The 57671-nt window shown below is 47.9% G+C and carries 50 protein-coding genes and 2 riboswitches (1 of these 52 running past the window's edge); of the genes, 10 read left to right on the forward strand and 40 right to left on the reverse strand.

Going from position 1 to position 57671, the window contains the following annotated elements:
• From rlmD to SB24_RS06305, 3 genes are all read right to left on the reverse strand, one after another.
• A protein-coding gene (gene rlmD, locus SB24_RS06295; protein WP_039252436.1) for a 23S rRNA (uracil(1939)-C(5))-methyltransferase RlmD crosses the window boundary here: on the reverse strand, positions 1–568 show its 5' portion. 827 nt of this gene lie to the left of the window's left edge; 568 of the gene's 1395 nt are visible here — the first part of the coding sequence; the start codon lies at positions 566–568; its stop codon lies beyond the left edge, outside the window.
• Positions 569–715: 147 nt separating this feature from the next.
• Positions 716–1627, reverse strand: a complete 912-nt coding sequence (locus tag SB24_RS06300; RefSeq protein ID WP_007408918.1) for a diacylglycerol kinase — start codon at positions 1625–1627, stop codon at positions 716–718.
• A 152-nt stretch (positions 1628–1779) separates the two neighbouring features.
• Positions 1780–4923: an efflux RND transporter permease subunit gene (locus SB24_RS06305; protein WP_039252438.1), complete on the reverse strand. Its 3144-nt coding sequence runs from the start codon at positions 4921–4923 to the stop codon at positions 1780–1782.
• 128 nt (positions 4924–5051) lie between these two features.
• On the opposite strand from SB24_RS06305, the gene SB24_RS06310 reads away from it, so the two are divergent.
• Positions 5052–5900, forward strand: coding sequence for a TetR/AcrR family transcriptional regulator (locus SB24_RS06310; RefSeq protein WP_039252440.1), 849 nt, complete (start codon positions 5052–5054; stop codon positions 5898–5900).
• A 62-nt stretch (positions 5901–5962) separates the two neighbouring features.
• Here SB24_RS06310 and gatB read toward each other — a convergent pair whose 3' ends face one another.
• Genes gatB through gatC form a run of 3 tightly spaced genes read right to left on the reverse strand, consistent with a single transcriptional unit; the run spans position 5963 to position 9169 of the window.
• Entirely contained in the window at positions 5963–7393 is a 1431-nt protein-coding gene (gene gatB, locus SB24_RS06315) for an Asp-tRNA(Asn)/Glu-tRNA(Gln) amidotransferase subunit GatB (RefSeq protein ID WP_039252442.1), read from the reverse strand.
• 13 nt (positions 7394–7406) lie between these two features.
• Positions 7407–8864 carry an Asp-tRNA(Asn)/Glu-tRNA(Gln) amidotransferase subunit GatA gene (gene gatA / locus SB24_RS06320; protein ID WP_007408915.1) on the reverse strand — a complete coding sequence of 486 codons (1458 nt, stop codon included), beginning with the start codon at positions 8862–8864 and terminating at the stop codon, positions 7407–7409.
• 14 nt (positions 8865–8878) lie between these two features.
• Positions 8879–9169: an Asp-tRNA(Asn)/Glu-tRNA(Gln) amidotransferase subunit GatC gene (gene gatC / locus SB24_RS06325; RefSeq protein ID WP_003155732.1), complete on the reverse strand. Its 291-nt coding sequence runs from the start codon at positions 9167–9169 to the stop codon at positions 8879–8881.
• Positions 9170–9590: 421 nt separating this feature from the next.
• Here gatC and putP point away from each other — a divergent pair, with 421 nt between their 5' ends.
• Both putP and SB24_RS06335 read left to right on the forward strand, forming a co-directional pair.
• Positions 9591–11069, forward strand: coding sequence for a sodium/proline symporter PutP (gene putP, locus SB24_RS06330; RefSeq protein WP_039252446.1), 1479 nt, complete (start codon positions 9591–9593; stop codon positions 11067–11069).
• A gap of 180 nt (positions 11070–11249) precedes the next feature.
• Entirely contained in the window at positions 11250–11882 is a 633-nt protein-coding gene (locus SB24_RS06335) for an MgtC/SapB family protein (protein ID WP_228841468.1), read from the forward strand.
• A 37-nt stretch (positions 11883–11919) separates the two neighbouring features.
• On the opposite strand, the gene SB24_RS06340 is transcribed toward SB24_RS06335, so the two are convergent.
• The 5 genes from SB24_RS06340 to SB24_RS06360 form a co-directional block, all read right to left on the reverse strand.
• Positions 11920–12915: a phosphotransferase enzyme family protein gene (locus tag SB24_RS06340; RefSeq protein WP_039252449.1), complete on the reverse strand. Its 996-nt coding sequence runs from the start codon at positions 12913–12915 to the stop codon at positions 11920–11922.
• A gap of 237 nt (positions 12916–13152) precedes the next feature.
• Positions 13153–14349 (reverse strand): CamS family sex pheromone protein, encoded by a 1197-nt coding sequence (locus SB24_RS06345; RefSeq protein ID WP_015416980.1) that lies wholly within the window; start codon positions 14347–14349, stop codon positions 13153–13155.
• 15 nt (positions 14350–14364) lie between these two features.
• On the reverse strand, positions 14365–16371 hold the full coding sequence (gene ligA, locus SB24_RS06350) for an NAD-dependent DNA ligase LigA (RefSeq protein WP_039252453.1): 2007 nt from the start codon (positions 16369–16371) through the stop codon (positions 14365–14367).
• Positions 16372–16395: 24 nt separating this feature from the next.
• The gene (gene pcrA / locus SB24_RS06355; RefSeq protein WP_020955453.1) at positions 16396–18615 is read right to left on the reverse strand and encodes a DNA helicase PcrA; all 2220 of its coding nucleotides are present in this window, start codon (positions 18613–18615) and stop codon (positions 16396–16398) included.
• A 57-nt stretch (positions 18616–18672) separates the two neighbouring features.
• Positions 18673–19362 carry a heptaprenylglyceryl phosphate synthase gene (locus SB24_RS06360; protein WP_015416977.1) on the reverse strand — a complete coding sequence of 230 codons (690 nt, stop codon included), beginning with the start codon at positions 19360–19362 and terminating at the stop codon, positions 18673–18675.
• Positions 19363–19557: 195 nt separating this feature from the next.
• On the opposite strand from SB24_RS06360, the gene SB24_RS06370 reads away from it, so the two are divergent.
• Positions 19558–21132 carry an FMN-binding glutamate synthase family protein gene (locus tag SB24_RS06370; RefSeq protein WP_039252458.1) on the forward strand — a complete coding sequence of 525 codons (1575 nt, stop codon included), beginning with the start codon at positions 19558–19560 and terminating at the stop codon, positions 21130–21132.
• Between the two features lie 35 nt (positions 21133–21167).
• Here the strand turns inward: SB24_RS06370 and SB24_RS06375 are convergent, their stop codons facing one another.
• The 3 genes from SB24_RS06375 to SB24_RS06385 are packed head-to-tail and all read right to left on the reverse strand — an operon-like array spanning position 21168 to position 24244.
• Complete coding sequence (locus SB24_RS06375; protein WP_003155745.1) at positions 21168–21479, reverse strand: YerC/YecD family TrpR-related protein; 312 nt, start codon at positions 21477–21479, stop codon at positions 21168–21170.
• 2 nt (positions 21480–21481) lie between these two features.
• Positions 21482–22477 (reverse strand): DUF3048 domain-containing protein, encoded by a 996-nt coding sequence (locus SB24_RS06380; protein ID WP_015416975.1) that lies wholly within the window; start codon positions 22475–22477, stop codon positions 21482–21484.
• A gap of 24 nt (positions 22478–22501) precedes the next feature.
• A complete protein-coding gene (locus tag SB24_RS06385; protein WP_039252461.1) occupies positions 22502–24244 on the reverse strand; it encodes an adenine deaminase in 1743 nt (580 codons plus the stop codon).
• Between the two features lie 121 nt (positions 24245–24365).
• On the opposite strand from SB24_RS06385, the gene SB24_RS06390 reads away from it, so the two are divergent.
• Complete coding sequence (locus SB24_RS06390; protein ID WP_039252464.1) at positions 24366–24596, forward strand: YgaP family membrane protein; 231 nt, start codon at positions 24366–24368, stop codon at positions 24594–24596.
• 169 nt (positions 24597–24765) lie between these two features.
• On the opposite strand, the gene purD is transcribed toward SB24_RS06390, so the two are convergent.
• From purD to SB24_RS06485, 19 genes are all read right to left on the reverse strand, one after another.
• Complete coding sequence (purD, locus tag SB24_RS06395) at positions 24766–26034, reverse strand: phosphoribosylamine--glycine ligase (RefSeq protein ID WP_039252466.1); 1269 nt, start codon at positions 26032–26034, stop codon at positions 24766–24768.
• A gap of 15 nt (positions 26035–26049) precedes the next feature.
• Complete coding sequence (purH, locus tag SB24_RS06400) at positions 26050–27588, reverse strand: bifunctional phosphoribosylaminoimidazolecarboxamide formyltransferase/IMP cyclohydrolase (RefSeq protein WP_039252469.1); 1539 nt, start codon at positions 27586–27588, stop codon at positions 26050–26052.
• Positions 27585–28172 (reverse strand): phosphoribosylglycinamide formyltransferase, encoded by a 588-nt coding sequence (purN, locus tag SB24_RS06405; protein WP_012116999.1) that lies wholly within the window; start codon positions 28170–28172, stop codon positions 27585–27587. Before purN ends, purH begins: the two co-directional genes overlap by 4 nt.
• Entirely contained in the window at positions 28169–29209 is a 1041-nt protein-coding gene (purM, locus tag SB24_RS06410) for a phosphoribosylformylglycinamidine cyclo-ligase (RefSeq protein ID WP_015239317.1), read from the reverse strand. Before purM ends, purN begins: the two co-directional genes overlap by 4 nt.
• 91 nt (positions 29210–29300) lie before the next feature.
• Positions 29301–30731, reverse strand: coding sequence for an amidophosphoribosyltransferase (purF, locus tag SB24_RS06415; protein WP_007609856.1), 1431 nt, complete (start codon positions 30729–30731; stop codon positions 29301–29303).
• The gene (purL, locus tag SB24_RS06420; protein ID WP_039252475.1) at positions 30707–32935 is read right to left on the reverse strand and encodes a phosphoribosylformylglycinamidine synthase subunit PurL; all 2229 of its coding nucleotides are present in this window, start codon (positions 32933–32935) and stop codon (positions 30707–30709) included. The genes purF and purL overlap by 25 nt, the downstream gene beginning before the upstream one ends.
• The gene (gene purQ / locus SB24_RS06425) at positions 32919–33602 is read right to left on the reverse strand and encodes a phosphoribosylformylglycinamidine synthase subunit PurQ (protein ID WP_031378824.1); all 684 of its coding nucleotides are present in this window, start codon (positions 33600–33602) and stop codon (positions 32919–32921) included. The genes purL and purQ overlap by 17 nt, the downstream gene beginning before the upstream one ends.
• On the reverse strand, positions 33599–33853 hold the full coding sequence (gene purS / locus SB24_RS06430) for a phosphoribosylformylglycinamidine synthase subunit PurS (RefSeq protein ID WP_003155758.1): 255 nt from the start codon (positions 33851–33853) through the stop codon (positions 33599–33601). The genes purQ and purS overlap by 4 nt, the downstream gene beginning before the upstream one ends.
• The gene (purC, locus tag SB24_RS06435) at positions 33853–34572 is read right to left on the reverse strand and encodes a phosphoribosylaminoimidazolesuccinocarboxamide synthase (protein WP_031378823.1); all 720 of its coding nucleotides are present in this window, start codon (positions 34570–34572) and stop codon (positions 33853–33855) included. Before purC ends, purS begins: the two co-directional genes overlap by 1 nt.
• 75 nt (positions 34573–34647) lie before the next feature.
• On the reverse strand, positions 34648–35940 hold the full coding sequence (gene purB, locus SB24_RS06440) for an adenylosuccinate lyase (protein WP_007408896.1): 1293 nt from the start codon (positions 35938–35940) through the stop codon (positions 34648–34650).
• Positions 35940–37121, reverse strand: coding sequence for a 5-(carboxyamino)imidazole ribonucleotide synthase (gene purK, locus SB24_RS06445; protein ID WP_052250228.1), 1182 nt, complete (start codon positions 37119–37121; stop codon positions 35940–35942). The genes purB and purK overlap by 1 nt, the downstream gene beginning before the upstream one ends.
• A complete protein-coding gene (purE, locus tag SB24_RS06450; RefSeq protein WP_007609846.1) occupies positions 37075–37563 on the reverse strand; it encodes a 5-(carboxyamino)imidazole ribonucleotide mutase in 489 nt (162 codons plus the stop codon). The genes purK and purE overlap by 47 nt, the downstream gene beginning before the upstream one ends.
• Positions 37564–37696: 133 nt before the next feature.
• Positions 37697–37798, reverse strand: a riboswitch (purine riboswitch).
• 78 nt (positions 37799–37876) lie between these two features.
• Positions 37877–38074: an NETI motif-containing protein gene (locus SB24_RS06460; protein WP_003155772.1), complete on the reverse strand. Its 198-nt coding sequence runs from the start codon at positions 38072–38074 to the stop codon at positions 37877–37879.
• Positions 38071–38625, reverse strand: coding sequence for a DUF2179 domain-containing protein (locus SB24_RS06465; RefSeq protein ID WP_007408893.1), 555 nt, complete (start codon positions 38623–38625; stop codon positions 38071–38073). Before SB24_RS06465 ends, SB24_RS06460 begins: the two co-directional genes overlap by 4 nt.
• Before the next feature lie 121 nt (positions 38626–38746).
• Entirely contained in the window at positions 38747–38920 is a 174-nt protein-coding gene (locus tag SB24_RS19480; RefSeq protein WP_076982879.1) for a Fur-regulated basic protein FbpA, read from the reverse strand.
• Between the two features lie 138 nt (positions 38921–39058).
• Positions 39059–39841, reverse strand: coding sequence for a hypothetical protein (locus SB24_RS06470; RefSeq protein ID WP_015416966.1), 783 nt, complete (start codon positions 39839–39841; stop codon positions 39059–39061).
• Positions 39842–40038: 197 nt separating this feature from the next.
• Positions 40039–41361, reverse strand: a complete 1323-nt coding sequence (locus SB24_RS06475) for an NCS2 family permease (RefSeq protein WP_007408891.1) — start codon at positions 41359–41361, stop codon at positions 40039–40041.
• A 131-nt stretch (positions 41362–41492) separates the two neighbouring features.
• Positions 41493–41594, reverse strand: a riboswitch (purine riboswitch).
• Between the two features lie 123 nt (positions 41595–41717).
• The gene (locus SB24_RS06480) at positions 41718–43160 is read right to left on the reverse strand and encodes a DUF4179 domain-containing protein (protein WP_039252481.1); all 1443 of its coding nucleotides are present in this window, start codon (positions 43158–43160) and stop codon (positions 41718–41720) included.
• Positions 43142–43675: a sigma-70 family RNA polymerase sigma factor gene (locus SB24_RS06485; protein WP_033574951.1), complete on the reverse strand. Its 534-nt coding sequence runs from the start codon at positions 43673–43675 to the stop codon at positions 43142–43144. Before SB24_RS06485 ends, SB24_RS06480 begins: the two co-directional genes overlap by 19 nt.
• A gap of 317 nt (positions 43676–43992) precedes the next feature.
• On the opposite strand from SB24_RS06485, the gene SB24_RS06490 reads away from it, so the two are divergent.
• Complete coding sequence (locus tag SB24_RS06490; RefSeq protein WP_015416963.1) at positions 43993–44760, forward strand: GNAT family N-acetyltransferase; 768 nt, start codon at positions 43993–43995, stop codon at positions 44758–44760.
• 184 nt (positions 44761–44944) lie between these two features.
• Here the strand turns inward: SB24_RS06490 and guaA are convergent, their stop codons facing one another.
• The 5 genes from guaA to SB24_RS06515 all read right to left on the reverse strand — a co-directional run bounded on the left by guaA (position 44945) and on the right by SB24_RS06515 (position 52033).
• On the reverse strand, positions 44945–46486 hold the full coding sequence (gene guaA / locus SB24_RS06495; RefSeq protein ID WP_007408887.1) for a glutamine-hydrolyzing GMP synthase: 1542 nt from the start codon (positions 46484–46486) through the stop codon (positions 44945–44947).
• 163 nt (positions 46487–46649) lie between these two features.
• Positions 46650–48857: a DUF4129 domain-containing transglutaminase family protein gene (locus tag SB24_RS06500; protein ID WP_039252484.1), complete on the reverse strand. Its 2208-nt coding sequence runs from the start codon at positions 48855–48857 to the stop codon at positions 46650–46652.
• An 18-nt stretch (positions 48858–48875) separates the two neighbouring features.
• Positions 48876–50060, reverse strand: coding sequence for a DUF58 domain-containing protein (locus tag SB24_RS06505; protein WP_039252488.1), 1185 nt, complete (start codon positions 50058–50060; stop codon positions 48876–48878).
• Positions 50060–51022, reverse strand: coding sequence for an AAA family ATPase (locus SB24_RS06510; RefSeq protein ID WP_039252491.1), 963 nt, complete (start codon positions 51020–51022; stop codon positions 50060–50062). The genes SB24_RS06505 and SB24_RS06510 overlap by 1 nt, the downstream gene beginning before the upstream one ends.
• A gap of 138 nt (positions 51023–51160) precedes the next feature.
• Positions 51161–52033 (reverse strand): cation diffusion facilitator family transporter, encoded by an 873-nt coding sequence (locus SB24_RS06515; RefSeq protein WP_039252494.1) that lies wholly within the window; start codon positions 52031–52033, stop codon positions 51161–51163.
• Positions 52034–52418: 385 nt separating this feature from the next.
• Here SB24_RS06515 and gabP point away from each other — a divergent pair, with 385 nt between their 5' ends.
• The 4 genes from gabP (at position 52419) to SB24_RS20200 (ending at position 56122) form a co-directional block, all read left to right on the forward strand.
• Positions 52419–53804, forward strand: a complete 1386-nt coding sequence (gabP, locus tag SB24_RS06520) for a GABA permease (RefSeq protein WP_007408881.1) — start codon at positions 52419–52421, stop codon at positions 53802–53804.
• A 108-nt stretch (positions 53805–53912) separates the two neighbouring features.
• On the forward strand, positions 53913–55451 hold the full coding sequence (gene cotA / locus SB24_RS06525) for an outer spore coat copper-dependent laccase CotA (RefSeq protein WP_039252495.1): 1539 nt from the start codon (positions 53913–53915) through the stop codon (positions 55449–55451).
• A gap of 204 nt (positions 55452–55655) precedes the next feature.
• Positions 55656–55865 carry a cold-shock protein gene (locus tag SB24_RS06530; RefSeq protein ID WP_007408879.1) on the forward strand — a complete coding sequence of 70 codons (210 nt, stop codon included), beginning with the start codon at positions 55656–55658 and terminating at the stop codon, positions 55863–55865.
• Positions 55866–55963: 98 nt separating this feature from the next.
• The gene (locus tag SB24_RS20200) at positions 55964–56122 is read left to right on the forward strand and encodes a hypothetical protein (protein ID WP_003155794.1); all 159 of its coding nucleotides are present in this window, start codon (positions 55964–55966) and stop codon (positions 56120–56122) included.
• A 31-nt stretch (positions 56123–56153) separates the two neighbouring features.
• Here the strand turns inward: SB24_RS20200 and SB24_RS06540 are convergent, their stop codons facing one another.
• Both SB24_RS06540 and SB24_RS06545 read right to left on the reverse strand, forming a co-directional pair.
• The gene (locus tag SB24_RS06540) at positions 56154–57200 is read right to left on the reverse strand and encodes a TolB family protein (protein WP_039252501.1); all 1047 of its coding nucleotides are present in this window, start codon (positions 57198–57200) and stop codon (positions 56154–56156) included.
• A gap of 65 nt (positions 57201–57265) precedes the next feature.
• Positions 57266–57634, reverse strand: coding sequence for an RlpA-like double-psi beta-barrel domain-containing protein (locus SB24_RS06545; protein ID WP_007408877.1), 369 nt, complete (start codon positions 57632–57634; stop codon positions 57266–57268).
• Positions 57635–57671 lie beyond the last annotated feature (37 nt).

A 57671-nucleotide genomic window follows, 5' to 3' on the forward strand; every position in this document is an offset into this window, starting at 1 on the left:
TGACGCCGTATGAGGCGCAAATATCTTTGACAGCTTGAACGGCTTCGTCGTTTTTGGATTGCTGGATCAGGCAGGCGCTCATATCGATGATGTCATGGCTTCTTTGCTGATAGAATCCGGCGACGAGTCCGCCTTCTCTTTCTCCTACCGGCACCTGCGCTTTGTTTCTGTAGTTCCACGGGTCTTCCATGCCGAGCGTCGGATGCACGATGACTTTTGAAAGGTTCAGCTTGCCGATCCGTTCTAAGACGTCTTTGACTTGTTTCTGTTTAAACAAGAGCTGGCCTTCATAGGTCATGTGCTGAAGCTGGCAGCCGCCGCATTGTTTGTAGATCGGGCACGGGGCATCCGTTCTGTGCGGGCTTTCTTCCTTCAGCTCGATTAAGCGGCCGAAAGCGAAGCCTTTTTTGACGCGTGTCACTTTGATTTGCGCTTTTTCCTCAGGCAGGGCGTTCGGCACGAAGATCGGGAATCCCTGAACCTTTGCGACGCCCGCTCCTTCGTGCGTCAAATCCTCAAATGTCACATCATAGTATTCATTTTTTTCTATCGGGGGTTTCATTTTCATCTATAATCACCTCTAGTTTTACCAATAGCCTTGTTTCAGCGTGCTGGCAAACCTTCAAATTCAATGTCAGCCTTCAAAGGTTTCCGATCACGCTGAAAAGATGACAAAATCCTAAAACGAATACTGTTTTAGGATTTTGTCCGCGTATTAATCATCCAGCTGTTCCGCTTTCTCCTTCGGCATGATGACGTGAATATGCCGGTACAGGTTCACGAATTCGCCCGGCAGCATGCCGCCGTATTCGCCGTCCAGGTTCAGCTGCATCTTTTCTGATACATTGACTTTCACACGGTTCGCTTTTGTGTAAATAATGTGCTGATCGTTAATATGATCGCCTCTGAGCGCCATGCTCGCGACTCTGATAAACTCCGCGAGATTGGCTTTTTTCAAAATAATCAAATCAAACATGCCGTCATTCAGGCTGGAATCAGGGGCCAGTTTCTCGAATCCGCCGACCGAGTTGGTCAGCGTCACTAAAAACAGCATAATTTCGCCTTGAAACAGCTTGCCGTCATATTCAATCTCGACTTCTGTCGGTCGAAGTGAAGGCAGCATTTCCATTCCCTTTAAATAATAAGCAAGCTGGCCGAGCATCGTTTTCAGTTTGCTTGGCACATCATACGTCAGCTCCGTCAGACGGCCTCCGCCGGCGATGTTGATAAAATACTGACCGTTCACCTGTCCGATGTCGATCGGGCGGGCTACGCCGTTAATGACGGTATCAGCGGCATTCAGTACATTCTCTCTCGGAATGCCCAGCGCTCTGGCGAAGTCATTTGTCGTGCCGACCGGAATGATACCGAGTGTCGGGCGTTTGTCTAACGGTGCAAGGCCGTTGACGACTTCATTAATCGTTCCGTCTCCGCCGGCTGCGATAATCAGGTCAAACTCCCGCAAAGCGGCTTCTTTTGCGGCGTTGGTGGCATCCCCCGCGCATGTGGTGGCATGAGTGGAGGTTTCATAACCGGCTTGTTCAAATTTTTGCAGGACCTGGGCAAGATTTTTCTTAAAAAGCTCCCGTCCTGAAGTCGGATTGTATATTATGCGTGCACGTTTCATTATCTCATCATCCTACTTAAGAGTATCCGATCCATTATTAACACTAACAACCTTTAATTATACTATGACTTGAGAAAATCGCAACAATATGTACAGGAATTGCCAGAAGAAAAAAGGCCCCGGCTCCGTTTAAGGAGCCAAGGCCCGCTGTCTTACTCTTCTTCCGTTCCAGGTTTTTTCTTACGGAATTTCGCTAATACTTCATATACGATCGGCACAATCAGAAGGGTAAGCAGAGTCGAACTGATTAAACCGCCGATAACAGTGACACCGAGTCCTTTAGAAATGACCTGGCTTCCGCCTTCGAAGCCCAATGCCAATGGAAGCAGGGCGCCGATTGTCGCGATCGCCGTCATCAGAATCGGACGCAATCTCGTAGAGCCGGCTTCCAGGAGCGCTTCTCTCGTCGATAAGCCTTCCGCTTCTTTATGGATGACGCGGTCAATTAAGACAATCGCGTTTGTGACGACGATTCCGATCAGCATCAGCATACCGATCATGGCATTCAGACTGATCGTCTCTCCGGATACATACAGTCCGGCTAATGCGCCGATGACTGTAAACGGAAGCGAGAACAGAATCGCAAACGGCGCTAATGCTCCGCCGAACGTGATCACAAGAACGAGGTACACGATGGCGATTGCGGCAAGCATCGCTAAGCCGAGTTTCGTAAAGGAATCAGCAATATCCGCTGATACACCGCCGGTATCAATCGATACATTGTCCGGGTGATCCAGTTTGTCAACTTTCTTTTGAACGGCCGATGACACCTTCGTGACGTTGTCAGAAGTGACGGTTGCCGTTACGTCAGCGTACACTTTGCCGTCGCGTTTGGAAATGGTATCGGATGTCGTGCCGTTTTTCACTTTCGCCACATCGCCGATTTTTACTTCTTGGCCTGCAGGCGATGTGATGGTTTTATCCTCTAATTCTTTTACACTCTTATACTGGTCTTTTTCTGTTTTGATGTTCACATCAAGCTCTTTGCCGTCCTTTTTCACCGTTGTCAAAGGAGACTGTGACGTTTGGGACATCAGGGCTTGGGAGATTTGCGAAGCCGTCAGGCCCTGCTTGCTGAGTTTCTCCTGGTCAGCGACGAACGTGTACTCATCATAAGTGCTGGAAAGGCCTGAGTTGACGTCTTTCAGATCTTTCTGCTTTTTCATGATGCCTTCGATGTCTTTGACCGTGCCTTTAATATCAGACTCTGAATCTCCGTACACATAGTACGTTAATTCGTTGTTGTTGCCTGACGAACTGAAATTTTGTGATTTCCATTCGCCGCGGCTGGATGTTTTTTTGATTTCTTTTAAGACATTGTCTTTTTCTTTGTCAAAATCAGGCGTGTCATCCTCGTATTTCACGTAGAACAATGCGCCGTTTGAGCTTCCGCCGAGCGGACTTTGCGAGCCTAATGAATACTGAACGGTATCGACATGTTTGCGTTTAAGCAGCATGTCTTCCGCTTTTTGCGCAGCTTTTTCAGCTTCGCTTTTCGTTTCGCCCGGTTCAGGTGTATATGTGAGCTGCATCGTTTTGTCCGCTTGCGCAGGCAGGTAGCTCGCGCCGATCAGAGGTACGAGGAACAAACTGCCGACAAGCATCAGAACCGCGATGATAGATGTAATCCATTTATGTCTTAATGACCAATGCAGCACTTTTTTATAGAAATTGGCCAATCTGCCCGGCTTATGCTCTTTCGCTTTAACAGGCGCGCCTGTGAGCGATTTTTTGAATAAGCTGTGCGCAAGCATCGGCACCAGTGTGATCGAAATCAACAGTGATGCGGCAAGCGCGAAGACGATTGTTAATGCAAACGGCATAAACAGTTCGCCGATCTGTCCGCCGACCATGGCAAGCGGCAGGAATACGGCAATGGTTACGATCGTTGATGACATGATCGGTTTAAACATTTCTTTCGTCGCTTCACGCACCAATTGCTTCCCGCGTAAAGGTTCATCTTTCAGCCTCATGCGGCGGTAAATGTTTTCGATCACGACAATCGAGTCGTCGACTACCCGTCCGATGGCGACCGTCATCGCACCGAGCGTCATTATGTTCAATGTGACATCAAGCTGATTCAGCACAAGAAGCGCAATCAGCAGTGACAGCGGGATGGAAACGATAGAAATCATCGTTGATTTAATATCTCTTAAGAATAAGAGAATGATCACGACCGCAAAAATCGCGCCGAAAATCGCTTTGCTTAACATCGTATCCACCGACTCTGTAATCGGCTCTGCCATATCAAGAGTCGAGCTGTACTTGAACCCTTTATGGTCTTTTTTGTATTGATTCAGTTCATCTTTAATCGCATCGGCCACTTCTACCGTGTTGGCGTCATTGGCTTTTACGATATTAATTCCGATGCTGTCCTTTCCGTTCGTGCGGGAAATGGATTCAGCTTTTTTCACATCTTTAATGTCGGCAATGTCAGAAAGCTTGACAGTCGGCACCCCTGCTGTCGCGCTTTGCTGTGCCTGCTGCATAGCCTGAGCGTCCGCCGCAGATGCCGCACCGGCTCCGCCCGCTTGACCTTGAGCGGCAGAAGAAGATGTGACCGGAATTCTCATATCTTTCAGATCTTTAATTGACGTAATATCTCCGTTAACGACAACTGATTTTTCTTTGTTGCCGAATGTGTACAATCCAAGCGGCGTATTGACGTCAGAGCCTTGGATCACTTTCTTGACGGTATCTTCATCAAGTCCGTACTCTTTCATTTTTTTGTCTTTGAAAGAGAATTCCACCTGCTCTTCCTGCTGTCCGGAAACTTGCACAGACGCAACGCCCTGAATGCCTTCAAGCTTAGGAACGAGAGTGTTTTCCACATTTTTGGTCAGGTCTTCAAGCGAGCTTTTGCCGCTTGTCACACTGAGCGTCAAAATCGGGAAAGAGTTGAGGCTGTAACGGGAAATGTCAGGTTTTTTCGCGTCGTCAGGAAGGCTGACACTGTCCAGCGCTTCAGCGACTTCGGTTTTCGCCTTGTCCATATCCTTGTTGTAATCATATTCAATCATAACCGATGAGACGTTTTCAGAGGATGTGGACGTTACGACGCTCACTCCTTCTAAATTCTGGACCGCCTGCTCGATCGGTTTTGTCACGTCATCCGCAACTTGACTCGGAGCAGCTCCGGGATAAGTCGTATTTACTGAAAGGTAAGGCATGTTGACGTCCGGTATGGATTCCTGCTTCATATTCATACCGGCATACAGCCCTGCTACAGTAACGATAATCGTCATCAGCCAAACTGCGAATTTGTTCTTCAGTACAAAGTTAATAATGTGGTTCATCATGTCCTCCGTTAATTTTTATTGACTGACTGGTCATTCTATATAATACTAAACGGTATAACTCAACATCGTCAACTAATAAGGCAGTAAATTTTTCTAAATTTTTCAGGATTAAGGGGAAGCACGTCATGAACGAAAAAAAAGAGAAAATCATAAAAACAGGCATCCATTTATTTGCCAAAAAAGGGTTTTCTTCAACAACCATTCAGGAAATCGCCGGCGAATGCGGAATTTCAAAAGGAGCCTTCTATCTCCATTTCAAATCAAAAGAAGACCTTTTGCTGTCAGCATGTGAGTATTACATCGGCATGTCTATGGAAGAAATAAAGAAAATCAAAACAGAACATCAGCATAAACCATCTAAGGACGTATTCCGAAAACAAATCGCATATCAATTCCAGGAATTTATGGAACACAAGGACTTTATCATCCTCTTGCTGAGCGAAAAGGTCATTCCTGAAAATCAAAAGGTCAAACAGTATTTTCATGAGGCCAATATTCAATTTAACATGCTGTACCGGGATGCGTTGCTCTCCGTTTACGGAGATGCCGTCACACCGTTTTTAGCGGATGCGTCCGTTATGGCGCAAGGAATTGTGAGCTCCTATATTCATTTCTTGATTTTTAATGAACATACGGCATTCCGGACGGAAAACGTGGCGGCCTTTCTGATTGCCAGAATTGATGATCTGATTACGGGACTGATAAGAGACAATCCCGATCCGCTGCTGCCTGAGGATATCTTCACTCAGCCCGCGGCGGACAGAGAAAGACTGCTTGCGGATATTCAAAAGATAAAAGCACAGCAGGGGCTGCCTGAGGACGTCCTCGTATCGCTTGAAGTCATTGAAGAGGAATGTGCAAAGGAAGAGCCGCGAAAACCGATTATTAAAGGAATGCTGTCCAACTTGGCAGGCAGCGGAAATGAGCAGATTGAAACGCTGCGGGCTTCCATTGAAACCTATTTCATCTTATAAAAAAAGAGACCGGCGCTTACCGGTCTCCGTGTCAGCAGCGCCCTTGCAGGCGGCTGCTTTTTTTATCGTTTTTTGATTTCTTCAAGTAAGATCTTGTTGACCATCGGCGGGTTGGCCTGTCCTTTTGAGGCTTTCATAATCTGCCCGACAAGGAAGCCGATCGCGCGGTCTTTTCCGTTTTTGAAGTCTTCAATTGACTGCGGGTTGCTGTCAAGCGCATCTGTTACCAGCTTCAGAAGCACGCTTTCGTCAGAAATCTGCACGAGGCCTTTTTCTTTGACGATTTTTTCTGCGTCGCCGCCTTTTTCAATTAATTCTTTAAAGACTTTCTTCGCGATTTTAGACGAGATGGTTCCTTTTTCAATCAGCTTAATCATGCCGGCAAGGCCTTCAGGAGTCAGTGCGACATTCTCAAGCTCTTTTTGTTCGGCGTTCAGGTAAGCTGAGACTTCACCCATCAGCCAGTTTGATGCCTGCTTGGCTTCTGCGCCTTTATTGACCGTTTCTTCGAAGAAGTCAGCCATTTCTTTCGTCAGCGTCAGAACCATTGCGTCATAAGCCGGCAGGCCGAGCTCTTCGATATAACGCTTGCGGCGCTCGTCCGGAAGCTCAGGAATGGTTGCTCTTACGCGTTCTTTCCATTCGTCATCGATGTAGAGCTCGACAAGGTCAGGCTCAGGGAAATAGCGATAGTCGTCCGAACCTTCTTTGACACGCATCAAAATGGTTTTTTTCGTCGCTTCATCGTAACGGCGCGTCTCCTGCTGAATGACTCCGCCTGACAGAAGCACCTGCTCCTGGCGTTTTTCTTCATGCTCAAGTCCTTTTTGCACGAACGCGAAGGAGTTCAGGTTTTTCAACTCCGTTTTTGTGCCGAATTTCTCCTGGCCGATCGGACGGAGGGAAATGTTGGCGTCACAGCGCAGTGAACCTTCTTCCATTTTACAGTCGGAAACGCCTGTATATTGGATAATTGATTTCAGCTTTTCGAGATATGCGTAAGCTTCCTCCGGTGTGCGGATATCCGGCTCAGATACAATCTCGACAAGCGGCGTGCCCTGGCGGTTGAAGTCAACGAGGGAATAGCCGTCGCCCGTATGCGTCAGTTTTCCCGCATCTTCTTCAAGGTGAAGACGGGTAATGCCGATTTTTTTCGTTTTTCCACCGACTTCGATTTCGATCCAGCCGTTTTCGCCGATCGGCTTGTCAAATTGAGAAATTTGATATGCCTTCGGGTTGTCGGGATAGAAATAGTTTTTCCGGTCAAACTTCGTATCCGTTGCGATTTCACAGTTCAAAGCCATTGCGGCTTTCATCGCGAATTCGACCGCTTCTTTGTTCAAAACGGGCAGCACGCCGGGATAGCCGAGGTCGATGACGCTCGTTTGGGTATTCGCTTCCGCGCCGAATGGCGTCGGTGAGCTTGAGAAAATTTTAGATTTTGTTTTTAATTCCACATGGACTTCAAGTCCGATTACCGTTTCAAAGTTCACTTCATTTCACCCCTTACAGTTCAGGTTTCGCTTTATGATGATCTGTTGCCTGCTCAAAAGCATGAGCGACGCGGTATACAGTGCCTTCATCGAAGTGTTTTCCGATGATTTGCAGTCCGAGCGGCAGTCCGTCCGCAAATCCGCACGGCACGCTGATTCCCGGCACACCCGCGAGGTTGACAGGGATCGTTAAAATATCGTTGGCGTACATTGTGAGCGGATCGCTGGTTTTTTCGCCGATTTTGAATGCCGGTGTCGGCGTTGTCGGTCCGACGATGACATCGTATTTCTCAAATACGTCTTCAAAATCTTTCTTAATAAGCGTGCGCACTTTTTGCGCTTTTTTGTAATACGCGTCATAGTAGCCGGAGCTGAGCGCGAAGGTCCCGAGCATGATGCGGCGCTTCACTTCGTTGCCGAAGCCTTCTGAGCGTGTCTGTTTATAAAGGTCGATCAGGTTGTCCGCATTGTCTGAGCGGTATCCGTAGCGGATGCCGTCAAAGCGCGCAAGGTTCGCAGACGCTTCGGAAGATGACAGCAGATAATACGTCGCAAGCGCGTATTTGCTGTGCGGCAGAGATACTTCTTCCCATGTCGCTCCGAGGTCTTCAAGCACTTTTAAAGCGGCTAAAACCGATTCTTTCGCTTCTTTGCCGACGCCTTCTCCGAGATATTCTTTCGGTACGGCGATTTTTAAGCCTTTAATATCGCCAGTTAATGAAGAAAGAAAGTCCGGCACTTCGACATTGGCGCTCGTAGAGTCCATTTTGTCCGGGCCTGAAATCGCCTGAAGCAGGAATGCGTTATCTTCTACGGTTCTTGTGATCGGTCCGATCTGGTCCAGTGAAGACGCAAAAGCGACCAAACCGTAACGCGACACGCGTCCGTATGTAGGCTTTAATCCGACGACGCCGCAGAAAGAAGCCGGCTGGCGGATGGAGCCGCCCGTATCAGATCCGAGTGAAAACGGCACTTCGCCCGCGGCAACCGCCGCTGCGGAACCGCCGCTTGATCCGCCGGGAACCGTATCGAGATTCCAAGGGTTTTTCGTCGCTTTGTACGCGGAGTTTTCAGTAGAAGAACCCATCGCGAACTCATCCATATTCAGCTTTCCGATCGTGACGGCTTCAGCGGCTTGAAGGCGCTCCACAACCGTCGCATCGTAAATCGGATCGAAGTTTTCGAGGATTTTGCTTGAGCATGTTGTGCGAAGCCCTTTGGTCACGATGTTGTCCTTGACGCCGATCGGCATTCCGAAGAGAAGACCGTGTTCAGACCGTCCGTCAACCGCTTCGTCAAGTTCTTTCGCGTAAGCGCGGGCTCTTTCTTCATCAAGCTGTAAAAACGCCTGCACCTTATCATCCACGGATGCGATCCGTTTGTAAGATTCATCAACAAGATCGGAAATCTTGATTTCTTTTTTATGTATCATTTGTTTCAGTTCTGTGATTTTGTGATCAAATAATGACATACTGTCTCCCTCCTTTAATCCAGAATAGATGGCACACGGACATAGCCGTCTTTATGATCGGGAGCATTTTTCATGACATCCTCGACCGGAAGGCCTTTACCCGCTTCATCTTCTCTCATTACGTTTTTCATTTTCAGCACGTGTGTTGTCGGTTCCACGTTATCCGTGTCCACTTCATTAAGCTCCTCGGCAAACGAGATGATGCTGTCAAGCTGTTCTGTGAACATTTCAGCTTCTTCATCCGTAATGGCGAGTCTCGCCAAATGAGCGACATGCTTTACTTCTTCTATAGAAATTCGTGACATAAGATCCACCTCCGCATAATTCTCCGTTTCGTCATATAATACTGATCATATCAAAAACGAGCCCTCTAAAGCAACAAAACGCCGCCTTCTGAGGCATGATGAAACCCTCTCTATTTTATCCTAAATCGGGGAGAAAGAGAAACGAATTATATGTCAGAAAATTTTTACTTTTATAATTTATTGGTAGCGTTTTCATCTTTAAGCTGTTCTATGCTGCCGGGGATTTTTTCCTTGAATGGGCCAGGTTTCGAGAGTTGATTGATCGGGGATACTTTGTTAGGTTTAGTAACCATAGCCTGCACAAAATCATGCATTCAGCATGTCATGATGACTAAAGGCTTGCCGCCGGCGCAAAAGTCCGGCACTACTAATCTGCAGAGGTGATGCAACATTTACTTAAAAGAAGAGAGGGTCCAGAAACGTGAGTATTGAATTAATTATATCTCTTGGCATTTACTTTGCTGCCATGCTGTTAATCGGCTGGTACGCATTCAGGAAGACAACGAATATTAATGATTACATGCTGGGCGGAAGAGGACTCGGCCCGTTCGTAACGGCGCTGTCCGCAGGTGCGGCCGATATGAGCGCATGGATGCTGATGGGAGTTCCCGGCGCAATGTTCGCAACGGGGTTATCGACCTTATGGCTGGCGCTCGGTTTGACGATCGGCGCGTATTCAAATTATCTGCTGCTTGCTCCGAGGCTGCGCGCTTACACGGAAGTTGCGGATGATGCGATTACGATTCCCGATTTTTTCGATAAACGGTTCCGCCACTCGTCATCATTGCTGAAAATTGTTTCCGCCGTGATTATTATGATCTTTTTCACACTGTACACATCGTCCGGGATGGTATCCGGAGGCAGGTTATTTGAATCGGCATTCGGCGCCGACTACAAATTCGGTTTGTTTTTAACGGCCTGTGTTGTTGTGCTTTACACGCTGTTTGGCGGTTTCCTCGCTGTCAGTCTGACTGACTTTGTACAGGGAGCGATCATGTTTGCGGCATTAGTGCTTGTGCCGATCGTTGCTTTTACCCAGCTCGGGAGCGTTTCAACGACGATTGATTCGATCAACGCCGTTAACCCGAAACTATTGGATATCTTTAAAGGCGCGAGCGTCATTAGCATTATTTCTTATTTGGCATGGGGACTCGGCTATTACGGCCAGCCTCATATCATCGTACGATTTATGGCGATTAAAGAAGTGAAAGATTTAAAACCCGCCCGCAGAATCGGGATGAGCTGGATGTTTATTTCAGTTGTCGGCTCATTGCTGACCGGGATTATCGGGGTTGCGTATTCTCATCACTTCGGGGTCTCCGTAAAAGATCCGGAAACGATTTTCATTATTTTTTCTAAAATCTTGTTCCATCCGCTGATTACGGGCTTCTTGCTGTCCGCGATTTTAGCGGCGATCATGAGTTCCATTTCCTCACAGCTTCTCGTAACGGCAAGCGCCATTACGGAAGATTTATACCGCGCCTTTTTCAGACGGGAAGCGAGCGATAAAGAATTGGTCATGACCGGACGCCTGTCGGTATTGATCGTGGCCGTTATCGCCATTTTGCTTTCCATGAATCCGAACAGCACCATTCTTGATCTGGTCGGATATGCGTGGGCAGGCTTCGGTTCGGCTATCGGCCCGGCGCTCTTGCTCAGTCTGTACTGGAAACGGATGAATGAATGGGGAGCGCTTGCGGCGATGATTACCGGGGCCGCGGCCGTTTTAATCTGGATCACGACAGGGCTTGCCGCTTCAACCGGCGTATACGAAATCATTCCGGGGTTCTTCCTCAGTCTGATTGCCGGTATTGCCGTCAGCCTGCTGACCAAAAAACCGGCCGATGCTTCTTATCAGCTGTTCAGCCGGATGGAAGCTCTTTTGAAAAACAAGAAATAGACAAAAAGCCGTCAGATTTTATCCCTGACGGCTTTTTTCTTCCGCACTTGTCCTGCTATAAATACTGTGAGAAAATCATATCAATTTATTATAAGAAAAATTGCGGAGGTGCTGTGCAAATTGAGCTGGCCTATCGAACCAGACATTTTATTAAAGCTGGGCATTGCCACGCTGATCGGCATGATCATCGGTCTTGAACGCGAGCTGAAAAACAAACCGCTCGGACTGAAAACCTGTATCGTCATCGCCGTCAGCTCCTGTATGCTGACGATCGTCAGCATTAATGCGGCATATCATTTCCCAAAATATTACCGAATCATGATGGATCCGCTCCGCCTTCCCGCCCAAATCATTTCCGGCGTCGGTTTTATCGGCGCGGGCGTGATCCTGCGTAAAAGCAATGACGTCATATCCGGCCTGACGACATCGGCTATCATCTGGGGCGCAGCCGGGCTCGGTCTGGCTACAGGCGCCGGCTTTTATAAAGAGGCGTTCGCAAGCCTCTTGTTTATCCTGATCAGTGTCGAATTTCTTCCGTGGCTGATCAGAAAAATCGGTCCCAACCGCTTGAAGGAAAAAGATATCCGCGTGAGAATGTCTCTTTCCGATAAAGACAAAATGACCGAGATTTTAAAGGAAATGAAAAGCAAACAGCTCCGCATTCACTCCGTCCGGATTGATGATCTGGGTGAAAAAGAATTTCCGATTATGGAAGTGAAAGTCAGTGTTCATAAAAACCGCTACACCACTGACGTCTATTATGATATTAAAGAAATTCAGGGTGTCGTCGGAGTGAAGTGTGATACGCTATAAAAAAACGCCGGGCTGGATTCAGCCGGCGTTTTTCTATTTATACGAATGCAGAAAAGTTATACTCCGTAATCGGGGTTTCATTTTCGATATCGCGCCTGAAGGTTTTCAGCATCTCAAGTTCCTCGTCCCCGAGTGCATTGAGGTCAAACGCCTGATGCAATAATCCGTAGATCAGCATATGGCGCAGCCGGAGGAAATCCGGGATGTGTTCAAGCCAGGCGGGATCAAGGTCATTTTCTTCCCTGTAGCCTTTCATAAAGTGAGTCATGAATTCACCCGTAAACGCGGCCTTGTCTTCATACGGGATGACCGGATACCACAACATGTTGTACAGCAGAATACTGATATCATTCACAAACCAATTGTAGCCGATATCATCAAAATCAAATGCAGTGATTTTTCCGTTGTCCCAATTGAAATTGCCGTGGTGCAGATCGGCGTGCACAAGGCCGTAGTTTTCAGGGTTCTTCGGCAAACGGCGCAGTTTTTCCATTAGAGCATCCGCCCGCTCAAATACGAGATGCTGATCTGCGGGTACGTATTTTCTCAGCTTCAGCTGCTCCTCTTCATCCCATTCCTGCCTTTTATATGTCGGATCGCTCAGACGGTAGCTTTTCGTCAGCCGGTGCATGTTCCCCGTGTACTTTCCAAGCTCGTAAAACAGGGTTCCGTTCCAGTCTGGTTCCTCCACTTTGCGTCCGGGCGCTTTTTCATAGACTCTTACTAAAAACGCTCCGCCTTTTCCATCCGGGACTTCTTCGACATCTTTGCCACTTAATGAAGGAATCGGCTTTGCTGCTGAAAGCCCTCCCCTTGCCAGATGATGAAGCCATTCCATTTCTCCGAGAATATATTCCGGTGTTCTTCTGATCGTATGCGTAATTTTTAAGATATACGGTTCGTTATCTTTCACAATTTCATATACGTAGTTCTCTGCGTCCGCAATAAATTGAAACTTGGTAAATCCATATATTTCACCGGCCTCAGCCAGCACCTTATCTTCCTCAAAAATCGCTTTAATATCTTTATGCATGCTGATTCACCCTTTTCATAACGTTTGTAGGCGGTGTGTGTACTCAGCAAATGTCATTCATCAACATTCCTGCCCTTCTTTTTTCACAGCAGATTAGTAACATCCGCTTAGAAATGAAATGTGTTTTCCTGTTAATTCCTGATTATACAAATATCTTAACATACCTCATTCCTCGCTCCAACGATATTCACAATAAAAAAACCCTTGCTCATACAGAAATGAACAAGGGCATTCTGGTTAATCGTAAATATGGACGGTCGGTTCTTTGTCACCCGCATTGCGGACGATCAGCGCTTCCTGCCCGTCAGACGAGGTAATGTTAATTTCGACATCAACTGAGCCTTTTGAATAATAATCCATCAGCTCACCTGTTAAGTATTGGGTGAAGGCGATGACTTCGCTTTTCCCGTAAAATTGCATCGGGATTTCAATCTTCATTTTTCTCATTTCATCGTTTTCGTACATTGCCGTTCCGACGACTCCGGTGTAATTCGGGAAGTAGCTGTCGATGGCGTTTTTGAAGCGTTTAAATACTTCGGAATCATCAGGGTATTTTTTTGCCGTGTCTGTATCCGCCGGATAGAAGACGTACTTTTCTTTGACATCATCCCAGTTTGAAATGGTGGATGAGCCGGCCTTGACTTCTGTTTTTGCAATGTAATTCCCCGGTACGATTGATGTTTTCGGCGCTTGTTTATAAAGGGCGACGGTAATCGGCACATTTTTCAGGTTATCCATTTTCCGAAGGCGGTTAACGACTTCCTGGGCGATTTCTTCACCGTGGCTGCGGATCGTTTTGTCACTGAGCTCCACTTCCTGCTGCGGATCACCTGTGTTTTCACGGTAATAGTATACAGAGTTGAGAGCGAGACCGATCATGATACCGCCAAGCTGGATGGAATTTTTATCTTTTCTTACTAAGTAATCCTGCTCAAGCATGGACGCTAAGTAAATCGGGCTGTTTTCATTTTTCTCTTTTGCCGATCCCGAGCTTGGCAGCACGGGATTTAAGCCGAGATTCTGGAAATTGGCGTCTGCCTTTTTCGCCTTTTTCAGATCACTGCCCTCTTTTTTGCGGTCAAGCCAGCTGAGTACCGTGTCCTCATCTAAATACTGGCCTTCCTGATACAAATAGTCATCCGTCGGGAACGTGTCTTGAGCGAGCCGCATCAGACCCGTCTCGAATTCATCGATGTCCAGCCTCGTGTTCAGCCGGTCCGCGGTCAGGCCGCGCGCTTTTCCGGCCTTAAACGGAAGCACCATTTTATAGTAGGAATCAGAGATATTATATTTCGGTATGATCGCTTTTTCAGAAGACTTTGCCGTTTTCTGCGTGATCTCTTCCTCTTTGTTCCCCCCGAAACTCGGCGAACAGGCCGACAGCATGAGTACTGCCGCCGTTGCCGTCGCCGCCAATGCCAACATCTTTTTCAATAGAAAACACTCCTCTTATTTCTTTAGCTCTCCCAATAGCTGTGCTTCATTCCATACTTCAATGTTTAATTCCTGCGCTTTTGTCAGCTTGCTTCCGGCTGCTTCTCCGGCAATCAGCAAGTCTGTTTTTTTGCTGACAGATCCCGTCAGCTTTCCGCCGAGCGCTTCAATCTGCGCCTTGGCTTCATTTCTGGACAGCTCTTCAAGCTTTCCGGTTAACACGATGGTTTTGCCGGCAAAATAAGAGTCGCTGTCCTCCGCTTTTACTTTTTTCGGGCCTTTGTAGAGTGTGTTCACACCGAGTTTCTCAAGTTCATTCAATAGCTCAAGCATTTCTTCTTTGCGGAAATAGGTGATAACGGCATCGGCCATCTTTTCGCCGATTTCATCCACCGCAAGCAGCTCTTCTTCCGTAGCTTGTTTCAGATTTTCCAGGCTTTCAAAATGCATGGCGAGTGTTTTGGCCGCTTTTGAGCCGATAAAACGGATGCCGAGACCGAACAGCAGGCGTTCCAGCGAATTCTCTTTCGACTTTTGGATGGAGCTGATCAGATTGTCAGTTGATTTTTCCCCCATCCGCTCAAGCCGGATGACCTGCTCTTTCGTCAGCTTATACAAATCAGCGACATTACGGACGAGATGTTCACGGAAAAGCTGTGTGATGACACGTTCTCCGAGTCCGTCAATATTCATCGCGTTGCGTGAGACAAAGTGAATCAGGCCTTCTCTGATCTGCGCCGGACATTCCGGATTGATGCAGCGCAGCGCGACTTCTCCTTCAATGCGCACTAGCTCGCTTTCGCACTCAGGGCAGCTGGTCGGCATATTGAATTCTTTTTCTTCCCCGGTCCGCTGTTCGATTAAGACATTGACGACCTCAGGGATGATGTCGCCCGCTTTTTTGACGACCACTTTATCGAGAATGCGGATATCCTTCTCTTTAATTAAATCTTCGTTATGAAGGGATGCTCTTGAGACCGTCGTTCCCGCGACTTTTACCGGTTCCAGAACGGCGGTCGGCGTAATGACGCCCGTTCTTCCGACATTCAGTTCGATATCGAGCAGTTTTGTCACGACCTCTTCCGCCGGGAATTTATAAGCAATCGCCCAGCGCGGGCTTTTTGCCGTATACCCGAGCTCTTCCTGCTGGTCGAGCGAATCGACTTTGATGACGATTCCGTCAATTTCATACGGGAGATCGGCCCGCTTCGCCTGCAGCTCTTCGATCATTTCAATGACTTCATCTATCGTGGCGCATTTTTTTCGTTCCTGGTTTGTTTTAAAACCGAGCTCATCCAGAAAATTCAGGCCCTGACTCTGTGTTTCCACACCCATCTCGTCAAGCTCCGCTATACTGTAGACGAAGATGTCAAGATTTCGTTTCGCTGCAATTTTCGGATCGAGCTGTCTGAGTGAGCCCGCAGCCGCGTTCCGGGGATTGGCGAACGGCTCCTCTTCATGTTTCAGCCTTTCTTCATTGAGCGCTTCAAATGACTGTTTCGGCATGTACGCCTCTCCGCGCACTTCTATGGAAAGATTCCGTTTCATTTTCAGCGGAATGTTGCGGATCGTTTTTAAGTTTTCCGTGATATCTTCGCCCGTCGTTCCGTCTCCTCTTGTCGCGCCTCTGACGAAATAGCCGTCTTCATAACGGAGAGAAACAGCAAGACCGTCTATTTTCAGCTCCACATTATAAGCGACGCCGTCACCGACAGCCTGACGGACCCGGCGGTCAAAATCGCGGAGATCATCATCGTTAAATGCGTTGCCGAGACTGAGCATCGGCGTGCCGTGCTGCACCTTTTGAAACGATTCAAGCACCGCTCCCCCGACCCGCTGTGTGGGCGAATCAGGCGTTCTGAGTTCCGGGTGCTCTTCCTCTATGGCAATCAGCTCCTGAATCAGTCTGTCGTACTCGGAATCCGGCACGCTCGGTTCATCTAAGGTGTAATATTCATAACTGTACTGATCGATGGTGCGGCGCAATTCTTCTGCCCGGTGTTTCGCTGTTTCTTTGTCCATCATGTTCTTCCTTTCCTCTTCAGGTTACTGCTTTTCAATCGGCGCAAAAGCGGCAAGCAGACGCTTCACGCCGACTGGGCTCGGGAATGCGATATCAAGCTCGGTGCTTTCGCCTTCTCCTTTTACGCTGACAACCGTTCCGGTGCCCCATTTTTTATGGCCCGCTTTATCGCCGACCGCCCAGCTGAGCGAGTCGCCGCCTGTTTTGTTCGCATAGGAAACGGGACGGGATACGGGCCCGCGTTTCGGCTGCACTTTTCTTCCCGGCTGCATGCGGGGTGTTTTCTTCTCATTTAGGTTCTCCAATAAATCGCCAGGTATTTCCCTGATAAAGCGGGATTCCGGATTCATATTGGTGCGGCCGAATAAGGTGCGCATTTTGGCATTCGTTAAATACAGTTCTTCTTCCGCCCTCGTAATGCCTACATATGCGAGCCTGCGTTCTTCTTCCATCTCGGCTTCTTCCATCAGGGAGCGGCTGTGCGGGAACACGCCTTCTTCCATGCCCATTAAGAACACGACAGGAAATTCAAGCCCCTTAGCGGCGTGCAGTGTCATTAAAGTGACGGCATCCTTTCCGCCTGATTCCTCTTCCTTCTGGTCGAGCTGGTCAATATCCGCAATCAGCGCCAAATCAGTCAGAAACGCGACGAGAGACTTGTCTTCGCTTTTTTGTTCGAAGTTTTTCGTCACGGAAAGAAACTCGTCGATATTTTCAAGGCGGCTTTGGGCTTCGATTGATTTTTCGGCCTTCAGCATTTCTCTGTATTCCGTTTTCTCGAGAATTTCTTCCGTGAGTTCCGTAATGGACAGGTAATCCTGCATGTTCGTCAGATTTTCAATCATCGCGCCAAAGCCGTCAAGCGCGTTTGCCGCTTTCGCGCTGACGCCAATGAAATCAACCTGTTTGATCGCCTGGAACATTGACATTCCGTTCATCGCCGCATATGAAGCGATTTTTTCTAGCGAAGTGGCGCCGACGCCCCGCTTCGGCACATTGACGATCCGCGTAAAACTGATGTCGTCGTCCGGGTTTGACACAAGGCGCAGGTATGCGAGAATGTCTTTAATTTCTTTCCTGTCGTAGAACTTGGTTCCGCCTACGATATTGTAGTTCAGTCCGGATTTTAAAAGGGTTTCCTCAATGACGCGCGACTGGGCGTTTGTCCGGTATAAAATCGCGATATCGGAAAGCTTCCGCCGGCCCGAGCTGTGCAGCTCGTAAATTTTGCCCGCGACGAATTGGCCTTCGCCGAATTCATTGTCGCCGCTGTAATAAGAAAGCTTGATGCCTTCGTCATTTTCCGTCCACAGGTTTTTCGGCTTGCGGTTTGAGTTGTTTTTGATCACTTCGTTAGCCGCCTGCAGAATCCGCTTTGTTGAGCGGTAGTTTTGCTCGAGCAGAATCACGTTTGCGCTCGGATAATCTTTTTCAAAGGAAAGGATATTCGCGATATCCGCCCCGCGCCATCTGTAAATGGACTGGTCGGAGTCACCGACGACGCAGATATTTTCAAGGCGGGCCGCAAGCTGCTTCACAAGGAGGTATTGCGCCCTGTTCGTATCCTGATACTCGTCTACGTGAATGTACTGGAATTTGCGCTGATAAAACTCAAGCACTTCCGGCACACGCTCGAAAAGCTTAATCGTCGTCATGATTAAATCATCAAAATCGAGCGATTGGTTTTTCAGCAGTTTTTTCTGATAATCGGTATACACGTCACTCGTGACCTGATCGTAGTAGCCGCCGGCCGATTTTGCGAATTCCTCAGGTTCGATCAGCTCGTTTTTTGCGCTGCTGATGGAGCCTAAAATACTTCTCGGATCAAACTTTTTCGGATCGATATTCCGCTCTTTCAGAATCCCTTTAATAACGGAAAGCTGATCAGCCGTATCAAGAATGGAGAAATTTCGGTTGATGCCGATTCTGTCAATATCCCTGCGCAGAATCCGCACGCACATGCTGTGGAAAGTGGATATCCAGATTTCATCCGCGCCGGGTCCGAGAATGCTCTCTACCCGCTCCTTCATTTCTCTGGCGGCTTTATTTGTAAATGTAATCGCCAGAATGTTCCATGGCGCCACGTGTTTTTCCGCCATTAAGTATGCGATTCTGTGCGTCAGCACACGTGTTTTTCCGCTTCCCGCGCCCGCCATCAGAAGCAGCGGACCGTCCGTCGTCTTGACCGCTTCCTGCTGAACGGGATTTAATCCGCTTAATAATTGATTGCTAATGTAATTCATATCCGTTCACCGCCTATCAAACATATGTTCTATCATAAATCAATTTCGTCCGCTTGGCTACTTTGTCTTTACAGCCGCCACCGTTTTAATCGCCTGATCAAAATCTTCATATACGGCATTTCCGACAACGATGACATCGGCATGACGGCCGAACCGTTCCGCCGTTTCCGCGTCTTTAATGCCGCCTCCGTAAAACAGGACGGACTTGTCCAGCACAGCCTTCGTTTTCTCCACCGTTTCTATGTCCGCCAGCATCCCGCTGTATTCCAGATAAAAAATCGGGAGATGAAGCAAATGCTCCGCGACCCGCGCATAGGCGAGAATATCTTCTGTTTCTATATGTGTATCCGCCTCCGTCAAAGCGGCCGCCTTACAATCAGGGTTGACGATGCAGTAGCCCTCCGTCACGATTTCCTCCATTGACATGAGCTCTCCGTATTCTTTCATCGCCTGATGATGCATGCCGACAATCCAGTCCGCCTTTTTGCTGTTGAGCACACTCGGAATGAAATAAAGATCAAACCCGGGCACAATGGAATCAATCGTCGACACCTCAAGTACGCACGGCACTAAAAACCGCCGCACCTTTGACATCAGTCTCAGCACATTGTCCTCGGTGATATTGTCGCTTCCTCCGATCACAATGGCGTCAGTCCCTGATTCACAAAGCCGTTCCAGTTGTTCATCCGGTAAATCTTTATTCGGATCGAGTTTAAAAACATGCTTCCACTCGTTAACATCGTACATGCGTTTTCGTTCCTCCATTCGTTTCTTGCCATTTAAACATTATAACAAATTCGTTTGGCCCGGAAAAACGGAAAAAGACGTCATTCACCTGATTCACAAAAAAAGATTGCGCTCCGCCGGACGGGAAACGGCTATGTTTGAAAACAGACAATATGTGGAATGTCAAAGAGAAAAAAGACAAGGAGTCTGATCTCAATGGAACAAGCCATTATCGTACTGATTTGTATATTGATTTTTATTATTTTAGTTCCCGCCGCATTGTTTCTCTGGATATACATAAGAGACGAAAAGCAGGAAGAACATTCAGTGCTGCGCAATTATCCCGTAGCGGGAAAACTGCGCTACATATTTGAAAAAATCGGACCTGAGCTGCGGCAGTATTTATTCAGCAATGATAATGAAGAACAGCCGTTTTCCCGGAGAGAATATGAACAGACGGTCATGTCGGGAAAGTATAAGAGCAGAATGATGGGCTTCGGCTCAGAACGGGATTTCAATCAGCCGGGCTATTATATCCGTAACGCCCTCTTCCCGAAACAAAGGGAGGAGCTGCGCGCAGATCAGACGCCGAAGATCGACACGATGGTATACAAGATTGACAAGGACAACCTGCTGAAACGCAGCGAACACCGCGAAAAGGCAAAAGCGGACCCTTATTACCTGCATCCGGACGATGTTCAAGTGATCGGCCGCGACACATGCAAGAAGCCGTTTTATGTGAAAGGGTTAATCGGACAATCAGCGATGAGCTACGGCTCACTTGGCGACCGAGCAATCACCGCCCTGTCAAAAGGGCTGCACCAGGCCGGCGGCACATGGATGAATACAGGCGAAGGCGGCCTGTCTGAGTATCACTTGAAAGGCGGCGCGGATATTATCTGCCAAATCGGCCCCGGGCTGTTCGGCGTGCGCACTGAAGATGGAGAATTTTCATGGGAAGAATTTAAGAAAAAAAGCCGCCTCGTGCAGATTAAAGCTTTTGAATTAAAGCTTGCGCAAGGGGCGAAAGCAAGAGGCGGGCATATTGACGGTTCAAAGGTGACCGAAGAAATTGCCGCCATCAGAAATGTGCAGCCCGGACAATCCATTGACAGCCCAAATCGCTTCAACGAGTTCTCAAATGTTCCGGACATGCTTGATTTCATTGAGAAATTAAGGACTGTCGGTGAAAAACCGGTCGGCATCAAAATTGTCCCAGGCAGCCGCAAAGACCTTGAAGACCTTATTTCCTGTATGAGTTCATCAGGCAAACTTCCCGACTTTATTACGATTGACGGCAGTGAAGGGGGAACGGGAGCTTCTTTCCATGAGCTGGCGGATTCCGTCGGCCTGCCGATTCTGACCGGCCTCCCCCTTGTTGACGGCCTTTTGAAGACATACGGGATAAGAAATAAGCTGAAAATTTTCGCATCCGGAAAGCTGCTCACTCCGGATAAGATTGCCGTTGCCCTCGCGTTAGGCGCGGATTTTGTCAATATTGCCCGGGGAATGATGTTTTCAGTCGGCTGTATCCGCGCTCAAGTATGCCACACCAATCATTGTCCTGTCGGAGTGGCGACAACCGATCCAAAACTTCAGCGCGCGCTCAGTATCGAGGATAAACAGCACCGCGTCTGCAACTACGTGCTCTCATTGCGTGAAGGGCTGTTTCACCTCGCCGCGGCGGCGGGCATCAGCTCACCGATTCATTTCTCAGCTGAACACATCGTATACCGGGAGGAAGACGGAAGCCTGAGGGAACTTCCCGGCCTTTTGAATCAGCACGCATAAAAAAAACCGCCTGCCGTCATCGGCAGAGCGGTTTTTTACGTAGCTGAGGAGGATTCTCCTTTGTTTACGCGGTCAAGCGCCATTTCATAGGCGTCGTTACCATAATTTAAGCAGCGCTTCACCCGGGAAATCGTCGCTGTGGAAGCACCCGTTTCGCTTTCAATTTTGTGATACGTATTCCCTTCGCGGAGCATTCTCGCCACTTCCAAACGCTGCGCCAGCGATTGGATTTCATTAATCGTACAAAGATCGTCAAAGAAACGATAGCATTCCTCCAGATCTTTCAGCGATAAAATAGATAAAAATAACTGGTCCAGTTCTTTTCCGCGTAATTTATCGATTTGCATCGTCAAACACCTTCTCCTTTACTAATGGAAGCTGCATCGAGATCAGGCACGATATTAATCCATGTCTTTCCTGGCACAAACGGAAGAATCTCACCGCCTTTTACGGGCAGAATACGGCCGTCTTTATATTCCCAGTCTGACTCCATAACATCGCCGTGCTGAAGCAGGAGGCCCTTCCCCCCTGACTGAATATCGATGGCCCGCCTTCCATCTTTGTCTGTCATGCGATGGCCGGCTTCAACAATAAAAATGTTGCGCATGGCTAAAGGCTTTCCGGTCTCCCGGTCTGTCGCTTTCACACCATCAGAGCTTCTTGTATAAGCATCAGCTTTTTTATCATAATCGTATTCGACAAGATTTGTAATGTTTTGTGTTCCATAATCTATCCGAATATTGTAGGTTTCATTTCCTGGTTTTGCATCTGATGTCTGAAATGGGAGCGGTTCTGTTTTTCCGTTCAGCTTGTATCCTTTTTGTTCCGCCGCCTTCCTGATATTGTCATACGACGTGTAGGAATTGTGGGGCGGCTTGCTGAAATCGGCTCTCCAAAACAGGCTTCCGTCAAAATCCAAACCGTTTATATAATCGTAAGCTCCGGACTCCAGCTGCTTTTTTGCGCCGGGACTCCAGCCATGATGGACAAATATGCTGTTAAACCCGCTGCTGAGCGTGACAAAATATTCCCTCGCGCTCCGCACAGGCCCGACCGTTTCCGGCATCTCACTTTGAAAAATCGCGAGAAACCGCGTAATCCGGCCCTCCGCGAGCGCTTCGATGACAACATCCGCCTTTGACAGCCCGGATTGGGGCCTCGCCTTCGGATGATTGTTCACTGCGACTGCAATCGGACGGCGTTCTGCAAGCTTCTGCTCAGTTTTCAGCCCCGTTAAAGGAGCTTCCGCTTCTTTCGGCTGCACCTGATCGGCATTGTTCTGCCGGCAGGCGGCAAGCAGCAAAAACGCAAAACAAAGCATACAAACGGTTTTCCATCTTTTCATATGTCGGCTCCCTGCTTTTATATTTTAACGCATTATCGATGGAAAGAGTACAGTTTTTTTCATCACGTCGAATATTCCTCTCGGCGTAATGCGGATATAAGGCAGGTGTGTGCTCTGCAAAAAGAGCAGCGTATAGATCGGATCGCAGAATCGGTAGCCCCTCTCCTCCAGCAGCGTCCTCAGTTTTTGCTCTTTCTCAAGCACTTCTTCATACTTCTCCGCAGATGCAGAACCGTTTAAGGCGAGGGGAATCTCATGAAGAATCTTCCCGTTTTCGGCAAGCACGATTCCGCCGCCGATTTCTTTCATCCGTGAGAAAGCGAGCAGGATATCTTCTTTATTTTTTCCGGCAGCGATAATATCTCCGGTTGTCGTGTAGGAACTGACAAAGCCCTGCACCCGATCGGCAAAACCTTTCAGCATTGTATTGACCCGCCATTTTCCATGCTTATCGAGAAGCGTGAGATAGCATTCATCATGATCAAAAGAAAGCTGGTCAACAGAATTATCAATCGCAATCATATACGGCTCCATAATGACCGCGTTGCGCATCGTCACACCCATCGGCATTGAAAACTGTAAATCATCCATCGTCATATCATATGAAAGCTCAAGAGGGACAAGACCGCCCTTTTTCCAATCCGTTTCTGTAAACGCATTCATATTTCGGCCGTCTTCCCTCAGCAGGATGCCTTTGGAGATCACCGTGACCGGGTCCGGATTCATCGGGTCATCGAGAATGTTCAATGAAGCAAGCCGTCCCGGACCGACCACACCGAGATAGTCGTCCATCTGATAATACTTCGCGATATTAAAGGAGGCCATATTGTAGGCATCGATCGCCGGAACTCCTTCCTCCAAAGCGATTTTGATTAATTCATTCGTCATGCCGCCTTTATAAAAATGCGGCGTCGCTCCATCCGTCGTGTAGAAGAAATGATCATAATGCCGGAAGCCTTTTTGATGGAGATCCTGCAAAATCGTTCTCAAATCAGGGCGGATGGATGAATGTCTGAGCGAAACATAGTAGCCCAATTCAAGCCGTCTCATCACCTCGTCGCCATTCATCGCCTCGTGGTCGGAATCAGCTCCGAACAGTTTCATCTTCGTCAATGTTTTTTCAGAGGCTCCGGGAAAATGCCCTTCTATCCGCTTGCGCAGTTTTTTTGTCGCCTGCATGCAATGAAGCATCAGGTCATCGCCGTCCATGAGGCGCGGCCATCCGGTCAATTCTCCGCCTTGAATGACATCCGGGTGCTCAATCCATTGCTTTCGGACATCAAAAGAAAGAAGCTGATCCTCATTCAGCACTTCAGTCTGCAGATCATATCTGGACCACCAGAAATATTGCACCGGCTGTTTTTTCAGTTCCTCCAATATAGTAAGCGCTTTCTTTTTACCGCTGTGCAAAAGAAAAAACAAGTTATCATTAACAAACGTCGTTGTTCCGAATTGAGACACATATTCGGCGAGCGTTTGGGGATTATATATTTGAAAAGGATGTGTATGCGGTTCAATGTAACCTGGCACAATGTATTTTCCTTCACAATTTATGGTATGAATGTGCTCTGCTGCATCAGGAAGCTCATGACCAACATATACAATTCGATCTCCGTAAATCCAGACATTCTTTTTCAGCCATTGTTTTAAAAAAGGATTTAATACGAGAGCATCCCGTAAAAGTAGCGTTGGAAGCAGCTTTGAGTCTACAACATCCGCCTGTGATCTGATGTCTTTATTTTTCCAGTTAAAGGTACGTTCGGACATTCACATACTCTCCTTCGCTTATATTAGACCCATCGTATCACATCCGCACAATTATCGCACGGCTAAAACGTTACAAATTATTGAAGATGAATGAAAAACTTTTTCTAAGGGAGCTGAAATGATGAAACCGAATATCAGTTTATTAAATGCCGTTATGCGCATCACTTGCGGCCTCACCATTTTGTCTGCTGCTTCAGCGAAATACACGAGAAAACCTTGGTGCAAGATGCATCTCTTCTGTATGATGATGGGCGCGATGAAAGCGGCATCCGGCATCCTCCGCTTCTGTCCGGTGACATATATGTTCCAAACCGGAATGAATCAGGATGACAGCCGTCAGCAAGAAAAATAACAAGCCGTTTCGGCTTGTTATTTAATTTCTCCTGTCCCGCGAGTCTGAGAAGAATCCGTCTATACGCCGGAGGACTTCATCGATGACTGCGTGTCACACGGCAAGCCGACAGTCTAGGTCGTCTTTTCAGAAGAAAACCCGCATCTTATATGACGCGGGGGTTTCCTCTTCATCGCTGCGATGCTTTCAGCGCACGGGCGCCGATGTCGCTTCTGTAAAACAGTCCGGGTTTTGTCAGCCCTGAAACGGCGCTGTACACTTTATCTCTCGCCGCTTCAAATGTATCAGCAAATGCCGTGACATTGGCGACCCGGCCGCCGTTTGTAACAAATTGTCCGCCGTCTTTTTTCGTTCCGGCATGAAAAACGGCGATCCCGTCTTCAGCGGACGTCAAACTGCCGATCGGAGTGCCTTTCGCATAGCCTTCCGGATAGCCTTCAGAAGCCAGCACAACGCTGACAGCGGCCGTATCCTTCCACCTTAGGTCAACATCCTTCTCATGCAGAAGATCTAAGAGCACCTGAATGAGGTCAGATTCCATTCTCGGCACGACAACCTGTGTTTCCGGATCTCCGAAGCGCGCGTTGAATTCAATGACTTTTGATCCGTTTTCCGTTAGAATCAGCCCCGCGTACAGCACGCCCGTGAAGGAGCGCCCCTCTTTGACCATTGCTTTTGCCGCCGGCTTCACAATCGTTTCGACTGCGCTTCTGACGATATCATCGGAAATGTGCGGCACTGGTGAGTAGGCTCCCATTCCGCCCGTATTCGGCCCTTTGTCTCCATCGAAGGCGCGTTTATGATCTTGAGCGATGACCATCGGATAGACGGTCTCCCCTTTTACAAACGCCATTAAAGAAAATTCTTCGCCGGCGAGAAACTCTTCAATGACAACAGATGCGCTCGCCTCCCCGAATTTCTCATCCTCAAGAAAATCGTGCAGGCATTCAATCGCTTCTTCTTCCGTCATCGCGACCGTGACACCTTTTCCGGCGGCAAGCCCGTCCGCTTTAATGACAATCGGCGCGCCTTTTTGCTGCACATATGCTTTCCCCTCTTCAAATGAAGTAAACGTCTCATACTCCGCCGTCGGAATGCAGTATTTTTTCATTAAATCCTTGGCAAACTGTTTGCTCCCTTCAATGATAGCCGCTTTTTCAGACGGTCCGAAAACAAGCAGTCCGGCTTTTTTAAACTCGTCGGCTATCCCTTCAATCAGAGGAACTTCGGGACCGATAATCGTCAGGCCGACATGATGTTCTTTCGCAAACGCAATGAGTGCGGCATGATCGCTTTCTTCAATGTTGACCAGCGTCGCGCAGTCTGCCATACCGTCATTTCCGGGCGCGGCGTACACCGTGTCAACAAGCGGGCTTTGCGCCGCTTTCCAAGCCAATGTATGCTCTCTGCCGCCTTTTCCGATAATCAATACATTCACGCTTCGTTCCCCCTCTTAATGTTTGAAATGTCTGATGCCGGTGAATACCATGGCGATGCCGTATTCATCCGCTTTTTTAATCGAATCTTCATCGCGGACCGATCCGCCGGGCTGGATAATCGCCGTGACACCGGCTTTTGCGGCTTCTTCGACTGTATCCGGCATCGGGAAAAACGCGTCTGATCCGAGCGCGCTGCCTTTTGCTTTTTCTCCGGCCTGCTCAATGGCGATTTTAGCTGAACCGACGCGATTCATCTGCCCTGCGCCCACACCGACCGTCATATGGTCTTTTGCAAGAACGATCGCGTTGGATTTCACATGTTTGACGACTTTCCAAGCCAGCTTCAAATCTTCCCATTCCTGCTCGCTCGGCTCTCTTTTTGTCGGGATGCTGATGTCGGCGTCATCAAATCCATGGACGTCTAAATCTTGAATCAAAAGGCCGCCCTGTACGGATGTCAGCTGTTTTTCTTTCTTCCCTGATGCGGACACGTCAAGCGTGAGCAGACGAAGGTTTTTCTTCGCCGTCAGTACGTTCAGCGCTTCTTCACTGAAAGAAGGGGCGATAATGATTTCTAAAAAGATGCCGTGAAGGGCTTCAGCCGTTGCCTGATCAACTTCACGGTTCAGCGCGATGATGCCGCCGAAAATGGAGGTTTTATCAGCTTCATACGCTTTATTGAATGCTTCCTCAATTGAAGCTCCCGTACCGACTCCGCACGGGTTCATATGTTTAACGGCAACAGCTGCGGGTTCTGTAAATTCCCGGACGATTTGAACGGCCGCATCTGCGTCCTTAATATTGTTGTAAGAAAGCTCTTTGCCGTGAAGCTGTTTTGCCGCCGCGATGGAACCGGAGACGGGAAGTGCGCTTTGATAGAAAACAGCCTCTTGGTGAGGGTTTTCACCATAGCGGAGCGATTGTTTTTTCTCAAATGTAACGGTGAATTGCTCAGGGTCTTTCTCACCGGCCTCGCGTGTTAAGTAATCAGCGATTAATGCGTCGTATGCCGCGGTATGGCGGAATACTTTGGCCGCAAGCTCGCGTTTTCTTTTAAGCGAAACGCCGCCGTGTTCTTTCATCTCATTGAGCACGGAGCTGTAATCGGCCGGATCTGTGATGACCGTCACATCCTGATGGTTTTTCGATGCGGCGCGCAGCATGCCGGGACCGCCGATATCAATGTTTTCTATCGCTTCATCGTATGTTACGTCTTCTTTCGAAATCGTTTCTTTAAACGGGTAAAGGTTGACGACCACAAGGTCAATGGGGGCAATGCCATGCTCATTGATCTGCGCCATATGCTCTTCATTGTCTCTTACGGCAAGCAGTCCGCCGTGAATATTAGGATGGAGCGTTTTTAACCGTCCGTCCATAATTTCAGGAAATCCGGTCACTTCTGAAATGCCGATGACATCCACACCGTTTTCCTGAAGAAGTTTTTTTGTTCCTCCGGTCGAAATGACTTCGACGCCGAGCTCTGTCAGTTCCTTTACGAAAGGTACGAGATTTGTTTTATCAGAAACACTGATTAGTGCGCGTTTGATTGTCATGCCTTTTCACCTCTGTTATTTAGTCCCAGCAGCTGTTTCACAACGCTCGGATACCATTTGTGCTCAAGCTCGTGTATTGTATGCTCTATGTTTTCAAGCGTATCGTTTTCCTGTATTTCGAATGCTTTTTGCGCGATAATCGGTCCGGTGTCCATGCCTTCGTCGACGTAATGAACGGTAATGCCCGCCACTTTCACACCGGCCCGATACGCCTGTCCGACAGCGTCAATCCCGGGGAATGCCGGAAGAAGCGAGGGATGTATATTAATAATGCGGCCCCCGTATGCTTCAAGCAGCGTATCTCCAATCAGTCTCATATAGCCGGCGAGAACGATTAATTCCGCCCCGTGCAGGCGCAGCTGTTCAATAACGGCCCGTTCAAAGGCCGCTTTGTTTTCAAAAGATGACGGTTCAAAGGCGAATGACGGAATGTGTAAAGCCTCCGCCCTTTCCACCGCCTTTGCCTGAGGCTTATCCGTCACGAGAAGCGAGAGCTCCGCATCCCACTTCTCTTCTCTCATGCGTTTGGCAATGGCCTCGAAGTTCGATCCGTTTCCTGAAGCAAATACCGCAAACTTTTTCATGAAAGAGCCGCACCGCCGAAAGAAATGCCTTCGCCCCGCTTGACCCGGCCGATCAAATAAGCCTTCTCGCCCTGAGCTTCAAGCGTGTCGATAACGTCTGTCAAGTCCTCTTCTTTAACAGCAAGGACAAAACCGATGCCCATATTAAAGACATTGAACATTTCTTCTTCTTTCAGCTTGCCGTGCTCCTGCAGAAACGGAAAAATCGGCGGGATCGGCCATGATCCGTGATCAATTTCCGCGCTCAATCCGTCCGGCAGCATCCGCGGGATGTTCTCGATGAATCCTCCGCCTGTCACATGCGCCATGCCGTCCACCTTACCGCTTTTCACCGCCTTGAGCACCGGCTTCACATATATTCTCGTCGGTTCCAGCAATTCTTCTCCGAGAGGACGCGCAAACGGTTCATAGACAGTATCCAAATCAAGTCCGCCGTCATCAAGAAGCACTTTTCTCACTAGGGAAAACCCGTTGCTGTGAAGGCCGCTTGAAGTAAGTCCGATTAAGAGATGCCCCTCTTCGATATGTTCACCGGTGACGATTTCGTCTTTTTCCGCGACGCCGACTGAAAAGCCCGCAATATCGTATTCATCAGCCGTATACAGCCCCGGCATTTCCGCCGTCTCACCGCCGATAAGCGCTGATCCTGACTGCTCGCATCCGTCCGCCACGCCCTGAACGATCTGCTCAATTTTTACCGGATCGGCCTTGCCGACCGCTAAATAATCAAGGAAAAACAGCGGCTCCGCTCCTTGGGCAAGCACATCGTTTACACACATCGCGACCGCATCGACGCCGATCGTGTCATGCTTATCCATTGAAAATGCGAGTTTCAGCTTGGTGCCGACACCGTCTGTTCCGGAAATTAAAACAGGCTTTTGATACGGAAGCTCTGACAGATCAAACATTCCGCCAAAACCGCCCAGGCTTCCCATAACGCCGAGCCTTTTCGTGCGCTCCACGTGTTTTTTCATTCGTTTGACGGCTTCATATCCGGCTTCGATGTCAACTCCGGCATTTTTATAAGCATCAGACATCCCTATCACTCCTTGTCAATTCGTTTCTCCTTAAAAGGCAGAAAGAGAAAGGCAGCCTGAATTCCCGCTGCCTTTATGTCATTTTCACATTTTATTTTGTCAGCACCGCTTCTTTTACGTGAGGAAGCACTGTATCCTGATAAATTTCCGTCGGATATTTGCCCGTAAAACAAGCGAGGCATTGTCCGCAATTGGTGTCTTCAAATTTTCGGCCGACTCCTTTTAACAATCCGTCTACACTTAAGAAAGAAAGCGTGTCAGCACCGATGATCTGGCGGATTTCTTCCACGGAATGAGAAGAAGCGATCAGCTCCTCATGGGTTGATGTGTCGATGCCGTAGAAGCACGGATGAGCGATCGGCGGTGAACTGATCTTGACGTGCACCTCTGTCGCCCCCGCTTCTCTGAGCATTGTGACAATCCGGCGGCTTGTCGTCCCGCGCACGATGGAATCATCAACCATGACAACCCGTTTTCCTTCAACAACACCGCGGACGGCGGACAGCTTCATTCTGACGCCTTGCTCACGGAGAGCCTGCGACGGCTGGATAAACGTTCTGCCGACATAACGGTTTTTAATGAGACCGAGTTCGTACGGGATGCCCGTTGCCTCGGCATAGCCGATGGCCGCGGAAATACTGGAATCAGGCACGCCTGTGACGACATCCGCTTCAACCGCGGACTCCTGGGCAAGCATTTTCCCGAGGTTTTTCCGGGCGCTGTGCACGTTAATGCCGTCGATATTGCTGTCAGGTCTTGAGAAATAAATGTACTCCATGCTGCAGATGGAACGGTTGATATTCATGGAGAAACGCTCTGATTTCATGCCTTCATCATTGATGATCAGCATTTCGCCCGGCTCTACCTCGCGAAGGTAAGTCGCGCCGACCACATCGAATGCGCACGTTTCTGATGCGACGACGTAAGCATCGCCCATCATGCCGATTGACAGCGGTCTGAGTCCGTTCGGGTCAAGCGCTACGATCATTTCTGTTTCAGTCATGATTAAAAAGGCATAAGCGCCTTTCAGCATAGATAGCGAATTTTTGATTTGATCCTTCAGCGAAAAGTGTCCGCTGCGTTTAATCAGATGAGCCAGCACTTCCGTATCGGAGGAAGTCTGAAAGATGCTCCCTTGGTTTTCAAGCTGCTGCTTCAACTGTGTGGCGTTGACCAAGTTGCCGTTATGGGCGAGCGCGAGGCTGCCGTTGTTTTGCGAACGGAACAGGAGCGGCTGGACATTTTCATATCCGCCTCCGCCAGCCGTCGCATAACGGACGTGCCCGATCGCGCCTTTTCCCTTCACTTTGCTCAGTTCGCCGTTTTGAAAAACCTCGGTAATAAGCCCCTGTCCTTTATGCGCCGTCAGTTTTTCACCGTCAGTCGCGACAATTCCCGCGCCTTCCTGTCCTCTGTGCTGGAGGCTGTGCAGGCCGTAATATGTGATCTGCGGAGCTTCTTCATGTCCCCAGATGCCAAACACACCGCATTCTTCATTCAGGCCTTTGATTTCAGCAAGCATGGAATAGCTCCTTTCCACGCGCGCTCAAGTTCTTTCGTTTGCGCGTGAACCAATTGTTGTCCGTCCTGGTTTTGAATCGCCAGAAGTCCGTCAGCCGTTACCTCGCCGATATGAACCGCATCGGCCACAGCCGCTTCAAACGCCTCATGGTGTTCTTTTTTCACTGAAACGACGAAGCGGGATTGAGATTCAGAGAATAATAATGCCGCTTCCCCTTCTACAGTCACGTTGGCGCCAAGGTTTTCCGTCGTCATGACGCTTTCTGCAATCGCTACGCCTAAGCCGCCTTCAGACACATCATGCGCTGATTGAACGAAGCCTTTTTTAATCGCGTCAAGCAATGCTTTTTGGCGTGACAGCTCTATATCAAGATCGATTTGCGGCGCTTTGCCGTAAATGCGGCCTTCTGTCATTTTTTGCAGTTCGCTTCCGGCAAACTCAGGTTTTGTTTCGCCGATCACGTATACAAGATCCCCCGCTTGTTTGAAATGCTGTGTCGTAATATGAGCGGTATCTTCAATTAAGCCGACCATGCCGATAACAGGCGTCGGGTAGATCGCCGTTCCGTTCGATTCATTATAAAGTGATACGTTTCCGCCGATGACGGGTGTGCTGAGAACATTGCACGCCTCGCTGATGCCGTCGGCCGCTTTTTCGATCTGCCAGAAAATTTCAGGTTTTTCCGGGTTTCCGAAATTCAGATTATCCGTGACCGCAAGCGGTTCGGCGCCTGAGCATACGATGTTGCGCGCCGCTTCGGCAACGGCGATTTTCCCGCCTTCTTCTGGATCAAGATATAAATAACGGGCGTTGCAATCCGTCGTCATCGCCAGCGCTTTTTTCGTGCCGCGGATTCTGAGCACTCCCGCGTCAGAGCCCGGAGCGACCACCGTATTTGTGCGCACCATGTAGTCATATTGATCGTACACCCACTCTTTGCTGGCAATTGTCGGCTGCTGCAGCAGGGCAAAAAGCGTCTCTGTCGCATCTTTTACTTCAGGCGCGGGAACTTCCGTTTCCTGAAACTCGCGGTAGTACGCGGGTTCTGCTGACGGCTTGTGGTATACAGGCGCTTCTTCCGCCAGCGCGTCGACCGGAAGCTCGCAAACAACCTCTCCGTTATGGCGGAGGCGGAGCATTTTATCATCCGTAACATGACCTACGGAAACCGCTTCAAGATCATATTTATCAAAAATATCGACAATTTCCTGTTCACGTCCGCGTTCAATGACGAGAAGCATGCGTTCCTGAGACTCGGAAAGCATCATTTCGTAAGCGGTCATACCTGTTTCCCGCTGCGGAATGAGATCAAGGTTCATTTCAATGCCTGAGCCGGCTTTGCTTGCCATTTCAGCACTCGAACTTGTCAGACCGGCCGCCCCCATATCCTGAATGCCGACTAAGGCGTCGCATTGGATGACTTCTAGGCATGCTTCCAGGAGAAGTTTTTCCATGAAAGGATCGCCGACCTGCACCGCGGAACGTTTTTCTTCAGATGAATCTGACATTTCTTCCGATGCGAAAGTAGCGCCGTGTATGCCGTCGCGGCCCGTTTTAGCGCCGACGTACATGACCGTGTTGCCGACACCTTTCGCCTGGCCTTTTTTAATATCTTTATGATCAATTAAGCCGACGCACATTGCATTGACAAGCGGATTGCCCTCATAGCTTGCGTCAAACTGCACTTCTCCGCCGACCGTCGGAATTCCGATACAGTTTCCGTATCCCGCGATTCCCGCCACTACTTCTTCAAACAAGTACTTCACACGAGGTGAAGTGAGCTCACCAAATCGAAGAGAGTTTAATACAGCTATCGGACGGGCGCCCATTGAGAAAACGTCACGGATGATGCCGCCCACTCCCGTCGCAGCACCTTGGTATGGCTCAATCGCTGACGGATGGTTATGAGATTCAATTTTGAACACGACCGCCTGATTGTCACCGATGTCAACGATTCCCGCGCCTTCTCCGGGACCCTGCAGCACGCGTTCGCCGCTAGTCGGGAATTTGCGTAAAACCGGTTTTGAGTTTTTATAGCTGCAGTGCTCTGACCACATGACGGAAAAAATCCCGATTTCCGTGTAGTTCGGCAATCTTCCGATAATAGATTCAATGAGTGCGAACTCGTCATCACTGACACCCATTTGCTGATAGAGTTTCTCTTCTTTTATTTGTTCTTTACTTGGTTCAAGCAGTAGCGACATGAGTTTCCCTCCAATTTTTCACGATAGACCGGAACAATGTAAGACCGTCTGCGCTGCCGAGCAGTTCATCGACTGCGCGCTCAGGGTGAGGCATCATGCCTAATACGTTGCCTTTCTCATTCACGACGCCGGCAATGCCGCTGACGCTTCCGTTAATATCGCCGCCGTATGTGAAGGCGATTTGATTGTTTTCTTTTAATCTTTCAAGCGTTTCGTCATCACAGTAGAAATTGCCTTCGCCGTGGGCAACCGGAATCGTAATCGATTGTCCTTTTTCATAGGAAGATGTGAATAACGTGCCGCCGTTCTGCACGGTTAATTCAACCGGTCGGCAGATGAACTTTAAATCTTTGTTGCGTCTCATCGCGCCGGGCAGAAGTCCGAGCTCCTGCAGAATCTGGAATCCGTTGCAGACGCCGAGAACCGGTTTTCCTTCGGCAGCCGCTTTTTTCACAGCCGGCATGATGTTTGCGAATCTGGCGATGGCGCCGCATCTCAAGTAGTCGCCGTATGAAAACCCGCCGGGGATGAGCACGCCGTCAAATCCGTCAAGGCTTGTTTCCTCGTGCCAGACATACTCGACTTCTTCGCCGAGTTCGTCTTTTACGGCGTGGAACATATCAATATCACAGTTGGAGCCGGGTAACACAATCACCGCAAATTTCACTGTGCGACAACCTCCTCAACTTCATATCGGTAGTCTTCAATGACTGTATTGGCAAGAAGCTTTTCACACATTTCTTTCACGAGCGCGTCAAGATCGCGGTCAGATTTTTCAATCGTCAGCTCCATGTATTTTCCGATGCGCACATCCTGCACTTCATTGTAGGTCATGCTGTGCAATGCATGCTGCACCGCGCTTCCTTGAGGATCGAGCACACTTTCTTTTAAGCTGACATAAACTTTCACTTTATACATTATGAAATGCCTCCCAGTCTTTTGAAAATCTCTTCATATGCGTCGGTTAAGCTTCCCAGGTTCCGTCTGAACAAATCTTTATCGAGCTTTTCGTTTGTGTCTTTGTCCCACAGACGGCACGTGTCAGGAGAAATTTCATCCGCTAAAAGCACCCGTCCCTCTGCGTCTAAGCCGAATTCCAGCTTAAAATCTATTAATCTGACGCCGCAGTCTTCAAAAATATGCTGCAGCTCTTGATTCACCTGTTTTGTAATCGATTTGATCGTTTCCACCTGCTCAGGAGCCGCCGCTTTTAAAAGCCAGATATGATCTTCTGTGATGAGCGGATCGCCGAGTGCGTCATCTTTATAGTAAAATTCGATAATCGGCTGCGGAAGCTCAGTTCCTTCCGGGATGCCGAGACGTTTCGACATACTTCCGGCGGCAATGTTTCTGACCACGACTTCAAGGGGAATGATGGTCACTTTTTTGATAAGCTGTTCTGATTCTGAAACACGCTCCACAAAGTGGTTGTCAATTCCTTTGGCGTGCAGATGTTTGAAAATCAGGCTTGAAATTTCATTGTTCAGACGGCCCTTTCCGCTGATCTTCGCTTTTTTCTCACCGTTAAAGGCTGTTGCGGAATCCTTGTAGACCACGCGGAGAATCTGTTCGTCTTCAGTTTGATAAATTCGTTTCGCTTTTCCTTCATAAAGAAGATTATTGTTCACAATATTCACGGAAGGCCTCCTAACCCGAATGTTGGGAATATTCAATCTATAGCGGCTGAAGAAGCCGCCTCCGGCTGGCTTCTTCTATAAACCTAAACGCTCAAAGATCAAGTCGACGTTTTTCAAATGATAATTGTAGTCAAAGCAATCGGCAATCTGTTCCGGTGTGAGACGGGACGTGATTTTTTCCTCCGCTTCGACAAGCTGGCGGAACGGCACTTGTTTTTCCCACGCTTCCATCGCTTTCGGCTGAACCGTGTCATATGCTTCTTCACGAGGCAGACCCGTGTCGATTAAAGCAAGCAGCACGCGTTGAGAATAGATCAAACCGAGTGTGCGGTCCATGTTGCGTTTCATATTTTCCGGGAATACCGTTAAGTTTTTGACGATATTGCTGAATCGGTTCAGCATGTAATTCAGCGCGATTGTCGCGTCAGGAAGAATGATGCGCTCAGCTGATGAATGAGAAATATCACGCTCATGCCATAACGGTACATTTTCGTATGCCGTCAGCATGTACCCGCGGATCACGCGCGCCATGCCCGTCATATTTTCCGACCCGATCGGATTCCGTTTATGAGGCATAGCCGATGAACCTTTTTGTCCTTTAGCAAAAAACTCTTCCACTTCACGTGTTTCACTCTTTTGCAGACCGCGGATTTCCACTGCGAATTTTTCAATGCTCGTCGCGATCAAAGCCAGTGCCGCCATGTAATCCGCATGTCGGTCGCGCTGTAATGTCTGAGTGGAAATCGGCGCCGCTTTCAGGCCGAGTTTTTCACAGACATACTGCTCTACGAACGGATCAATATTTGCATATGTGCCGACCGCGCCGGAAAGCTTCCCGACTTCGATCCCTTCTTTTGCCTGCTTGAAACGTTCAAGGTTGCGTTTCATTTCTTCGTGCCAAAGCGCGAGTTTCAGGCCGAATGTCGTCGGTTCCGCGTGTACGCCGTGCGTGCGGCCCATCATGACCGTGTATTTATGTTCTTTCGCTTTTTCTTTTATAATGTCAACAAATCTCTCAATGTCCTTGAGCAAGATCTCATTCGCCTGTTTTAATAGATAGGAAAGAGCGGTATCCACGACATCTGTTGACGTCAGGCCGTAGTGAACCCATTTTCTTTCTTCGCCTAATGATTCTGAAACCGCGCGGGTGAATGCAACGACGTCATGACGCGTATCCTGCTCGATTTCCAAAATGCGGTTGATGTCGAAAGACGCGTTTTCGCGCATGACTTTGACGTCTTCTTTCGGAATGACGCCAAGCTCAGCCCAGGCTTCACAGGCTAAAATCTCGACTTCCAGCCATGCCTGGTATCTGTTTTCGTCCGTCCAGATCGCGGACATTTCAGGTCTTGAATAACGTTCGATCATTATGCTCGTCCTCCGTCTCTTTTCATCCATATGTTCGTGATGTCCTGAATCCATGTTTCATCAGGCTTCCGCAAAAATGTCATATGCCCCATTTTGCGGCCTTTTTTAATCTCATGTTTTCCGTACAGGTACAGTTTGGCTTCCTTTAAAAGCTCCGTATGCTCCTCCGCAAGCTTCACTTCATCACCGAGCAGATTCACCATCATTCCCGGTTTGAGAAGATCGGTTCTGCCGAGAGGAAGTCCGCAGACCGCTCTGATATGCTGTTCGAATTGGCTCGTTTCACAAAGGTCGAGCGTATAATGCCCGGAATTGTGAGGACGCGGCGCCAGTTCATTAATCAAAAGGTCTCCGTCTTCCGTGACGAACATTTCCACCGCAAGCGGCCCGACAAGTTCCAATTTCTCCGCGAGCTGAACGGCAAGCGCCTCTGCCCGCTTCTGAACCGTTTCCTCCGCTCTCGCGGGCACGATGCTTTGGAACAGAATATTATTTTTGTGGATATTTTCAGCAGCAGGAAAGGTTGAAATCTCACCGTGTACCGATCTCGTCACGATAACGGAAAGCTCCATCCGGAACGATACCCAGCTTTCCAGTATGCACGTGCCGTTTTCTAACAGCGCAGACGCTTCATCTGTCTGTCCTTCTTCCTTAATGACAAATTGGCCTTTGCCGTCATATCCGCCGCGGCATGTTTTCAGCACCGCCGGGAGCCCCAGTGCCTGAACGGCTTCCTCAAGCTCCCGTCCGCTGTTTACGATCCGATAAGGAGCGACTTGACAGCCTGCTGACTGGATCGCCTTTTTTTCCGTTTCCCTGTTTTGGGTGATGAGCAGCAGCTCGCTTCCCTGGGGAAGATATGCATGTTCTTTGAGCCAGTTGAGCGCCTCGTAATCGATATTTTCAAATTCGTACGTAATGATGTCACTGACTCCGGCCAATTTTTGAATCGCTTCACGGTCATTGTACTGGGCGGTAATCTCAATATCGGCGATCTGTCCGCAAGGCGAGTCTTTCACGGGATCGACGACAGCGACTTTATAGCCCATTTGTTTTGCGGCGACAGCCATCATTTTTCCGAGCTGTCCGCCTCCGATAATGCCGATGACGGCGCCGGGGTAAATCGTTTTTTTATCAGACAAGCTGATCACTGCTTTCCAGCACCGTTTGTTTTGTCGCATTTCTTCTCGCCTCTAGTTTATCCGCAATGTCGTCGTCAAATGCCGACAAAATTTGCGCGGCTAACAGACCAGCGTTCACTGCGCCCGCTTTCCCGATCGCCGTCGTCGCGACCGGCACGCCGCCTGGCATCTGTACGATAGACAGAAGAGAATCAAGCCCGTTAAGCGATTTTGTCTGAACCGGTACGCCGATCACCGGCAGCGTCGTTTTGGCCGCCGTCATTCCCGGCAGATGCGCCGCTCCTCCGGCTCCGGCAATAATGACTTTTAAGCCCCTGTCTCTGGCGCTTTCTGCATATTCAAACATCAAATCAGGCGTCCGGTGCGCGGATACCACCTGTTTTTCATAAGGAATGTGAAGTTCGTCAAGTATGTCGCATGCATGTTTCATTGTCTCCCAATCGGAGGTGCTTCCCATGATGATTCCTGCTAGCGGCTGCATTCTGTTCCCACCTTCTCATGCTTTGTTTTTCAGAAAAAAAAAGCCCGGCTTATATTGCAACTATGAGGAAGCAATACAAACCGGGCATGGCGCGCGTATCGTCAGTCGTTCGCTTCTGCGATATCCATGTCAGCTGTTTATCACTTTCCTGCATAGTCCGGCCGTTTACGGCAGCCGGGTAGAAACTTATGGGCCATATTCCCAAGATTATATGAGGTCGTGTTTTGATTTCATGTTTATCTTAACAACGGACTTAGATAATGTCAACGACATTATCGAACGATATAAAAATTCTTTCTTTTAATGTTCGTGTTTAGATCAATTTCCCTTCAAATACGATTTTTTTCCCGCAAGGAACGACTTGAATTGATCCATTTTCTTTCTTTTCTGTAAAGATCGGCTCTTCCATCCGCCGGACGGGCATATAGCCCTCTTCCTTCATTAAAGTGAGAATGGTGTCAATCGTTTCATGTTCCGTTACTTCAAACCGTTTCTTCTTTGGCTTTGTCATTCCTTAATTCTCCTCTTCTTCACTGCTTTCACCCAGAATCCGCCGTGGATCGCTTTCGGCTCAAAAGCGATGATAAACGCTTTTTCATCGAGCGTTTTAATCGTATCATACAGCTGAAGCTCATATTTGCGCGGCGTCAGAATCTGCATGGCGGTCCGGTCCCCTTCAAGGCCGCCCGCGACCCAGCTTGTGACTCCGTATCCTTTTTCCCGGAGCTGTTTCGGCAGGTCCAGATCAAGCTCTTTCGTAATGACGTTGACTGTTATGTAGCCGAGCGCCAGTTTTTCTTCAATTTTCATTCCCACTATGACGCCGAGGCCGTAGCCGAGCGCATAGGCAATGACGTTTTGAATTTGATTCAGATTGCCGAGCACGAGACTCAGGCCGGTTACATACACAAGGATTTCAATCGTACTGATGCCTGCGGCGAAATAGCGCTGTCCCTTTAATGTCAGAATCATCCTGATCGTAAAGAAAGAGACATATATAATGTTAATGATGAGAATAATGAGAACCATACCTATACTGTTGGATAAAATCGTCTGCATCATTGATTCCCCCTCCTCTGATAATTTGAAAAGCCAATCTTTCAATTAAGGATAGTTTACCCTCTTTTCATCATTTTCAAAAGAAAAAAAAGCCCGCCCCGCAAGGCAGACTTTCAAGCTCTTATCAGTGAAGATCGGCTTTTTTCAATCGTTTGACGGCTTCATATTCCTTCTCAAGTTCACTCAGCGTGTATCCGGACAGTTCCTGAACATGGTCTTGATAAAACCCTGAGCGGATCAGTTTTGTCCTCAGGTGCTGTTTTTTCCGATTAATGGCTTCTCGCAACAACGGGGCCATCTTCATCATCCCTTTCCGAATCATAAAGAGTAGTGCCGCTTTCGAATTGCTGTTGCTCCCATCATATATCGGACGGCTTTTCAAAACAACACGCTTTATTAGAAATATTTGTAAACATTGTGAAAGACAAATTTCGACTTATAAAGGGATCAGCGAAGCAGTAAAGTACTCTGAAATAAGCGGCCATGTCACAGCCGTAAAAACGAGCATGATGATGACCGCCGCGGAAATACAGTACATCACGTCAGCCGCAGGCTTTTCAGCCGATTTGTATAGAATCTGCACAAACTGCACCATCGCCGAGGCGGCCAGAAACAAGGTCAGCGCCGTAAACACCACGGTGATGACCGGCAGATTCAATATCGCGAAAATCATCCACACGATAGAGCAGGCGACAGCCGGAACCAAAAGTGATCCGACCCCCGCGGCCGCATCCCGCATCGTGATTTTCTGTTTCATCATATAACGTGATACAAGCCAGACCGCGCCGGCCGCAGCGGCAAAAAAGACGAGCGTATACACGAGAACGACGGTAAAACCGTCAAAAAACGTATGATGCCGCTCTCCGTATCCGAGAGGCCTTTGCTGGCTTGCCCTCAGCTGAAACCAATTTCCGATTGAGAAAAAGATACTGAATACAAGCATTGAAATAAGAGCATATTTAAAGCGGGAAAAGCCGTCTTCCCCAACGACCTTCACCGGTGATGTCAAAATGCGCAGCGCGAAACGGCAATAACGTTTAACCGCGGCCCATGCAGAAGCGAGTTTTTCCGTAAAAGCCGGAGCCGGGCGCCGTTCCTTATCTTTTTTCTTTTGCTTTTGATAACGTCCCGCATTTCTGGACATTCTCGACAGCGGTTCTTCATCAGTCCCCTGATGCTGTTTTTCTTCTTCCAACGTTTCTTTTCTTTCTTCCGTCATGTCAGCAACTCCTATCAAAAAAATACGGCGGAATTTGTTAAACAAGAAAATAAAACACTTATATAAGGTACCGAAGCGTCCTCAAACAGTCAAGCGGTTTTCTTCACCCGGACACCCACATGACGTTTTATAGTATGTATTGGTTTTACGGAATAGGACAAAAACAAAAAACCGGCTGTCCTCAGCCGGTTTTTCCGTTATTTCAAGAAGATGAAATACAGGATAAAGATGACGAACAGCCCGTACATAATCGGGTGAACGCTTTTTCCTTTTCCTTTGCAGATCATTGTAATCGGGTAAAATATAAAACCGATCGCAATCCCCGTCGCAATGCTGTACGTCAGCGGCATCATAATCATTGTTAAAAATGCCGGCACAGCCACCTCGAATTTATCCCAGGCGATCTTACCGAGCGGCGCCACCATCAGCGCGCCGACAATAATTAAAGCCGGAGCCGTCACATTCGTGGTGACAACTGACAGAAGCGGCGAGAAAAACATCGCCAGCAAAAAGAGAATGCCCGTCACAACAGCCGCGAAGCCGGAGCGCGCCCCCGCCGCAACGCCTGAGCTGGATTCAACATAAGAAGTCGTTGTAGACGTACCGAGTACGGCTCCGATAACGATTGATGTTGAATCCGCCAGAAGCGCTCTTCCCGCACGCGGAAGTTTGTTTTCCTTCATCAGCCCGGCCTGTGTCGCTACAGCTACCAGCGTACCGGCCGTATCAAAAAACCCGACGAACAGGAACGTTAAAATGACAATCAGCATTTGGACGGAGAAGATATCCGGAAGATGCATCCACGCCTGTCCGAAAGTCGGCGCAAGACTCGGCACGCTGCCGACAATGTGCGTCGGAACCGGAATCAGTCCGCAGACCATGCCGGCAACCGCCGTCAGAAGCATTCCGATAAATACGCCGCCGTTTACGCGAAGCACCATCAGAATGACCGTCACAATAACACCGAAAACCGTCAGCAGCACAGGGCCGCTGTGAATATTGCCGATAGACACCAAAGTCGATGAGTTCGCTTCAATAATGCCCGAACCCTGCAAACCGACAAATGTGATAAACAAACCGATACCCGCGCCGACCGCCAATTTCAGCTCAGGCGGAATCGCATTAATGATTTTTTCCCGCAATCCCGTCAGCGAAAGCGCCACGAAAATAATTCCGGAAATTAAGACGCCGGAAAGCGCAGCCTGCCATGAAATCCCCATGCCGAGGACGACAGAGAAAGCAAAAAACGCATTTAATCCCATACCCGGCGCAATCGCGATCGGATACTTTGCAATGAGCCCCATTAAAATACAGCCCGCCGCAGATGCCAGCGCTGTAGCGGTGAACACCGCGCCCTGATCAATTTTTAATGCTTCGGGAAATCCTTTCACACCGTTTAAAGACAATGTCAGCGGATTGACGAACAGAATGTACGCCATTGACAAAAAGGTCGTTAAACCGCCGATGATTTCATTACGATAGCTTGTCCCCAGCTCATCAAACTGAAAAAATTGCTTCAAGCCAATTGCCTCCTTCATTCTCTCCCATTTATTCTGCCCGTTATCCGCCAAATAAAAAACGCCCCAAATACATTTGGGACGCTTGACTACATACGTTCAGTCTGAATAAATAAGAATGGATTATTTATATCAAACGATTGAGATTGATCCGTAGTCAAGCCATTTACGGTAGCTTGGTAGAAACTTGCGGGCCATATCCCCGCCATTATACGATATCTGCATATTTGATTTCTGAGTCTATTGTATCAATTCAATTTTGAAAACTCAATAAAAAAAACGAACAATCCCGTTAAAAAAATTTGGTTTATTCGTTAATTGACCAAAAATGGAAGACAGCAAAAGCCGCCTTCCAGACATCATTTTCCGTCCGCAGGCCGAACCGGCACCGCGAATGTGATTCCGCTGTCACCTGCTAAAATGTTCATGGCCGTTTGATTGACGTACAAAGCGTATGAATCGAATGAGAAACCGCGCAATGAATAATCTTTATCGGATGAATCATCCAATTCAAAAACGGATTCCATTTCACCCGTTTTAAGATTCGTGACTTTCGCCTTATTTCCTTTCAGATAATAGCCTTTTTCATACTCATCAACTGATTGCCAGGTTTTCATTTTTTTCGTATTGCCGAGACCGATTGACTCACCGACATTGATCAGCTGATCTTTATCCGTTTTGCTTACATCAATTCCGCTGAATTGATAATCGACGATCACCCGTCTGCCTTGCTGTTTGATCTTTTTGACGGTAATGCCGACATGATGATGTTTCGTTTCATAACTGACAGGCAGTTTTGTTTTCAGAGGCACGATTTCTCCCGGCTCTGATTCTGATTTTAAATTACCCGTTATGAAAAGTGTTTTCGCTTTCGGGTCTATCGGTTTGCTGAATTGAGTTTGGCCGCGTATTCTTTTCCCGCCTCCGGGAAGATTCTTTCTGCCGCCAAGTTCAATATTCGACATCGTCATTTCATAATGGTTTCCTGCATCATCCGTTGCTTCGTCAATCGAGATGGCATCATTTTTAGCTGCATCTTGAAAGTCGATAGAATACAGGAGAGCCGATCCCATCGTTCCGTTTTCCGCCCGGATATCGAAAAAGCGGTATAATCCGTGATTTACATTCACAGCTTTCGTTCCTTCAAGAGAAACGGACTTTTGTTTTTTGATCGGAAGTGTAAAGCGCCAGTTTCCGGGGATATCCTTGATTTGTGTAATGACAAGCGGAAGCTTATCACCGTCTTTCAGCTTTGAGCCGTCCGTGAACAGGCGAAGCTGCCCCGCGTACCGCCCGTCTTTCATTTTTTTCATGTCACTGCTGTCATAATCCTCCGCTAACATATTCCGTGGATCTTTATAATCAACTTGAAAAGAGATGCTTTCCTCATCTGATTTCAAATTGTCAACGGTAAAATTGTAAACGAGCTGTCCGCTGTCGTAATACACACTTTTCACTGTCACCGTAATCCCGCGTGATTCCGCTTTCTCATTCAGTTTTGTCACCAAATTGCTTTTAAACAGCGCAGAACCTGCCTTATCCTGAAACAGACTGTAAATTTGTCCGGCAACAGGAATGTTTCCCATAGCCGTGTTAACGGAGGGCATGAATAAGCCTGAGGACAGATACAGAATAAACAAAGCAGCAGCAACCGCGAGGCCGTTTATCACTTTTCGTCCCCATCTCCGTCTGACGGCGCCTTCTTTTCCGGCACGGACAGCAGCGCTGTGTATCACGTTTTTCAATTCATCTTTCGGCACGTCAATGTCCTGATACAATTGCTTCATTTGATGCTTTTCCATATATGTTTATCCTCCTTTTCCAGTTCCTGCTTCAATGCTTTTCTCGCCCTGTGCAGATGCGTTTTTACAGTGCCTTCCGCCATTCCGGTCTGTTCAGCGATCATAGCAATCGAGAAATCTTGAAAATAATAAAGCTGAATGGTCAGCTGTATATGTTCGTCAAGGGTTTCCAGGGCATTCCGAAGATCTATGTATTCTTCAATGTTCTTATTCTCCGCGCGCGTATCATGTTGCGGCTCAAACGGAATGACGTCTCCGTGCTTTTTCCTCATTGCAAAAATCGTATGAAGCAGAATCCGGATCAGCCACGTTTTAAAATATTTCGGCTCCTTCAGCTGCGCGATATGCAGAAAAGCCTTATAAACCGTTTCCTGCACTGCGTCCAGCGTATCTTCCTTGTGATGCAAATAGAGATAAGCTGTTTTATATAAAGTCTCCTGATGAGCTGTGATCAGTTTTTCAAAGGCTGCGGCATCACCTTTTTTCGCCTTTTTGATCAATCGTTCTTCCTTCACCTTATCCACCTCCTATGCTGTTAGATATGAATCAGGGCAAAACGGTTTCAAAAAGATGAAAAAAAACGCCTCTTTTTTAAAAGAGACGTTTTTTTCTTCATTTATTCCCATTCAATGGTATTAAAACATTATAAGAATTAATTTATTGAATATCAAGCCTTTTGGGGTTTGTAGTTCCTTGATTTAGAAGTTACCATTAAAAATATTGCTCCCCCGTGTTCTGAATATTATGGGAGGGGGTAAATACTGTGATTTATTGTTTTAGTTGACCTTATAATAAAAAAAGCGCACTAAATCGAATTGAAAGGTGCAAAAACATGATTACAAATCAACAATTAGTCATAAACAATTTGGAAGAAAAATTAAAATCATTTACCCATACAGTTAGCGGAGAGCTTACAAAGGAAGAAGATTTCATCATAGCAAATACAAAAATTCCTACTGATACATTTAATGTAGTATTGCCGAAATCTCCAAATATCAAAAATACAGTTAAGATCAGACATGGAATCGATAATTTTTCATATAAAAAATATCCCTTTAGTATTTGGATTGATGCTCAGTATTTAACTGAGGATTGGACAAAACTTATACAAGAATATGATCTAAAAGAAGCGGAACGTAATGTAATGATGAAACTTGAAAATACTCTTAATGTTGGGCAAAGAATTTCCCATCAGCTTATGATTACTGCTGTGAAAAATGATGAAGAACTTTTAAAATATACAGACATATTCACGAGCTTATTTGAGGGTACACCAGAAAAAGATGCACTAGAAAGTTATTTTAATACGTTTTCACAAGTAAAATTAGGTTCAGAAGTTCAGATGTTTATTGGATGCATAGATGAAATGCCTGTAACTACCGGTTTATTAATAGAAACCAAAGATAGCTATGGTATTTATGATGTGATGACAAAAGAAACATTTAGAGGTAAAGGAATTGGCAGTGAAATGTTTCAATTTCTTCTAAAGCAAACAAAGGATAAACAAAAACCAGTTGTATTACAGGCTTCAGAGGATGGAAAAAATATCTATAAGCGATTTGGATTTATAGATGTCGGAGAAATGGTTGTATTTGAATAGAGGGTTTCTTTAATTTGCTTAATTTGAACAAACTTTATTCTAAAACAACATTAATTATTATCCCATTGTGGAATACTTTTTCTTTAAAATTCACGGTTCAATTAATAATATTGGATCAATTGTTGCTATAAAAGAAAAAAGAGCTTAGAACCCTTATAAACCAAGGATTCTAAGCTTCTTTTGACTATTCCCACTCAATCGTTGCAGGCGGCTTGCTCGTAATGTCATACACGACGCGGTTGATGTGTTTCACTTCGTTGACGATCCGTGTCGAAATCACTTCAAGCACATCCCAAGGGATACGCGCCCAGTCAGATGTCATGCCGTCAATTGATGTTACGGCACGGATACCGATTGTGTAATCATACGTTCTCGCATCTCCCATGACGCCGACGCTGCGGATGTCAGGAAGAACCGTGAAGTACTGCCAGATGTCGCGCTCAAGGCCGTGGTTCGCCACTTCTTCACGCAGAATCGCGTCTGATTCACGAACGATCTCAAGTTTTTCTTCCGTTACTTCGCCGAGTACGCGGATGCCAAGTCCAGGGCCCGGGAACGGCTGACGCCATACGATATCATCCGGAAGGCCGAGCTCTGTGCCGAGCGCGCGCACTTCGTCTTTGAAAAGGGTGTTCAGCGGCTCGATCAGTTCAAACTGCATATCTTCAGGAAGTCCGCCGACATTGTGATGCGATTTGATCGTTTGCGCCGTTGCAGTACCGCTCTCGATAATATCCGTGTAAAGCGTTCCTTGCGCAAGGTAATCGATGCCTTTCAGCTTGTCCGCTTCATCATCAAACACGTAAATGAATTCGTTGCCGATGATTTTGCGTTTTTGCTCAGGATCAGAAACACCTTTCAGCTTGTTTAAGAATCTGTCTTTCGCATCAACTTTAATGACATTCATATTAAAGCCTTCGCTGAACGTTTTCATGACGCCTTCAGCTTCGCCTTTACGAAGCAGGCCGTGATCGACGAAAATACAAGTCAGCTGGTCGCCGATCGCTTTATGAATTAAAGCAGCCACAACAGAGGAATCAACACCGCCGCTTAGCGCGCAAAGAACCTGCTTGTCTCCGACTGTTTCACGGATTTTTTGCATTTCGATTTCGATAAAGTTTTCCATTGACCATTTGCCTTCACAATCGCAAACGCCGAATACAAAGTTTTTCAGAAGATCATTGCCGTATTCAGAGTGGCGCACTTCCGGGTGGAACTGAACGCCGTACCAATTCTTGTCCGCTTTGCTCATCGCTGAATTCGGACAGTGATGGCTTGTTGCGTCAACAGTGAAGCCTTCTGGAACTTCTACAACCAAATCGCCGTGGCTCATCCAGACAACTTGTTCTTCCGGAAGATCTTTGAACAAGTCAGGAGTTCCTTGAATCTGAATGTTGGCTTTTCCGTATTCGCGCTGGCTTGCCGCCTCGACTTTTCCTCCGAGATAATGAGTCATCAGCTGCATGCCGTAGCAGATGCCTAATACAGGAATATCGAGTTCAAAGATTTTTTCGTCACAGCGGAAAGATCCTTCATCATATACACTGTTCGGTCCGCCTGAAAGGATAATTCCTTTTGGATTCATTTCTTTGATTTCCTCAGCTGTCAACGTATGGGGGTGCAGCTCGCTATATACGCCAAATTCACGGATCCGGCGGGTAATCAGCTGGTTATACTGACTGCCGAAATCAAGAACAAGAATCATTTCATTCACTAACTTCGTCATGGTTGTCACCTAATCTCCTCTAAGTTTTTGACACAGAAAAAACGGAGGACACACGTTCAGCCCTCTGTCGCGCAAGACTTGTACGGAAGCCCGGCTTTTTAACGCTCCCGGGCTCCCATTTAACATTCATTTATTCTAACAACAGGACGATATGCGGTCAAGACTATCTTGTTTTAATTATATTTTCCCACAACTGTCCCGATTCATTCCAAAGCTTTGCGGCATTATCGCTGCGGTATAACGCACGCTCATAGCGCAGCGTCAGCTCGGACATGTCGTTTGTATGGTGCGCCTCGTCAACCCTCGCGGCAAAATCGCGCAGCGTTTCTCCGTCTCCCCTGCTGTACCCTTTTCGTTTCAGCTGGCGGAGCAGCGCGGCATATGCGTCGAAAAAGACGTCTTCATCCGTACGCCGCTTCAATCTGGCTGCTGTAACGTGCGGAATCCAGCGCGCCCGGAACAGCCAGGCGAGTGCCGCCGCGGCTGAAATCACGATGACGATGGCTGCATACGGCCACAGCTGTGCCGCGGTTTTGTTGCGGATCACAGGCTGCGGTGCCGCGCTGTGATCCCGCTTTTTCGGCTTTTCCTCTTTTTCCGGCTTTGTTTCCTGACGCTGCTTGTCAGACGGTTCATCCGAATTTCCCGCTGAGCCTCCGCTGTCTTTTGCCGCGGTATGATTTTGCTCTGACGTAAACTCCGTCGGATTGGTGAAGCCTTTTGTCGGCTCAAACGTCACCCAGCCCTGATCGGGAAAATACACTTCCACCCACGAATGGGCGTTGTTGTTTGTGACTTCATAAATGTGGCCGTTATGGTCGCCTGCCCCTTTATATTCGCCGGATGTATAGCCCTTCACCCAACGGGCGGGGATTCCCGCAGAGCGGAGCAGCACAGCCATTGCCGATGAAAAGTTATCACAATATCCTCTTTTCGTTTCAAACAGAAATTGATCGACATAATCCTGATTGTGCTCCGGAACCGCGACATCCTGCGTATTATACGAAAATGCGGAAGATCCGAGATAATCCTCGATCGCCTTCGCTTTATCGAACATATTATGATGATCCCGCGTCAGTCTGTCCGCAAGCTGTCTCACTCTTTTCGGAAGGCTGTCGGGGACCTGTAAATACCGGTCATTGAATTGATTCTGCTCACGGTATCGTTTCACTTTCACTTTTCTGAGATCATTCAGCTTAAAGACGGGCGCCTGAAAAGTCACCGTGTACCGTCCCATATTGCGGATGTTGCCCACTTGTTCACTGACCGGCGTAATTTGCTCGGTGTTTCCGTTCATTTCAAGCTGAATCGAGTGCTTCGGTTTAATATTGGAGACGCCGATCGGATACATGACGTGATTATAGAGATAATTTTCATCAATGGACACCTGTGCCGTATACCGTCTCGTCTGCACACTCCGGTCAAACCATATATCTTCCACGTTGCCGCCGTTCAGTTTATAGGACATGCCCTGATCGGTCTCCACCCAGCCTTTTCCCGTGTATGTATCCTTCGTTTCCACCCGGAAGTACGCCCGTTCTTTTCCCTTCCATGTGAAAACCGGCGTATCATCCTGCTGAAAAGGGCCGCCCAATGTTTCATCATGATTGCCGTAGCCGATTTTGCTTTCGGCGGCGGGCACTTCCTTGTGGTTTGTTATTTTTTTAAGAAACGGCACGGGGTCCGGCCAGTTCGGGTCTGATTTCGGAGCCGCCAGACCGAACACGACGGAAGCGCAGATAAACAGCATCAGCGGCAGAAACCATTTGAGTATCAATCTTTTTTTAAACGCTATGTGTTCCGTAAGCCGGATGCGCTCCATATACAAAAGCCCCATCATCAAAAAGCCGATAAAGACGATCCGGATGACGGCGTACGCGGCATCATAAGGAGTAAACGTATCAAGCACGGTGATATACGCCACCGTCATGATAAAAAAGAATAATATTTTCCGCTGATAGATCACCCAGTAATGCAGCAAATACACGAGCAGCCATAAAAGCACAAAAAACAGCAATGTGCGGAATGACGGATTCATGTCATTCCATCTTCCGGACCCGATGTGGCGGGCATTTTGCATCACGTCCCGCAAAAAAGAAACGAGCCATTCCGGCTGAAAAACCGAACCTTTATAAAACAGGATGTGAATACTGATCAACGTAAACAGAATGCAGGACGGCACGGTGACGTACCACCTCATCCGGAAGAATGACAGCAGAAATGCCAAACCGATAAAAACGATGAAAAAACCGGTATGTTTTGTATCTGTAAAATTGTGCAGCGGCCTGAGCCATTCCCATAACAATAAAAAAGCGAGAAAATAAAACAGCAGCAGACTCAGCCTGCTTCCCTGGTTCTCGTCATGCGGCATGGCGCGCCACCTCTCTTTCTAAACAACATGGGACACCCGTTTGTCCCTGATCATTTGCACCTTAATATTTTTTTGAGCGAAGATGAGAGCGAGTTTCCGTTCTTTCTCCGAAAGCGCGGCATTCGTTTCTTTCGCCAAAAACACCGTCATGTCAGCACGGCCGGGCTCAGCCTGTTTGAGAAGGTCTTCTGTAAGACTGCCCGTCACGACGGCAATGGAAGCTTTGCGGACGCGCGGATCCGCCAGCTCTTTTCCTAAACGCCCGCCTGCATCGGCTTCTTCCGATTCTGAAGCTGATGCCAGGTAACGCAGCATCTTTCTGAAATGCCGGTCTCCCTCCCGGACGGGAAATACGGTCCGGTCGCTCCCCAATGAAATAAATCCTGCGGGAGAGCCCTTCACAAGCGCCGTGTAAAGCAGGGATGCCGAAGCTGATACCGCGGCTTCAAACGATGGGGACGGCCTGCAGTCCAAAAGGAGAGTCATATTCACACTCTGCAGCGGGTCAAATTCCTTCGTCATCAGCTCATTTCGCCGCGCTGATGTTTTCCAGTCAAGTGCGGAAAACCGGTCGCCCGGCTGATAATTTCTGACGCTCGCAGCCATTGCGGAGCGGTGTACCTGAAACGGAGCGCCGGCAGCCGCCCCCTCTTCTCCGGATGCGGCCTGCGGCTTATAGTGAACAGACCCGTACGCCGGGAAAACCAGAACCGTATCCGTAACGGAAAACGACGCCGTCTTGTCCAAAAGCCCGAGAACATCTCCCGTCCGCACTCTTATCGTATGTAAATGATGCTCTCCGCGCGGCACCTGCGGCAGCTCATATTGTAACGTCAGCTTCCTTTGAAACCACGGAAACACGAGCTGTTTCGCACTGCGCCTCTCGCCAAGCGTTTCCGGCATCACATCTTCAATGACCATATATGTCAGCGGAAACGGCAGGCGCCTCGTCAGCCTGATGGTGACAGACAGCCTGTCGCCTGAGGTTAACTGGGCGGAGGACACGTCACGCGTCACCTGAAACGCCCGCAGCGGGTACACAGCGACCAGCCCGGCGTAAACGGTAAACGGCAAAAACGCATAAAATAAAAACCAGCTCACAAATCCGCCCTGAAACATGGCATAAGAAAAGACAGCCGCTGTCAGTACGGCCAACATAAGCAGCTTCCAGCCATATAGAAGCCAATGCATCTTCCTTCTCATTAGCGGACCGACATCCTTTGGACGGGCACTTTTTCCGTTTGCATGATGTCTTCTATAACCGCTTCCGGGGTCACATCGTTAAATTTCGCCTCGGCGGTCAAGATCATTCTGTGCGGCAGCGTATACGGAGCCAAATACTGGACGTCATCAGGAATGACGTAATCGCGGTCATGAAGCAGCGCGTACGCCTGCGCGGCTTTCATTAATGAGATTGAACCGCGCGGACTTACGCCCAGATGTACGGACGGATGCCGGCGGGTATGCTGAGTAATGCCGACGATATACGCTTTAATTCCATCATCCACCCGCACCTGCTCCAATTTTCGCTGAAGGCTGATAAACTGTTCTTTAGAAATGACGGGCTCGATTGTTTCAAGCGGATTGCGCCCTTCCTGCAAAGACAGAACTTGAAGCTCTTCCTCGGCAGTCGGATAGCCCATGCGCAGCTTAAATAAAAACCGGTCAAGCTGGGCTTCGGGAAGCGGATACGTTCCTTCATATTCAACCGGGTTTTGTGTGGCCATGACGAAAAACGGCTCAGCCAGCCGCATTGTCTTTCCGTCAATCGTAACATTCCCTTCCTCCATTGCCTCAAGCAGGGAAGACTGCGTTTTCGGAGAAGTTCTGTTAATTTCATCAGCCAGCACGATATTCCCCATGATCGGTCCAGGGCGGTATTCAAATTCCATCGTTTTCGTATTATAAATAGAGACACCCGTCACATCTGACGGCAGAAGATCCGGCGTGAACTGAATCCTCTTAAAGTCAGCTCCGATCAGCTTGGCCAAAGCGCGGACCATCATCGTTTTTCCGACTCCCGGCACGTCTTCCAGCAGCACATGCCCTTTTGCGAGAATGGCGGCCAGACTGAGTATGGCGATATCCCGTTTTCCTATGATGATGTTTTCAATATGCTCAACGGCTTTCTCCAGCAGCGGATGCAGCTCTTCTTTATAAGCCATTCTTCTCCTCCTAGTCATCTCTCAAATTTCAATTATCGTAACCTAACTTTACCACAAAATATAAACAGTATAAAAAAACGTTTCCAGCGAATTGTTTCCAGTCTGAAAAAGGAAAAAGCTCCCTTTAGAAAGGAAGCTTTATTTCAGCTGGAGAGGCTCCATATGAACGTGTGAATGGTCAATGGCATGTTCCTCTTTCATCTTGCGTTCTACCTCATTTGCGATCTCATGACTCTCTTTAATGTTCAGATCTGACGGCACTTCAATGACGACATCAATATGAACGGAGCTGCCCAGATATCTCGCTTTAATATCTTTTAAACGGCTGACGCCCGCAATCTGTTCAATCGTCTTTTTGTAATCAGAAATATGTTTGACATCAAAACCGTCAGTCAGCGAATGAGAGGATTCCTTAAAAATATCCCACGCGGTTTTGCAGATGATCAACCCGATGATAAACGCGGTAACCGTATCCACCCAAGCCAAATGGAACTGTGAAGCAAAAATTCCGATAAACGTGCCGATACTGACGAGCGCATCTGATTTATTATCAGCGGCCGCAGCTGAAAGGGCCTGGCTGTTTACCTTTTTGGCAAGCCCTTTCGTATAGCGGCAGACCATCAGCATCACGACGGCGCTCCCCGCGGCCGTCCAGGCGGCTATCATATCCGGCGTTTCCTCTTTAACGGAAAAAATAGATTGCGCGGCGCTGAACAGCACTTGCATTCCGACAAGCATCATAATAATGGAAGCGATGAGTGACGCGACGGTCTCCGCCCGAAAATGGCCGTAAGGATGATCTTCGTCAGGAGGTTTCTGAGAGATGCGCAAACCGATGAAAACAGCCGCAGATGCCGCGATATCAGTCGCATTATTTAAACCGTCGGCCTGAAGCGCTTCTGAGTGAAACAAATAACCGATCACAAGCTTCACAGCCGACAATGCCGCATATGCGCCAATACTGACAATCGCTCCGGTTTCGCCTTTTTTCAATTCATGATATCTCTCCACTGAAAATCCTCCTTCCCGTTCAATTTTTCCTTCATTATCATACAAAGCGAGGACACAGTGGGTCTATAGAAACATGATTCACTTTCCACAGAAAAATAGTAAGCATAGAACATTTATGCACTCAGGAAACTTATTTTCATTCACAAAACCCCTCTCATCCCAATCGTATCAAGGATTCTCGCCAACCCACGTTCATGGAATTATTTTCAAAACCAATAAAACACAGAAATAACAGAAATTATTTCTTTTCCTTCCGGCACCTTCTGCTGTACGGATGAGAAAAAAATGTCATATTTTCTTACATCATTTTCAACTGTCTGTGGCATTTATGATAGAATAATACTTGTCGGAATATTCAGCATAAACAAACCAAAGGAGGCAAAGAATGAATCAGCCTAACTCTTTATCTAAGGGATTAAAAACCCGGCATATGACTATGATTTCAATTGCCGGCGTGATCGGCGCCGGATTATTTGTCGGAAGCGGATCCGTCATTCATTCCACCGGACCCGGAGCGATTGTCTCCTACGCTTTAGCAGGATTATTAGTGATTTTTATTATGAGAATGCTGGGGGAAATGTCCTCCGTCAACCCGACAAGCGGTTCGTTTTCACAGTACGCGCATGATGCCATCGGTCCTTGGGCCGGTTTTACGATCGGATGGCTGTATTGGTTTTTCTGGGTCATCGTCATTGCCATTGAAGCCATTGCAGGCGCCGGAATCATACAGTACTGGTTCCCGGGCATTCCGCTATGGCTGACGAGTCTGCTTCTGACCGTGCTGTTAACACTGACGAATATTTATTCAGTTAAATCGTTCGGCGAATTTGAATACTGGCTTTCCTTAGTGAAGGTAGCGACGATCGTTGTCTTCTTAATCGCGGGATTTGCATTCATTTTCGGAATCGTCCCCGGCAGCAAACCGGTCGGGCTGGAAAATCTGGCGGGCAGCGGCGGATTTTTCCCTAAAGGTCCAAGTTCCGTACTGCTCGGCATCGTCGTTGTCATTTTTTCTTTCATGGGATCTGAAATCGTCGCAATCGCAGCGGGAGAAACGTCAAATCCGGTCGAATCCGTCACAAAGGCGACCCGCTCAGTCGTTTGGCGGATCATTATTTTTTACGTCGGTTCCATTGCGGTTGTGGTCACACTGCTGCCGTGGGATTCAGCCAATATTTTGGAAAGCCCCTTCGTTGCCGTTTTGAGCCATATCGGGGTTCCCGCAGCCGCTCAAATCATGAATTTCATCGTCCTGACAGCCGTTCTGTCCTGCCTGAACTCCGGGCTTTATACGACGTCACGGATGCTGTATTCACTGGCAGAGCGAAATGAAGCGCCGCGGCGTTTTATGAAACTGAGCAAAAGAGGCGTACCGGTTCAAGCCATTATCGCCGGCACCTTTTTCTCCTATATTGCCGTTGTTATGAACTACTTTTCTCCCGACTCCGTATTTTTGTTCCTGGTCAATTCATCAGGGGCGATCGCACTGCTCGTCTATCTCGTCATCGCCGTCTCACATCTGAGAATGAGAAAGAAAATCGAACGGACAAACCCTGAATCTCTTAAAATCAAAATGTGGTTTTATCCGTACTTAACCTACCTGACGATCATCGCCATTTGCGCCATCTTGTTATCTATGCTGTTTATCAGTTCAATGCGGTCTGAATTTCTACTGACAGGATTTATTACTCTGCTGGTACTTGCCTCATATGTATTCCGCAAAAAACAAAAACCGAAAGAGAGCGCTTCCGAAAGCCGGATTGCGCAATAACCGCAAACACCCCCCTCAAAAAAGGGCGGGTGTTTTTTTAACCAACCTGTTCAAGGCAGCATTAACTGTAGTACAGGATTTCAATAAATGATAAGGACAGGATGAAAAATGGCTCTAGAAAAATTTGCAGATGAACTGCCGATTATCGAAACACTCCAGCCGCAGAAGAAATCAGACGGCAGCACGTATTATGAAGTCACCATGAAGGAATGCTTTCACAAGCTGCACCGCGATCTCCCGCCGACCCGGCTGTGGGGGTATAACGGTTTATTTCCGGGCCCCACGATCGACGTGAACCAAGATGAAAACGTCTATATTAAATGGATGAATGACCTTCCGGATAAGCATTTTCTGCCCGTGGATCATACCATTCACCATTCAGAAAGCGGCCATCAGGAACCCGATGTCAAAACCGTCGTCCATTTACACGGAGGAGCAACGCCGCCGGACAGCGACGGCTACCCGGAAGCATGGTTCACAAAGGATTTTAAGGAAACGGGTCCTTATTTTGAGAGAGAGGTATACCATTATCCAAACAAACAGCGCGGGGCTCTGTTATGGTATCACGATCACGCCATGGCGATTACGAGGCTCAATGTGTACGCCGGGCTTGCCGGGATGTATATCATTCGCGAGCGAAAAGAAAAGCAGCTGAAGCTTCCCTCCGGAGAGTATGACGTACCGCTTATGATTTTGGACCGCACATTAAATGACGACGGTTCCTTGTCTTACCCGAGCGGACCTGCTAACCCTTCCGAAACGCTGCCCGACCCTTCCATCGTCCCGTTTTTTTGCGGAAATACCATTCTCGTCAATGGTAAAGCGTGGCCGTATATGGAAGTTGAACCGCGGACATATCGTTTCCGTATCCTTAATGCCTCCAATACGAGAACATTTTCTCTCTCGCTCAATAACGGCGGGAAGTTTATTCAAATCGGTTCTGACGGCGGATTGCTTCCCCGCTCTGTCAAAACACAATCTATCAGCTTAGCCCCGGCAGAGCGGTATGATGTGCTCATCGATTTCTCCGCCTTTGACGGAGAACATATCATTTTAACGAACGGCACCGGCTGCGGGGGCGACGCCGATCCGGATACAGACGCCAATGTGATGCAATTCCGCGTCACAAAACCGCTGAAGGGAGCAGACACAAGCCGGAAGCCTAAATATCTTTCAACAATGCCTAATGTGACATCAAAGAGAATACACAATATCAGGACGCTTAAACTCACAAATACGCAAGACAAATACGGCCGGCCCGTTTTGACGCTGAATAACAAGCGATGGCATGATCCTGTGACAGAAGCGCCGAAGCTCGGCACAACGGAAATCTGGTCGATTATCAATCCGATGGGGGGAACCCATCCGATACACCTGCACCTTGTTTCCTTCCAAATCCTTGACCGGCGTCCTTTTGACTTAGAGCGTTATAACAAATTCGGCGACATTGTGTATACAGGCCCCGCCGTCCCGCCTCCTCCAAGTGAAAAAGGCTGGAAAGATACCGTGCAGGCGCACTCGGGAGAGGTCATCAGAATCGCGGCGACCTTCGCTCCTTACAGCGGACGCTACGTATGGCACTGTCATATTCTAGAACATGAAGATTACGACATGATGAGACCGATGGACGTCACGAATAAGCAGTAAACAAATATCCCCCCTTTTAGAGAAGGGGATTTTTTATTTATCCAAAAAGAAAAAATAAGAAGACACTTATTTGCATATACTGTAATAACAGGAAGACGATGCACCCTCATTGGAAATCTGGATAGAAAAAGGAATTAGGAGATTAGGAAAAAGTATGAGACAATGAAGGAGTGCACGAAAATTCATAAGGGAAGAAGTGACTTTATGTCTTACTACAACAAACGTAATCAGGAACCGCTGCCTAAAGAAGATGTCAGTACGTGGGAATGCACAAAAGAGGACTGTATCGGCTGGAGCAGAAAGAATTTTGCCGGCAGTGATACCCCGACTTGCCCCCTTTGCGGCAGTAAAATGATCGACGGCGTCCGTTCGTTGGTAAATCTCCAAAACAATAACCAAACGGCATCAAGTTAGACCTCCCTTTTACGAGTCTCAACATAGAGAAGGCCTCCATGTCTCATGAGAGGCCTTTGCGTTATCATGTCCTTTTATGATGCAAAGGAGCATTGAACATGAAAAACGATCGGCAGCAGAAAGATCTGAAGGAAATGGCAAAACGGCGGAAAATGAACCTTGCCGCACAGTCATTCATCGAAACGCTTCATTTTGCCGTTCCGATTCTCCGTTTTTTCAAATGGCTCGCCTCAGCCGCAGCCAGCTTTGTTCATTAAAAAACACCCAGCGGGCGCTGAGTGTTTTTTTTCATGATTGGATGACGGAAAAACTGTTGATAATGCCGTTGTCATTTTCCCAGACTTTTTCGCATTTTTTCGTATCCAAATGATAAGCATAAATGGTCCGGACCTTCGCATTCCGCCCCGTTTCATCCTTCAGACGCTTAGCGCCTTTTGCTTCCGCCATGAAATAAATGATGCTGCCGTCTTTAGAAAACTGAGGCTGGGCATCAATCAGCGGAGCGAAGTCCTTCCCGTTTGAGATAATCGTTTCATCTTTTTTCGTTTTGACATTCATCAGACGGATGGACGCTTTTTGTTCCATCCCTTTTTGTGTATAAGATGTAAAGACAAGGTTCTTTCCGTCCGGTGACACCGCCACGTCGCTGATAAACTGTTCAAGGTTTGTCAAATCCTGAAGGTGTTCGCCCGCTCCTGCTGCAAACCGGATATTCGTCGGTTCAGGGTCAATCCCCTTCTCATTTGCCTCATCCGTTTTTTGATAATCCTCTTTTACGGAATAATGCAGAAGCGCAAAATCGTTTTGGCTGCGGTTATAAAAGAAGCTGCTCACACTGTCGTCTTTCTCATCGGCGGCGGGATACAGATTTTCATAACGTTTCGTTTTCAAATCAAAAGATGCGAGACGGAAAATATCTTCATCCGCTTTTCCGAGACGGAAATAAATGTGCGTCAGATCCTTTGATAAAAACAGACTGTCAGCGCTTGCCGTTCCTTTATAAAGCACCGTCTTCTTTTTCGTCTTCAGATCAAGCTTATAGAGACGCATCTCATTTTGGTCATTATTCCCGACAAAATAGAGCACCTGATGGGCGTCATCCAGCGCAAACGCCGGATATGCCGAAAGCTTTTCCTCGTACAGCACGCGGCCGTCCTCGTAATATTTCGTCATCAGATCTTTGTCTGTAATGGAAACAAGCAGCTTGTCATGGCCGCCGGAGACAACGGCTTTCCCGCCGCCGTCGCTTTTTCCTTTAATCAGTAAAACGGACGCGATGACCGCCGCCGCCAAAACGGCAGCCAGCAACATCCAGATCCATCGTTTCTTCTTCATTATCAATCTCTCCGTCAATCAGAAAAAGCAAGAATCAGTGTCCTTGCTTTTTAAGATGGTCTATTTTAATAGCTGTAGTGTCCGGATACTCTTCCTTTGCTTAATGGATATCCGAGCGCTTTGAACGCTTTCGGGCTGACATCCAATACGGCATTCGGCAGACGGCCTACATCATTTTTGTATACGGTGATAACCTTTTTCGGTTTTGCTTTCGCATAAGCTCTGATTTTCGTTCCGTTTCTCGGAACGTCAAATCCTAATTTTGTCGCGCAATCCCAGTGTCCCAGTTTTTTACCGGAAGATCCTTTTTTACCGACTCCATTATACCATGTAATATTACCGTTCACTTTTTTAGCACTTGCATCAGAAGAGTAACTGATCGCTCCCAGCGTGCTTCCTGCTAAAATCAATAAGGCTAAGAATAACTTCTTCAAGCTTTCGTCCTCCTGATTCTTTATTCTAGGCAAAATT

It is taken from the genome of Bacillus sp. Pc3 (assembly GCF_000815145.1).
In the GTDB taxonomy this organism is placed as follows: Bacteria; Bacillota; Bacilli; order Bacillales; family Bacillaceae; genus Bacillus; species Bacillus velezensis.

What these genes read in the sequence shown, in the direction of transcription:
- SB24_RS06380 (WP_015416975.1), bottom strand. Translation starts at nt 22,477, where the DNA reads ATGAAAAGATGGAAAACCGTTTGTATGCTTTGTTTTGCGTTTTTGCTG.
- purK (WP_052250228.1), bottom strand. Translation starts at nt 37,121, where the DNA reads ATGCGACAAAACAAACGGTGCTGGAAAGCAGTGATCAGCTTGTCTGAT.
- purS (WP_003155758.1), bottom strand. Translation starts at nt 33,853, where the DNA reads ATGTATAAAGTGAAAGTTTATGTCAGCTTAAAAGAAAGTGTGCTCGAT.
- purM (WP_015239317.1), bottom strand. Translation starts at nt 29,209, where the DNA reads ATGTCTGATGCTTATAAAAATGCCGGAGTTGACATCGAAGCCGGATAT.
- cotA (WP_039252495.1), top strand. Translation starts at nt 53,913, where the DNA reads ATGGCTCTAGAAAAATTTGCAGATGAACTGCCGATTATCGAAACACTC.
- SB24_RS06360 (WP_015416977.1), bottom strand. Translation starts at nt 19,362, where the DNA reads ATGTACGATGTTAACGAGTGGAAGCATGTTTTTAAACTCGATCCGAAT.
- SB24_RS06335 (WP_228841468.1), top strand. Translation starts at nt 11,250, where the DNA reads ATGATCATCGGTCTTGAACGCGAGCTGAAAAACAAACCGCTCGGACTG.
- SB24_RS06500 (WP_039252484.1), bottom strand. Translation starts at nt 48,857, where the DNA reads ATGCCGCATGACGAGAACCAGGGAAGCAGGCTGAGTCTGCTGCTGTTT.
- purN (WP_012116999.1), bottom strand. Translation starts at nt 28,172, where the DNA reads ATGAAAAAGTTTGCGGTATTTGCTTCAGGAAACGGATCGAACTTCGAG.
- SB24_RS06310 (WP_039252440.1), top strand. Translation starts at nt 5,052, where the DNA reads ATGAACGAAAAAAAAGAGAAAATCATAAAAACAGGCATCCATTTATTT.
- pcrA (WP_020955453.1), bottom strand. Translation starts at nt 18,615, where the DNA reads ATGAATTACATTAGCAATCAATTATTAAGCGGATTAAATCCCGTTCAG.
- SB24_RS06505 (WP_039252488.1), bottom strand. Translation starts at nt 50,060, where the DNA reads ATGAGAAGGAAGATGCATTGGCTTCTATATGGCTGGAAGCTGCTTATG.
- SB24_RS06540 (WP_039252501.1), bottom strand. Translation starts at nt 57,200, where the DNA reads ATGAAGAAGAAACGATGGATCTGGATGTTGCTGGCTGCCGTTTTGGCG.
- SB24_RS06300 (WP_007408918.1), bottom strand. Translation starts at nt 1,627, where the DNA reads ATGAAACGTGCACGCATAATATACAATCCGACTTCAGGACGGGAGCTT.
- SB24_RS19480 (WP_076982879.1), bottom strand. Translation starts at nt 38,920, where the DNA reads ATGGCCCCGTTGTTGCGAGAAGCCATTAATCGGAAAAAACAGCACCTG.
- SB24_RS06340 (WP_039252449.1), bottom strand. Translation starts at nt 12,915, where the DNA reads ATGCATAAAGATATTAAAGCGATTTTTGAGGAAGATAAGGTGCTGGCT.
- purE (WP_007609846.1), bottom strand. Translation starts at nt 37,563, where the DNA reads ATGCAGCCGCTAGCAGGAATCATCATGGGAAGCACCTCCGATTGGGAG.
- SB24_RS06375 (WP_003155745.1), bottom strand. Translation starts at nt 21,479, where the DNA reads ATGCAAATCGATAAATTACGCGGAAAAGAACTGGACCAGTTATTTTTA.
- SB24_RS06490 (WP_015416963.1), top strand. Translation starts at nt 43,993, where the DNA reads ATGATTACAAATCAACAATTAGTCATAAACAATTTGGAAGAAAAATTA.
- ligA (WP_039252453.1), bottom strand. Translation starts at nt 16,371, where the DNA reads ATGGACAAAGAAACAGCGAAACACCGGGCAGAAGAATTGCGCCGCACC.
- SB24_RS06390 (WP_039252464.1), top strand. Translation starts at nt 24,366, where the DNA reads ATGAAACCGAATATCAGTTTATTAAATGCCGTTATGCGCATCACTTGC.
- SB24_RS06530 (WP_007408879.1), top strand. Translation starts at nt 55,656, where the DNA reads ATGTCTTACTACAACAAACGTAATCAGGAACCGCTGCCTAAAGAAGAT.
- purB (WP_007408896.1), bottom strand. Translation starts at nt 35,940, where the DNA reads ATGATCGAACGTTATTCAAGACCTGAAATGTCCGCGATCTGGACGGAC.
- gatA (WP_007408915.1), bottom strand. Translation starts at nt 8,864, where the DNA reads ATGTCATTATTTGATCACAAAATCACAGAACTGAAACAAATGATACAT.
- gabP (WP_007408881.1), top strand. Translation starts at nt 52,419, where the DNA reads ATGAATCAGCCTAACTCTTTATCTAAGGGATTAAAAACCCGGCATATG.
- SB24_RS06460 (WP_003155772.1), bottom strand. Translation starts at nt 38,074, where the DNA reads ATGACAAAGCCAAAGAAGAAACGGTTTGAAGTAACGGAACATGAAACG.
- guaA (WP_007408887.1), bottom strand. Translation starts at nt 46,486, where the DNA reads ATGACGAAGTTAGTGAATGAAATGATTCTTGTTCTTGATTTCGGCAGT.
- SB24_RS06480 (WP_039252481.1), bottom strand. Translation starts at nt 43,160, where the DNA reads ATGGAAAAGCATCAAATGAAGCAATTGTATCAGGACATTGACGTGCCG.
- SB24_RS06470 (WP_015416966.1), bottom strand. Translation starts at nt 39,841, where the DNA reads ATGACGGAAGAAAGAAAAGAAACGTTGGAAGAAGAAAAACAGCATCAG.
- SB24_RS06385 (WP_039252461.1), bottom strand. Translation starts at nt 24,244, where the DNA reads ATGTCCGAACGTACCTTTAACTGGAAAAATAAAGACATCAGATCACAG.
- SB24_RS06305 (WP_039252438.1), bottom strand. Translation starts at nt 4,923, where the DNA reads ATGAACCACATTATTAACTTTGTACTGAAGAACAAATTCGCAGTTTGG.
- SB24_RS06465 (WP_007408893.1), bottom strand. Translation starts at nt 38,625, where the DNA reads ATGATGCAGACGATTTTATCCAACAGTATAGGTATGGTTCTCATTATT.
- SB24_RS06370 (WP_039252458.1), top strand. Translation starts at nt 19,558, where the DNA reads ATGGAACAAGCCATTATCGTACTGATTTGTATATTGATTTTTATTATT.
- purL (WP_039252475.1), bottom strand. Translation starts at nt 32,935, where the DNA reads ATGTCGCTACTGCTTGAACCAAGTAAAGAACAAATAAAAGAAGAGAAA.
- gatC (WP_003155732.1), bottom strand. Translation starts at nt 9,169, where the DNA reads ATGTCACGAATTTCTATAGAAGAAGTAAAGCATGTCGCTCATTTGGCG.
- SB24_RS20200 (WP_003155794.1), top strand. Translation starts at nt 55,964, where the DNA reads ATGAAAAACGATCGGCAGCAGAAAGATCTGAAGGAAATGGCAAAACGG.
- purH (WP_039252469.1), bottom strand. Translation starts at nt 27,588, where the DNA reads ATGACAATCAAACGCGCACTAATCAGTGTTTCTGATAAAACAAATCTC.
- SB24_RS06510 (WP_039252491.1), bottom strand. Translation starts at nt 51,022, where the DNA reads ATGGCTTATAAAGAAGAGCTGCATCCGCTGCTGGAGAAAGCCGTTGAG.
- purF (WP_007609856.1), bottom strand. Translation starts at nt 30,731, where the DNA reads ATGCTTGCTGAAATCAAAGGCCTGAATGAAGAATGCGGTGTGTTTGGC.